This window comes from Streptomyces sp. NPDC048659, from assembly GCF_040650575.1.
Lineage (GTDB): Bacteria > Actinomycetota > Actinomycetes > Streptomycetales > Streptomycetaceae > Streptomyces.
The window spans coordinates 1-56,151 of sequence record NZ_JBEZHM010000004.1 but is presented as its reverse complement, the minus strand read 5'-3'; the positions used below and the strand labels follow the sequence as shown (position 1 = coordinate 56,151).

At 73.2% G+C, this 56,151-nt stretch carries 53 protein-coding genes (1 of these 53 only partly in view); 32 read left to right on the top strand and 21 right to left on the bottom strand.

Annotated elements, in window-relative coordinates; translation table 11 throughout:
• Positions 1 to 626: the 3' portion of an alpha/beta hydrolase-fold protein gene (locus AB0C99_RS04740; protein ID WP_362469246.1), read on the top strand. The gene continues 487 nt to the left of window position 1, outside the view; only the last 626 of its 1,113 coding nucleotides appear in the window; its start codon lies beyond the left edge, outside the window; it ends in the stop codon at positions 624 to 626.
• 15 nt (positions 627 to 641) lie between these two features.
• Here the strand turns inward: AB0C99_RS04740 and AB0C99_RS04735 are convergent, their stop codons facing one another.
• Positions 642 to 1,700, bottom strand: a complete 1,059-nt coding sequence (locus AB0C99_RS04735) for an ATP-binding cassette domain-containing protein (protein ID WP_362469243.1) — start codon at positions 1,698 to 1,700, stop codon at positions 642 to 644.
• 165 nt (positions 1,701 to 1,865) lie between these two features.
• On the opposite strand from AB0C99_RS04735, the gene AB0C99_RS04730 reads away from it, so the two are divergent.
• From AB0C99_RS04730 to AB0C99_RS04715, 4 genes are all read left to right on the top strand, one after another.
• Entirely contained in the window at positions 1,866 to 2,555 is a 690-nt protein-coding gene (locus tag AB0C99_RS04730; protein ID WP_362469240.1) for an ABC transporter permease, read from the top strand.
• A 1-nt stretch (position 2,556) separates the two neighbouring features.
• Positions 2,557 to 3,222 carry an ABC transporter permease gene (locus tag AB0C99_RS04725; RefSeq protein WP_362469237.1) on the top strand — a complete coding sequence of 222 codons (666 nt, stop codon included), beginning with the start codon at positions 2,557 to 2,559 and terminating at the stop codon, positions 3,220 to 3,222.
• A gap of 102 nt (positions 3,223 to 3,324) precedes the next feature.
• Positions 3,325 to 4,305, top strand: coding sequence for an ABC transporter substrate-binding protein (locus tag AB0C99_RS04720; protein ID WP_362469234.1), 981 nt, complete (start codon positions 3,325 to 3,327; stop codon positions 4,303 to 4,305).
• A gap of 130 nt (positions 4,306 to 4,435) precedes the next feature.
• A complete protein-coding gene (locus AB0C99_RS04715) occupies positions 4,436 to 5,545 on the top strand; it encodes a hypothetical protein (RefSeq protein WP_362469231.1) in 1,110 nt (369 codons plus the stop codon).
• 50 nt (positions 5,546 to 5,595) lie between these two features.
• Here the strand turns inward: AB0C99_RS04715 and AB0C99_RS04710 are convergent, their stop codons facing one another.
• Together AB0C99_RS04710 and AB0C99_RS04705 are read right to left on the bottom strand one after the other, a co-directional pair.
• Positions 5,596 to 6,738 (bottom strand): NADH-quinone oxidoreductase subunit D, encoded by a 1,143-nt coding sequence (locus AB0C99_RS04710; RefSeq protein ID WP_362469228.1) that lies wholly within the window; start codon positions 6,736 to 6,738, stop codon positions 5,596 to 5,598.
• A gap of 5 nt (positions 6,739 to 6,743) precedes the next feature.
• Positions 6,744 to 7,736, bottom strand: a complete 993-nt coding sequence (locus AB0C99_RS04705) for an SAM-dependent methyltransferase (protein WP_362469225.1) — start codon at positions 7,734 to 7,736, stop codon at positions 6,744 to 6,746.
• 97 nt (positions 7,737 to 7,833) lie between these two features.
• Here AB0C99_RS04705 and AB0C99_RS04700 point away from each other — a divergent pair, with 97 nt between their 5' ends.
• Both AB0C99_RS04700 and AB0C99_RS04695 read left to right on the top strand, forming a co-directional pair.
• Positions 7,834 to 9,036 (top strand): sensor histidine kinase, encoded by a 1,203-nt coding sequence (locus AB0C99_RS04700; RefSeq protein WP_362469222.1) that lies wholly within the window; start codon positions 7,834 to 7,836, stop codon positions 9,034 to 9,036.
• 20 nt (positions 9,037 to 9,056) lie between these two features.
• On the top strand, positions 9,057 to 9,737 hold the full coding sequence (locus AB0C99_RS04695) for a response regulator transcription factor (protein ID WP_362469219.1): 681 nt from the start codon (positions 9,057 to 9,059) through the stop codon (positions 9,735 to 9,737).
• Between the two features lie 42 nt (positions 9,738 to 9,779).
• On the opposite strand, the gene AB0C99_RS04690 is transcribed toward AB0C99_RS04695, so the two are convergent.
• Complete coding sequence (locus tag AB0C99_RS04690) at positions 9,780 to 10,865, bottom strand: DUF5937 family protein (RefSeq protein WP_362469706.1); 1,086 nt, start codon at positions 10,863 to 10,865, stop codon at positions 9,780 to 9,782.
• Positions 10,866 to 11,100: 235 nt separating this feature from the next.
• The gene (locus AB0C99_RS04685; RefSeq protein WP_362469216.1) at positions 11,101 to 12,291 is read right to left on the bottom strand and encodes a beta-eliminating lyase-related protein; all 1,191 of its coding nucleotides are present in this window, start codon (positions 12,289 to 12,291) and stop codon (positions 11,101 to 11,103) included.
• Between the two features lie 125 nt (positions 12,292 to 12,416).
• On the opposite strand from AB0C99_RS04685, the gene AB0C99_RS04680 reads away from it, so the two are divergent.
• From AB0C99_RS04680 to AB0C99_RS04635, 10 genes are all read left to right on the top strand, one after another.
• Complete coding sequence (locus AB0C99_RS04680; RefSeq protein WP_362469213.1) at positions 12,417 to 13,346, top strand: DUF2520 domain-containing protein; 930 nt, start codon at positions 12,417 to 12,419, stop codon at positions 13,344 to 13,346.
• Entirely contained in the window at positions 13,343 to 14,350 is a 1,008-nt protein-coding gene (gene panC / locus AB0C99_RS04675; RefSeq protein ID WP_362469210.1) for a pantoate--beta-alanine ligase, read from the top strand. The genes AB0C99_RS04680 and panC overlap by 4 nt, the downstream gene beginning before the upstream one ends.
• Positions 14,347 to 16,041 (top strand): L-aspartate oxidase, encoded by a 1,695-nt coding sequence (locus AB0C99_RS04670; protein ID WP_362469207.1) that lies wholly within the window; start codon positions 14,347 to 14,349, stop codon positions 16,039 to 16,041. The genes panC and AB0C99_RS04670 overlap by 4 nt, the downstream gene beginning before the upstream one ends.
• A 2-nt stretch (positions 16,042 to 16,043) precedes the next feature.
• Complete coding sequence (gene nadC / locus AB0C99_RS04665) at positions 16,044 to 17,057, top strand: carboxylating nicotinate-nucleotide diphosphorylase (protein WP_362469204.1); 1,014 nt, start codon at positions 16,044 to 16,046, stop codon at positions 17,055 to 17,057.
• Positions 17,057 to 17,863, top strand: a complete 807-nt coding sequence (locus tag AB0C99_RS04660) for a type III pantothenate kinase (RefSeq protein ID WP_362469201.1) — start codon at positions 17,057 to 17,059, stop codon at positions 17,861 to 17,863. The genes nadC and AB0C99_RS04660 overlap by 1 nt, the downstream gene beginning before the upstream one ends.
• Before the next feature lie 105 nt (positions 17,864 to 17,968).
• Entirely contained in the window at positions 17,969 to 18,571 is a 603-nt protein-coding gene (locus AB0C99_RS04655) for a hypothetical protein (protein WP_362469703.1), read from the top strand.
• Between the two features lie 14 nt (positions 18,572 to 18,585).
• Entirely contained in the window at positions 18,586 to 18,762 is a 177-nt protein-coding gene (locus AB0C99_RS04650; protein ID WP_362469198.1) for a hypothetical protein, read from the top strand.
• A 129-nt stretch (positions 18,763 to 18,891) separates the two neighbouring features.
• On the top strand, positions 18,892 to 19,314 hold the full coding sequence (locus tag AB0C99_RS04645; protein ID WP_362469195.1) for a BlaI/MecI/CopY family transcriptional regulator: 423 nt from the start codon (positions 18,892 to 18,894) through the stop codon (positions 19,312 to 19,314).
• Positions 19,315 to 19,323: 9 nt separating this feature from the next.
• Positions 19,324 to 19,839, top strand: coding sequence for an amino-acid N-acetyltransferase (locus AB0C99_RS04640; protein ID WP_362469192.1), 516 nt, complete (start codon positions 19,324 to 19,326; stop codon positions 19,837 to 19,839).
• A 143-nt stretch (positions 19,840 to 19,982) separates the two neighbouring features.
• Positions 19,983 to 20,321, top strand: coding sequence for an Lsr2 family protein (locus AB0C99_RS04635; RefSeq protein ID WP_362469190.1), 339 nt, complete (start codon positions 19,983 to 19,985; stop codon positions 20,319 to 20,321).
• On the opposite strand, the gene AB0C99_RS04630 is transcribed toward AB0C99_RS04635, so the two are convergent.
• Positions 20,300 to 20,920, bottom strand: a complete 621-nt coding sequence (locus tag AB0C99_RS04630; RefSeq protein WP_362469187.1) for an SCO3374 family protein — start codon at positions 20,918 to 20,920, stop codon at positions 20,300 to 20,302. The genes AB0C99_RS04635 and AB0C99_RS04630 overlap by 22 nt on opposite strands.
• Before the next feature lie 472 nt (positions 20,921 to 21,392).
• Here AB0C99_RS04630 and AB0C99_RS04625 point away from each other — a divergent pair, with 472 nt between their 5' ends.
• Entirely contained in the window at positions 21,393 to 23,915 is a 2,523-nt protein-coding gene (locus AB0C99_RS04625) for an ATP-dependent Clp protease ATP-binding subunit (protein WP_362469184.1), read from the top strand.
• 67 nt (positions 23,916 to 23,982) lie between these two features.
• Here the strand turns inward: AB0C99_RS04625 and AB0C99_RS04620 are convergent, their stop codons facing one another.
• Together AB0C99_RS04620 and AB0C99_RS04615 are read right to left on the bottom strand one after the other, a co-directional pair.
• A complete protein-coding gene (locus AB0C99_RS04620; RefSeq protein WP_362469181.1) occupies positions 23,983 to 26,748 on the bottom strand; it encodes an NACHT domain-containing protein in 2,766 nt (921 codons plus the stop codon).
• Positions 26,745 to 27,089 (bottom strand): trypco2 family protein, encoded by a 345-nt coding sequence (locus tag AB0C99_RS04615; RefSeq protein WP_362469178.1) that lies wholly within the window; start codon positions 27,087 to 27,089, stop codon positions 26,745 to 26,747. The genes AB0C99_RS04620 and AB0C99_RS04615 overlap by 4 nt, the downstream gene beginning before the upstream one ends.
• 464 nt (positions 27,090 to 27,553) lie before the next feature.
• Between AB0C99_RS04615 and AB0C99_RS04610 the strand changes: the two genes are divergently transcribed.
• The gene (locus AB0C99_RS04610) at positions 27,554 to 28,252 is read left to right on the top strand and encodes a M23 family metallopeptidase (RefSeq protein ID WP_362469175.1); all 699 of its coding nucleotides are present in this window, start codon (positions 27,554 to 27,556) and stop codon (positions 28,250 to 28,252) included.
• Between the two features lie 48 nt (positions 28,253 to 28,300).
• Here the strand turns inward: AB0C99_RS04610 and AB0C99_RS04605 are convergent, their stop codons facing one another.
• Positions 28,301 to 28,882, bottom strand: coding sequence for a helix-turn-helix domain-containing protein (locus AB0C99_RS04605; RefSeq protein WP_362469172.1), 582 nt, complete (start codon positions 28,880 to 28,882; stop codon positions 28,301 to 28,303).
• A gap of 89 nt (positions 28,883 to 28,971) precedes the next feature.
• On the opposite strand from AB0C99_RS04605, the gene AB0C99_RS04600 reads away from it, so the two are divergent.
• A complete protein-coding gene (locus tag AB0C99_RS04600) occupies positions 28,972 to 30,576 on the top strand; it encodes an MDR family MFS transporter (RefSeq protein WP_362469169.1) in 1,605 nt (534 codons plus the stop codon).
• A 104-nt stretch (positions 30,577 to 30,680) separates the two neighbouring features.
• Here the strand turns inward: AB0C99_RS04600 and cseC are convergent, their stop codons facing one another.
• From cseC to AB0C99_RS04570, 6 genes are all read right to left on the bottom strand, one after another.
• Complete coding sequence (cseC, locus tag AB0C99_RS04595) at positions 30,681 to 31,994, bottom strand: two-component system sensor histidine kinase CseC (RefSeq protein WP_362469166.1); 1,314 nt, start codon at positions 31,992 to 31,994, stop codon at positions 30,681 to 30,683.
• 16 nt (positions 31,995 to 32,010) lie between these two features.
• Positions 32,011 to 32,715: a two-component system response regulator CseB gene (cseB, locus tag AB0C99_RS04590; protein WP_362469163.1), complete on the bottom strand. Its 705-nt coding sequence runs from the start codon at positions 32,713 to 32,715 to the stop codon at positions 32,011 to 32,013.
• A gap of 18 nt (positions 32,716 to 32,733) precedes the next feature.
• Positions 32,734 to 33,408 (bottom strand): hypothetical protein, encoded by a 675-nt coding sequence (locus AB0C99_RS04585; RefSeq protein ID WP_362469160.1) that lies wholly within the window; start codon positions 33,406 to 33,408, stop codon positions 32,734 to 32,736.
• Positions 33,396 to 33,977: a SigE family RNA polymerase sigma factor gene (locus AB0C99_RS04580; protein WP_362469157.1), complete on the bottom strand. Its 582-nt coding sequence runs from the start codon at positions 33,975 to 33,977 to the stop codon at positions 33,396 to 33,398. The genes AB0C99_RS04585 and AB0C99_RS04580 overlap by 13 nt, the downstream gene beginning before the upstream one ends.
• A 193-nt stretch (positions 33,978 to 34,170) precedes the next feature.
• Positions 34,171 to 35,097, bottom strand: coding sequence for an A/G-specific adenine glycosylase (locus tag AB0C99_RS04575; RefSeq protein WP_362469154.1), 927 nt, complete (start codon positions 35,095 to 35,097; stop codon positions 34,171 to 34,173).
• 33 nt (positions 35,098 to 35,130) lie between these two features.
• Positions 35,131 to 35,793: a phosphatase PAP2 family protein gene (locus tag AB0C99_RS04570; RefSeq protein ID WP_362469151.1), complete on the bottom strand. Its 663-nt coding sequence runs from the start codon at positions 35,791 to 35,793 to the stop codon at positions 35,131 to 35,133.
• A 222-nt stretch (positions 35,794 to 36,015) separates the two neighbouring features.
• Here AB0C99_RS04570 and AB0C99_RS04565 point away from each other — a divergent pair, with 222 nt between their 5' ends.
• On the top strand, positions 36,016 to 36,852 hold the full coding sequence (locus AB0C99_RS04565; protein WP_362469148.1) for a hypothetical protein: 837 nt from the start codon (positions 36,016 to 36,018) through the stop codon (positions 36,850 to 36,852).
• Positions 36,853 to 36,952: 100 nt separating this feature from the next.
• Here the strand turns inward: AB0C99_RS04565 and disA are convergent, their stop codons facing one another.
• Both disA and radA read right to left on the bottom strand, forming a co-directional pair.
• A complete protein-coding gene (disA, locus tag AB0C99_RS04560; RefSeq protein WP_362469700.1) occupies positions 36,953 to 38,011 on the bottom strand; it encodes a DNA integrity scanning diadenylate cyclase DisA in 1,059 nt (352 codons plus the stop codon).
• 211 nt (positions 38,012 to 38,222) lie between these two features.
• Positions 38,223 to 39,620: a DNA repair protein RadA gene (gene radA, locus AB0C99_RS04555; protein WP_362469145.1), complete on the bottom strand. Its 1,398-nt coding sequence runs from the start codon at positions 39,618 to 39,620 to the stop codon at positions 38,223 to 38,225.
• A gap of 222 nt (positions 39,621 to 39,842) precedes the next feature.
• On the opposite strand from radA, the gene AB0C99_RS04550 reads away from it, so the two are divergent.
• Positions 39,843 to 41,555: a hypothetical protein gene (locus AB0C99_RS04550; protein ID WP_362469143.1), complete on the top strand. Its 1,713-nt coding sequence runs from the start codon at positions 39,843 to 39,845 to the stop codon at positions 41,553 to 41,555.
• Positions 41,556 to 41,568: 13 nt separating this feature from the next.
• On the opposite strand, the gene AB0C99_RS04545 is transcribed toward AB0C99_RS04550, so the two are convergent.
• Positions 41,569 to 42,351 (bottom strand): hypothetical protein, encoded by a 783-nt coding sequence (locus AB0C99_RS04545; protein WP_362469697.1) that lies wholly within the window; start codon positions 42,349 to 42,351, stop codon positions 41,569 to 41,571.
• 131 nt (positions 42,352 to 42,482) lie between these two features.
• Between AB0C99_RS04545 and AB0C99_RS04540 the strand changes: the two genes are divergently transcribed.
• From AB0C99_RS04540 to ilvD, 4 genes are all read left to right on the top strand, one after another.
• Positions 42,483 to 43,418, top strand: coding sequence for a Ppx/GppA phosphatase family protein (locus tag AB0C99_RS04540; protein WP_362469140.1), 936 nt, complete (start codon positions 42,483 to 42,485; stop codon positions 43,416 to 43,418).
• Between the two features lie 122 nt (positions 43,419 to 43,540).
• Positions 43,541 to 44,371, top strand: coding sequence for a sugar phosphate isomerase/epimerase (locus tag AB0C99_RS04535; RefSeq protein WP_362469137.1), 831 nt, complete (start codon positions 43,541 to 43,543; stop codon positions 44,369 to 44,371).
• Positions 44,368 to 44,979, top strand: coding sequence for a TetR family transcriptional regulator (locus tag AB0C99_RS04530; protein ID WP_362469134.1), 612 nt, complete (start codon positions 44,368 to 44,370; stop codon positions 44,977 to 44,979). The genes AB0C99_RS04535 and AB0C99_RS04530 overlap by 4 nt, the downstream gene beginning before the upstream one ends.
• 144 nt (positions 44,980 to 45,123) lie before the next feature.
• Entirely contained in the window at positions 45,124 to 46,977 is a 1,854-nt protein-coding gene (ilvD, locus tag AB0C99_RS04525) for a dihydroxy-acid dehydratase (protein ID WP_362469132.1), read from the top strand.
• Between the two features lie 81 nt (positions 46,978 to 47,058).
• Here the strand turns inward: ilvD and AB0C99_RS04520 are convergent, their stop codons facing one another.
• Positions 47,059 to 49,197 (bottom strand): serine/threonine-protein kinase, encoded by a 2,139-nt coding sequence (locus AB0C99_RS04520; protein ID WP_362469130.1) that lies wholly within the window; start codon positions 49,195 to 49,197, stop codon positions 47,059 to 47,061.
• A 216-nt stretch (positions 49,198 to 49,413) separates the two neighbouring features.
• Here AB0C99_RS04520 and AB0C99_RS04515 point away from each other — a divergent pair, with 216 nt between their 5' ends.
• The 5 genes from AB0C99_RS04515 (at position 49,414) to proC (ending at position 52,778) form a co-directional block, all read left to right on the top strand.
• Complete coding sequence (locus AB0C99_RS04515) at positions 49,414 to 49,689, top strand: SH3 domain-containing protein (protein ID WP_362469127.1); 276 nt, start codon at positions 49,414 to 49,416, stop codon at positions 49,687 to 49,689.
• A 72-nt stretch (positions 49,690 to 49,761) separates the two neighbouring features.
• Positions 49,762 to 50,253: a hypothetical protein gene (locus AB0C99_RS04510; RefSeq protein WP_362469124.1), complete on the top strand. Its 492-nt coding sequence runs from the start codon at positions 49,762 to 49,764 to the stop codon at positions 50,251 to 50,253.
• Between the two features lie 90 nt (positions 50,254 to 50,343).
• Positions 50,344 to 51,141 (top strand): ABC transporter ATP-binding protein, encoded by a 798-nt coding sequence (locus AB0C99_RS04505; protein WP_362469121.1) that lies wholly within the window; start codon positions 50,344 to 50,346, stop codon positions 51,139 to 51,141.
• Complete coding sequence (locus AB0C99_RS04500; protein WP_362469119.1) at positions 51,138 to 51,875, top strand: ABC transporter permease; 738 nt, start codon at positions 51,138 to 51,140, stop codon at positions 51,873 to 51,875. Before AB0C99_RS04505 ends, AB0C99_RS04500 begins: the two co-directional genes overlap by 4 nt.
• 93 nt (positions 51,876 to 51,968) lie before the next feature.
• A complete protein-coding gene (gene proC, locus AB0C99_RS04495) occupies positions 51,969 to 52,778 on the top strand; it encodes a pyrroline-5-carboxylate reductase (protein WP_362469116.1) in 810 nt (269 codons plus the stop codon).
• 1 nt (position 52,779) lies between these two features.
• Here proC and AB0C99_RS04490 read toward each other — a convergent pair whose 3' ends face one another.
• A complete protein-coding gene (locus tag AB0C99_RS04490; RefSeq protein ID WP_362469694.1) occupies positions 52,780 to 53,394 on the bottom strand; it encodes a cysteine hydrolase family protein in 615 nt (204 codons plus the stop codon).
• Positions 53,395 to 53,487: 93 nt separating this feature from the next.
• On the opposite strand from AB0C99_RS04490, the gene AB0C99_RS04485 reads away from it, so the two are divergent.
• Positions 53,488 to 54,504 (top strand): helix-turn-helix domain-containing protein, encoded by a 1,017-nt coding sequence (locus tag AB0C99_RS04485; RefSeq protein ID WP_362469113.1) that lies wholly within the window; start codon positions 53,488 to 53,490, stop codon positions 54,502 to 54,504.
• On the opposite strand, the gene trpS is transcribed toward AB0C99_RS04485, so the two are convergent.
• The gene (gene trpS, locus AB0C99_RS04480; protein WP_362469110.1) at positions 54,471 to 55,469 is read right to left on the bottom strand and encodes a tryptophan--tRNA ligase; all 999 of its coding nucleotides are present in this window, start codon (positions 55,467 to 55,469) and stop codon (positions 54,471 to 54,473) included. The two genes, AB0C99_RS04485 and trpS, sit on opposite strands and share 34 nt — an antisense overlap.
• Between the last annotated feature and the right edge of the window lie 682 nt (positions 55,470 to 56,151).

Genomic DNA, 56,151 nt, shown 5'->3' with positions numbered 1-56,151 from the left:
AGAACCTGCTGAAGGGCCTGAAGTACCCCAAGACGGCCTACCAGCAGGCCAAGGACAAGAAGATGCAGCCGATGATCCTGGTGATGCTGCGGCCCACGGTCGCGCCGCCCCGGGACACCGAGTGCGTCGACGTGCCCGGCGGGCCGCAGACGGAGACCTTCTTCGCCCAGGACCTGCCGAAGGCGGTCTCGGAGACGTACCGGGTCGGCACGAAGCCGCGGAACTGGGGCTTCATGGGCAACTCCACCGGCGGCTACTGCGCCCTGAAGATCGCGCTGCACCACCCGGACCGGTTCGCGGCGGGCGCGGGCTTCTCGGCGTACTACCAGGCGGCGGACGACGTGACGACCGGCGACCTGTTCCACGGCGACGACGCCGCGCGCAAGCGGGCCGACCTGCTGTGGAGCCTGGACCACCTGCCCCAGGGCCCGACGTCCTTCCTGGTGACCACGTCCCTGCACGGCGAGGGCAACCTCGCGGGCACCCGGGCCTTCGTCAAGAAGGTGAAGGACCCGGCGAAGGTCTCCTCGATCACACTGGACAGCGGCGGCCACAACTTCAACACGTGGAACCGCGAGATCCCGCCGGGCCTCGTCTGGATGAGCGGCCGGCTCAGCGCGAGCTGAGCGTGCGGCCGGGCCTCAGCGCGAGCTGAGCTCCGGCCGGGCCCGGCGCAGCGCCCGGTGCACCCCGTCCGTGGTGAGCGAGCCGAGCACCCGGTCCGGGTCGCCGGGGGCGTGCACCGCGATCCGGCCGGCGTCGTGCTGGAGGAGCAGCGCGAGCGCGTCCTTCAGGGAGGCGCCGAGGGGGAGGGCGGGGGACGGGTCCGCCGGGGATGTCGCGGCGTCCGCGGCTGCCTCGGCGGACCCGCCGGAGCCGCCCGCGCGGGGCGCCGTTTCCGTCGCCGCGTCCCCCGCGCGGGGCGCCGTTTCCAGGTCCGCCTCCGTCACCGGGGTGACCGCGAGGCGCTTCAGGCCGCGGTCCGCGCCGACGAAGTCGGCCACATAGGGGGTCGCCGGGGCGCCCAGCACCCGGGCCGGGGTGTCGAACTGCTCGATGCGCCCCTGCCCGTACACGGCGATCCGGTCGCCCAGCCGGACGGCCTCCTCCAGGTCGTGGGTGACCAGCAGCACCGTCTTGCGGACGGTCGCCTGGAGGTGCAGGAACTCGCTCTGGAGCCGCTCCCGCACCACCGGGTCCACCGCCCCGAACGGCTCGTCCATCAGGAGCACCGGCGGGTCCGCGGCGAGCGCGCGGGCCACCCCGACCCGCTGCCGCTGGCCGCCCGAGAGCTGCTCCGGATAGCGGTGGCCGAAGACCGCCGGGTCCAGGCCGACCAGGTCCAGCAGCTCGGCGGCCCGCTCGCGGGCCCGCGCCTTCTTCCAGCCGAGCAGCGCCGGCACGGTGGCCGTGTTGTCGAGGACCGTGCGGTGCGGGAAGAGCCCGACCTGCTGGATCACGTACCCGATGGTGCGGCGCAGCCGTACGGGGTCGACGGCGGACACGTCCTCGCCGCCCAGCAGGATCCGCCCCTCGGTCGGCTCGACGAGCCGGTTGACCATCTTCATCGTGGTCGTCTTGCCGCAGCCGGACGGGCCGACGAGGGTCACCAGCTCGCCCTCGGCGACCTCGAAGGAGAGGTCGTCGACGGCGGTGGTCCCGTCCGCGTACCGCTTGGTCACCTTCTCGAACCGGATCATGGTTCCCCATTCTGACCGTTCGCGGACCGGCTTGTGTGAAGGAAGTATTTCCACATTGTGGCGTTCCCCGGTGAGTGTCGGTGCCGGGGGTTAGGGTCGCCAGGCAGGTGACGGACGTGTGTTCGCGGACGTCCGGACAAGCTCGTGGCGAGGGGGGAGGGGCGCATGGCCGGGACGAACTGCCTGGTGACGAACGACTGGATCTGCGGCGAGTATCTGCGCACCCGTTCCCAGGAGCTCACCGACGCCACCGTCCAGCATGTGGGAATCACCGCGGTCTCCGTCCTCATCGGGATCGCCGTCGCCTTCCCGCTCGCGCTGCTCGTGCGCTCCCGCCCCCGGCTGTCCGGCGCCGTCCTCGGCCTCACCACGCTGCTCTACACGATCCCCTCGCTCGCGATGTTCTCGCTGCTGCTGCCCCTGCTCGGGCTGTCCTCGGCGCTGGTCGTCACGGGCCTGGTGCTCTACTCGCTGACCATCCTGGTCCGCGGCGTCCTGGCCGGCCTCGCCGCCGTCCCCGCCGAGACCAAGGAGGCCGCCCGGGGCATGGGCTACGGGCCGGGCCGGATGCTCTGGGAGGTCGAGCTGCCGCTCGCGCTGCCCGCCCTGATGGCCGGTGTCCGGATGGCGACGGTCTCCACGATCGCGCTCACCACGATCGGCTCCCTCGTCGGCCGCGGCGGCCTCGGCAACCTCATCGAGGACGCCCTGCCCACCTTCTTCAAGGCCCAGGTGCTCACCGCCTCCGTGCTGTGCGTGCTGCTCGCCGTCGTCGCCGACCTGCTGCTCCTCGGCCTCCAGCGGCTCCTCACGCCCTGGACCCGGGTCCGGGCCGGCCGGGCGGGGGGTGCCTGAGATGGGCGTCGTCACCGACACCTGGTCCTGGCTTACCACCGGGGCCAACTGGGCGGGCGAGAGCGGCGTCTGGCACCGCCTCACCGAGCACCTGTACGTGAGCGGGCTCGCCCTGCTCCTCGCCTGCGCCCTGGCGCTGCCCCTGGGCCTGTGGCTCGGGCACCTCGGCAAGGGCGGGGCGCTCGCCGTCAACCTCTCCAACGTGGGCCGGGCCGTCCCGGTCTTCGCCGTCCTCGCCCTCTTCATGGTCTCGCCGCTGCGCAACGCGGGGTACGTGCCGACGGTCGTCGCGCTCGTCCTCTTCGCGATCCCGCCGCTGCTCACCCACGCCTACGTGGGGGTGCGCGAGGTGGACCGCGCGGTGGTGGAGGCCGCGCGCGGGATGGGCATGTCGGGCGGGCAGCTCTTCCGCGGCGTGGAACTGCCGCTGGCCCGGCCGATGCTGATGGCCGGTCTGCGCTCGGCCGCCGTGCAGGTGGTCGCCACCGCGACCATCGCCGCCATGGTCGGCCAGGGCGGCCTCGGGCGGATCATCACCGCCGGATTCAACACGTACGACACCCCGCAGGTGGTCGCGGGCGCGGTGCTCGTGGCGCTGCTCGCCCTCCTCGTGGAGGCGCTGCTGGTGGCCGCGGACCGGCTGCTCGGACGCGGACTCCCGCGCTGACCGGAAAGCGGCACGGTGACGCAGTGACGCAACAAAGCAACGACGCAACGAAGCAACGACGTGAAGCTCTCGAAACGCTTGAGATGTGGGATGGGTGATCTTGTGAGCAGGACCTCGCGAATCGCGGGCGCGGTCGTGGGCATGGCGGCGCTGACGGTCTCGCTGGCCGCGTGCGGCGGCGACAGCCTGGAGAAGTCGAAGTCCGGCGGCGGCGCCTCCGCGGCCGACGGCGGGAGCAAGGGCTCCCTGGTCGTCGGCGCGGCGGCCTTCACCGAGTCGAAGGTGCTCGCCGAGCTCTACGCCCAGGCGCTGGACGCGGCCGGGTACGACGCGAGCGTCACCACGGTGAAGAACCGCGAGCTGTACGAGCCGTCCCTGGAGAAGGGCGAGATCGACGTCGTACCGGAATACGCGGCGACGCTCGCGGAATTCCTCAACGCCAAGGTGAACGGGCCGAAGGCGCCCGAGGAGAAGCCGGTCGCCTCCGGTGACCCGGTCGCCACCACCGAGGCGCTGAAGAAGCTCGCCGAGCCGCGCGGACTGAAGGTGCTCGCGGTCGGCGAGGCCGTCGACCAGAACGCCTTCGCGGTGAGCCGGGAATTCGCCGAGAAGAACAACCTGAAGACCCTTTCCGACCTCGGCCGCGCCAAGCTGAAGGTGAAGATCGCGGCCGGTGACGAATGCGAGGTGCGCCCCTTCTGCGCGCCCGGTCTGAAGAAGACGTACGGCATCGACGTCACCGGCGTGGACCCCAAGGGCGTCGGCACCCCGCAGGCCAAGCAGGCGGTCAAGGACGGCATCGACCAACTGGTCCTCACCACCACGACGGACGCGACCGTCGACTCCTTCGGCCTGGTCTTCCTGGAGGACGACAAGAAGCTCCAGAACGCGGACAACGTGCTGCCCGTGGTCAATGCGAAGGACGCCGGATCTCCGGAGATCGCCGCCGCGCTCGACAAGATCACCAAGGTTCTGACGACGGCGGATCTCGCCGAACTCAACCGCAAGGTCGACGCCGAGCGCGCGAAGCCGGAGGACGTGGCGAAGGAGTATCTGGAGTCGAAGGGGCTGCTCAAGAAGTAGGCGCGCCGAGAGGGGAATCGGAGTGATTCAGTCCGGAATCGCTCCGCCCCGGGCCTGGACGGCGAGAACTCGCCAAGAGATTGCCGGGGCGGGGCCCCATACGGCCCCTACGCACGGTAAATTTCAGGCCATGCCACGTGGACGCCACCGCCATTCCCCGCCCCTGCACAAGCTCCTGCCGCCCTCGGCGGTCGCCGGGGCGTCGGTCCTGTGCGCCGGGGGCGCCTGGCTGCTCGGCGACACGCTGGTGCTCAGACTGCTCGTCGCCGCCGCCGCGGCCGTCGCCGTCGGCGGCGCCGTCGTCATGCGCGGCTGGGACCACAGCGCCGGCCGCCAGGTCGCCGAGCTCAACCGGGCCCGCACGGCCGACCAGTGGAAGCACGACGAGCGCGTCGCCGAGCTGGAGTCCGACCTGGAGGAGTCCCGCGAGCTGCGCGCCCGCCTCGACGCGAAGCTGCGCGCCAAGCGGGTCGAGCTCGCCGGACTGCGCGGCGAGCACGCCGACCTGCTGCGCCGCTACGCGACCGCCGAGACCGAGCGCGCCAGCGCCCTCGAAGGCCGCCGCGTGCTCGCCCTGGAGGCCGCCGCCCCGGAGACCAAGGCCCTGCCCGCCGCCGGCACCGCCCTGACCGCCGAGACCTTCCGCAAGGCCGCGCAGGCGCTGCGGGACCTGGAGGCGCGGGGGGAGCACCGGGAGGCCGGTGGAGTCGGTGGGGTCGACGAGGCCGGTGAGGTCAACGAGGCCGCTGGGGCTGTTGAGGCCGGTGGGGCCGCTGGAGCTGTTGAGGCCAGTGCGGACGTTGAAGCCGTTGAAGCCGTTGAAGCCGTTGAAGCCGTTGAAGCCGGTGAAGCCGGTGAAGCCGGTGAAGCCGGTGGAGCCGTCGAGGCCGGTGAGGGTGCCGGTGAGGCCCCCGCCGACGGTGGCCTCGGCGACGAGCACACCAAGGCGCCCGCCATGCGGCACGTCCCGGCCGCCGCCGCGATCGTCCCGTACGCCGCCCGTCGGCCCGCCCCCCGTCCCGCGGGCGGCTTCGACTACTTCGGCACCCAGAAGACCGCCGCCGCGATCGAGGCCGTCCAGGACGCCGACCTCGCCGACGTCGTGGGCGAGGAGGTCCTCGCGGCCGTCACCCGCCCCGCCCCCGAGCAGCGCGCCGTCGGCCAGGTCATCGACCTCACCGCGCACGACGAGACCGAGCAGCTCGACGTCGCCGAGCTGCGCGGCGCGGTCAACTCGTAGCCCCTGCTCGCAGTCCCCTGCCCGTGGGCTCCCGCCCGGGACGCCGACCGCTACTTGTCGATGTCGCCGACGACGAAGAACAGCGATCCCAGGATCGCCACCATGTCGGCGACCAGCGTCCCGGGCAGCAGCTCCGTCAGCGCCTGGATGTTGTTGTACGACGCCGAGCGCAGCTTCAGCCGGTACGGGGTCTTCTCGCCCTTGGAGACCAGGTAGTAGCCGTTGATGCCCAGCGGGTTCTCCGTCCAGGCGTACGTGTGCCCCTCCGGCGCCTTGAGGACCTTCGGCAGCCGCTGGTTGATCGGCCCCCGCGGCAACTCCTCGATCCGGTCCAGGCACGCGTCGGCCAGCTCCAGCGCGTTGTGCGTCTGGTCCAGCAGGCACTCGAAGCGCGCCAGGCAGTCGCCCTCGGTCCTGGTCACCACCCGCAGCACGTCCTGGAGCTCCCCGTACGCCAGGTACGGCTCGTCCCGGCGCAGGTCGAAGTCGACGCCCGAGGCCCGCGCGATCGGCCCCGACACCCCGTACCCGTGCACCGCCTCCCGCGACAGGACCCCGACCCCGCGCGTCCGGCCCCGGAAGATCTCGTTGCCGAGCACCAGCCGGTCGTACACGTCCATCCGCGACCGCACGTCCGCGACCGCCTGCCGCGCCCGGCCCAGCCACCCGGCCGGCAGGTCCTCCTTGAGGCCGCCGACCCGGTTGAACATGTAGTGCATCCGGCCGCCGGAGACCTCCTCCATCACGGTCTGGAGCTCCTCGCGCTCCCGGAACGCGTGGAAGACGGGGGTGATGCCGCCCAGTTCCAGGGGGTACGAGCCGAGGAACATCAGGTGGTTCAGGACCCGGTTCAGCTCCGCCAGCAGGGTGCGCGTCCACACCGCCCGCTCCGGCACCTCCATGCCGAGCATCCGCTCCACCGCCATCACGACGCCCAGCTCGTTCGAGAACGCCGACAGCCAGTCGTGCCGGTTCGCCAGCATCACGATCTGGCGGTAGTCCCGCGCCTCGAACAGCTTCTCCGCGCCCCGGTGCATGTACCCGACCACCGGCTCCGCCTCGCGGATCACCTCGCCGTCGAGCACGAGCCGCAGCCGGAGCACCCCGTGCGTGGAGGGGTGCTGCGGGCCGATGTTCAGCACCATGTCGGTGCTCTCCGCCGCGCCGCCGATGCCGACCGTCGTCTCCGTCATGTGCATCAGTATCCCCCCGGGCCCCCGGCGTCCCGGACCCGCCGTACCAGCCACAGGAAGTCCCCCAGGCCCCCCGGCGCCAGCAGTTCCGCCGCCTCGCCCGCCGCCGCCAGCGCCCGGACGTAACCCGCCGGGTCGCTCGACGCCAGCGCCAGTGGCGGGCGGGTCCCGGTCAGGCCCAGGTCCCTCAGGGCCTCGCGCTGGGTGACGAGCTCCGCGCCCGTCGCCGCCGCGCACGCGTCCATCGCCACGTGCGCCGTCAGGTCCCGGCCGCCGTCCGGCACCGGCGGCACCTCCCGGCCCTCCCGGAAGCCCGTCAGCGTGCCGAACGGCGGCCTCGACGCGCGGACGTGCCCGTAGTCCGCCGCCACCGCCGTCCCCGCCGCCAGCGCCGCCACCGCGCCCGCCCACGCCTCGTCCCTCGGCCGCCCGATCTCCGCCCGCTCCCCGGGCTCCCGCAGCGGCCACCAGCGCTCCAGCCACTCCGCGTCCGGCCCGGTCACCGGGGCGCCGAGCCGCTCCGCCCCGTCCGCCCGCACCTCGACCCGGCGCGGCGTCCCGTCCTCGTCCGCCTCCGCCACGTCCACCGGCACGTTGTCCAGCCACTCGTTCGCGAACAGCAGGCCCCGCTCGCCCTCCGGCACCCGGTCCGTCCAGACGATCCCCGGATCCAGGCCCGGCGGGCGGGCCGCCCGCTCCACCCCGTACGCGCGCACCCGCAGGCCCGGCGGCAGCGCCGCCAGCACCCCCGTCAGCAGCTCGCCCCGGCCCGCGCCCACGTCCACCAGCGCCAGCTCGTCCGTGGCCAGCTCCTCCGCCGTGCGGACCAGCAGCCGGGCCACCGCCCCCGCGAAGAGCGGCGAGGCGTGCACCGAGGTGCGGAAGTGCCCCGCCGGGCCCTCCGGCCGCAGGAAGAAGCCCCCGGGGCCGTACAGCGCCTTCTCCGTGGCCTCACGCCAGCCCTGCCACTCCCGCCACTGACACGTCTCATCCGTCACGCGCCCCAGTCTCCACCTTGGGGAGTACGGGCCTCACGGGAAGGATCGCCCCCACGGTTGACCCCTGCACCTATCCCCTTTCCCTACGCTGGGTCACGTGCAGCGCCTCTACGACTTCATCCGCAGACACCCGACCGGCGTCGACACCTTCTGGGCCGTCGTCCTGTTCGGGTTCTCCCTGCTGTGGATCGCCGGGGGCGCCCCGGCCGGCACCGCCGTCGCCGGATACGCCGGGATCGCCGCGCTCTACTCGCTCGTCATCGCCCTGCGGCGGCGCCTGCCCGAGAAGATGCTGGTCCTCACGGTCCTCCTCGGGCTCGTCCAGCTCGCCTTCGGCGTCGTCCCGTTCATGGCCGACTTCGCCATGCTCGTGATCATCTACACCGTCGCCGCGCACGACGGGCCCCGCTGGGCCTCCCGGCTCGCCCTCGTCGGCGGGCTCTGCGCCGCCACCCTCTCCCAGCTGCGCTGGCCCCTGGAGGACTCCCGCTCCTCCGCCGCCAGCGTCTTCTTCACCGTCATCATGACCGTGCCCTTCGCCCTCGCCTGGGTGCTCGGCGACTCCCTGCGCACCCGCCGCGCCTACTTCGCGCAGCTGGAGGAACGTGCCTCCCGCCTGGAGAAGGAGCGCGAGGCCCAGGCCAAGGTCGCCGTCGCCGCCGAGCGCGCCCGGATCGCCCGCGAGCTGCACGACGTCGTCGCCCACAACGTCTCCGTCATGGTCGTCCAGGCCGATGGCGCCGCCTACGTCATGGACTCCTCGCCCGAGACCGCCAAGCAGGCCCTGGAGACCATCGCCGGCACCGGCCGCCAGGCCCTCGCCGAGATGCGCCGGCTGCTCGGCATCCTGCGCACCGGCGAGCACCAGGAGGCCGGCGAGTACGTCCCCCAGCCCGACGTCCAGCAGATCGAGGACCTCGTCGAGCAGGTCCGCGGCGCCGGGCTCGCCGTCGACTTCAAGATCGAGGGCACCCCGCGCCCGCTGCCCAGCGGCGTCGAGCTCACCGCGTACCGGATCGTCCAGGAAGCCCTCACCAACAGCCGCAAGCACGGCGGCCCCGACGTCGGCGCCAGCGTCCGTCTGGTCTACTTCGACGACGGGCTCGGGCTGCTCGTCGAGGACGACGGGCGCGGCGCGCCGCAGGAGATGTACGAGGACGGCGGCGCCGACGGGCGCGGCCACGGCCTCATCGGCATGAGGGAGCGGGTCGGCATGGTCGGTGGCACCCTCGACGCGGGACCGCGGCCCGGCGGCGGGTTCCGCATCAGCGCCCTGCTTCCGCTCAAGTCCGCCCACTGACCGAACACCGAAGGAACACCATGTCCATCCGCGTGATGCTCGTCGACGACCAGGTGCTGCTGCGCACCGGCTTCCGCATGGTGCTCGCCGCCCAGCCCGACATGGAGGTCGTCGCCGAGGCGGGCGACGGCGTCGAGGCCCTCGAGGTGCTGCGCGGGACCGACGTCGACGTGGTGCTCATGGATGTGCGGATGCCCAAGCTCGACGGGGTCGAGACCACGCGGCGGATCTGTTCCCAGGACGGGGCGCCCAAGGTTCTGATCCTTACTACTTTCGATCTTGATGAGTACGCGTTCTCCGGGCTCAAGGCCGGGGCCAGCGGGTTCATGCTGAAGGACGTGCCGCCCGGCGAGCTCCTCGCCGCCATCCGCTCCGTCCACAGCGGCGATGCCGTCGTCGCGCCCTCCACCACCCGGCGGCTCCTCGACCGCTTCTCGCCCATGCTGCCCTCCACCGGGGCCGAGAGCCGCTCCGCCGACAACGGGCTCGACCGGCTCACCGACCGCGAGCGCGAGGTCATGCTCCTCGTCGCCCAGGGGCTCTCCAACGGGGAGATCGCCGCCCGTCTCGTGCTCTCCGAGGCCACCGTCAAGACGCATGTGGGGCGCATCCTCACCAAGCTCGATCTGCGCGACCGGGTGCAGGTCGTCGTGCTCGCCTATGAGACCGGGCTGGTGCGGGCCGGGGGTGGGGGGCTCTAGGGGGGCCTCTCCTGGCGGGCGCCGGGCCTTCTTTTTGCTGCGCTAGCGCAGGATCGACTCCAGGAAGTCGCTGCCCAGTCTCGCCACCACGGGGAAGTCCAGCTGGTGCAGGACGTAGCGGCCCCTGCGCTGCGTCGTCAGAAGGCCCGCCTTCTTGAGGATCGTGAGGTGCCGGGAGACCTCCGGGGGCGTGATGCCGTACGCGTCCGCCAGTTCGGACGTCGAGTACGCGCCTCGTGCCAGGTTGCGGCACAGGCGCATTCTCATGGGGTGCGCTATCGCCTCCAGGCGCGCCTTCACCATGTCCACCGGCTCCACGCCGCCCACCTCGCGGGTCGCCGCCGGATACTGGATCACCGGCTGCCAGCCCGGCGCGCTCGTCGCGAACAGGTGGGGCCAGCCGAAGGCCGTCGGCACCAGCGTCACCGCCGTCCCTTGGGCCTCCGTCCGGCCGTGCACCAGCTTGTCCACGACGATCCTGCTGGTGCCGTGCGGGCCCTCCTCCAGGCTGAGCGCCCCGGACGCCGCCGTCAGCGCCTCCGCCAGGCCCTTGCGGCGCAGCAGCTCCGTCTTGTGGCGGGCGTCCGCCGCGAGCTGGACGCGGACCCGGCGCCAGGTGTCCGCGAAGAACGCGTCGTCGCAGTCCTCCAGGAGGCGGCGGATCCACGCCCGGGTCGCCGTCGGCTCGGCCAGCATCCGCTCCACGAACGCCGCCTGCCGCGGGCCCCGCGCGGCGGCCAGGTCCAGGGCGCGGCGGCGGCTCCGCTCGTCCACCAGCGGGGACGGGATGCCCTCCGAGTAGCGGGTGCTGCACGAGATCTCCAGGGCCGCGCCCACGAACTTCTCGTCGTCCAGGCGGTCCAGGTCGTCCAGCTCCTCCGCCAGCGTCTCGCGCGGCTCGGCGGGCAGCAGGAAGTCCGAGCGGGTGGACCGCCACATGAAGTCGGCCTCGTGCAGCCGGTCCGCCAGCTCGGGCTTCAGGGCGGCGGAGGTCGCCGTCGTCCACGCGTGCAGCCTGGCGTGGTGCCCCGGCTCCGCCAGCGCGTGCAGGGCGTTGCCCAGCTCCGCCAGCGGCGAGGGGCAGAAGGAGATCCGCTCGTGCGGCAGTCCGGTGATGTCGATCGTCACGCTCACGCCCCTATGGTGCGGGGGCGGGGTGGGGTGCTGTCGCCTCATTTGACCAGGGGCGTCAATCGGTGGGTGGTGCGCGGGGGACGGGCAGGGGGCCGCGTTCCTGACTGCATGATTTACGGCGCGGAGCGGGGTCGAGTCCTGTGCGGGGCCTTGTTCCGCGCCACAAATCACGCTTGACGTCTGGAACGCGGCCCCCTGCCCGTCCCCCGCTCCCGTCCGTGCCTTCCCGTTACCGGGGCAGGTGGGACAGGAAGCGCCTGGCCGTTTCCTGTACCTCCTTTTCCGTCCAGGTCAGGCCCGGTGCGCTGATCGTCACCTCCGTCAGCGACATGCCCGGCGGGCCGCCCGCCGGGGCCGGGAACCAGCGGCGGAACAGGGCCGTGCCCTCCGTCGCCAGGGCCAGGGACGCCGTGTTGAGCTCCTCCGCGGGGTACGGGAGCCACACCTGGAACTGGTGGGTGTGCGGCTGCTCCGGGTGGACCCGGGACCAGGGGGTGCCCGCTTCGGCGAAGGTCTCGCGCAGGGTCTGCGCCACCATGCGGGCGTGGGCCACGTACGAGGGGAGGGCCGGCAGCTCCGTTTCCAGGCCCCGCAGGGCCGACAGGGCCGCCGGGTACTGCTGGAAGACGTTGCCGCCGTAGCGGTGGCGCCAGACCCTGGCCTCCGCGATCAGGTCCTCGGGGCCCGCCAGCGCCGCGCCCGACATGCCCCCCAGCGACTTGTAGAAGCTCACGTACACCGAGTCCGCCAAGGCCGCGATCTCGGGCAGCTCCTGGCCGAAATGCGTCGGCGTCTCCCACAGGCGCGCGCCGTCGAAGTGGATCACCGCGTCCCGCTCCCGGGCCGCCTCCACCACCTCGGTCAGCTCCTCCCAGCTCGGCAGCACGAAGCCCGCGTCCCGCAGCGGCAGCTCCAGCATCAGGGTGCCGAAGGGCTCCGGGTGGTCCCGTACCTCCTCCGCCGTGGGCAGCCGGGGGGACGTGGTGGGGTGGGTGGTGCGCAGGGCGCTGACCGCGGTGAACGCCCCTTCCTCGTGCACCTCGGGGTGGGCCAGGGGGTGGAGGGCCACCGTCGGGCTGCCGGTGCGGGCCGCCCAGCAGCGCAGCGCCACCTGCTGGGCCATCGTGCCGGTCGGGAAGAACGCCGCCGCCGGGAAGCCGAGCGTCCGGGCGACCCGCGTCTCCAGCTCGGTCACCACGCCGTCGCCGTAGACGTCCAGCGGGGCCTCCGCGTGCTCGGTGCGCGCCGCCCAGTCGGCCAGCTCGCGCAGGCTCGCGGCCACCGTGCCGTCCGTGGAGGCGTCCCACAGCCGGCGGGGGGCCTCGCGCAGGGCCTTGCGGAGGGCCGCCGTCACGTCCTCGGGCGATGCGTTCCCGGGGTTCTCTTCCGTTGTCTCTTCTGTCGCCTCTGCTGTCGTCATGCGCAGATCTTCACACTGGTGCCCACACCCTGTGGACAGCCACGGGGGTGCGCGAAACGCTGGCGTAGCATGACCAGAAATCGTCCGGTACCCGCCGAGGACTGGAACGGAAGGCCGACCCGATCGTGAACGCACCACCAGAGACCCGGCACCACGCCGACCGCGCGGAGGACCGGCCCGCCCGGCTCACCGTGGGAGTCGTCGGAGCGGGACGGGTGGGACCCGTCCTCGCCGCCGCGCTGCGGCTCGCCGGACACCGGCCCGTCGCCGTGTCCGCCGTCTCGGACTCCTCCCGGCGCCGCGCCGCGACCCTGCTGCCCGACGTGCCCGTGAAGGAGCCCGCCGAGGTCCTCGCCCTGTCCGACCTCGTGCTGCTCACCGTGCCCGACGACGCCCTGCCCGGGCTCGTCCAGGGGCTCGCCGAGACCGGGGCCGTGCGGCCGGGGCAGCTGATCGTGCACACCTCCGGGCGGTACGGGGTCCGGGTGCTGGACCCGGCGCGCCGGGCCGGTGCGCTGCCGCTCGCGCTGCACCCCGCCATGACCTTCACCGGCACCGCCGTGGACGTCCAGCGGCTGGCCGGCTGCTCCTTCGGCGTGACCGCCCCCGACGAGCTGCGGCTGGCCGCCGAGGCGCTGGTCATCGAGATGGGCGGCGAGCCCGAGTGGATCGCCGAGGAGAACCGGCCGCTGTACCACGCGGCCCTCGCCCTCGGCGCGAACCACCTGGTCACCCTCGTCGCCCAGGCCATGGAGCTGCTGAGCTCGGCCGGTGTCTCCGCGCCCGACCGGATGCTCGGGCCGCTGCTCGGCGCCGCCCTGGACAACGCGCTGCGGTCCGGCGACGCCGCCCTGACCGGGCCCGTCGCCCGGGGGGACGCCGGCACGGTCGCCGCGCACGTCGCCGAGCTCCACAAGCACGCGCCCGGCACCGTCGCTGGCTATCTGGCGATGGCCCGCGCGACCGCCGACCGGGCGCTCGCGCACGGACTGCTCAAGCCCGAGCTGGCCGAGGATCTGCTGGGCGTGCTCGCCGAGGGGGATGACCGACGATGAGCCTCTCTCCGGTGCGTACGGGGGCTGAGCTGCGGGCGCTGAAAGGCCCCGGGCGGCGGGCCGTCGTCATGACCATGGGGGCCCTGCACGAGGGGCACGCCACGCTGGTGCGGGCCGCGCGGGAGCGGGTCGGCGCCGACGGGACCGTGGTCGTGACCGTCTTCGTCAATCCGCTGCAGTTCGGCGCGGGCGAGGACCTCGACCGGTATCCGCGGACCCTGGACGCAGACCTCGCGCTCGCTCAGGCGGCCGGCGCCGACGTCTGCTTCGCCCCGGCGGTCGACGAGGTCTACCCGGGCGGCGAGCCGCAGGTGCGGATCACCGCCGGGCCCATGGGGGAGCGCCTCGAAGGCTCCTCCCGGCCCGGCCACTTCGACGGGATGCTCACCGTCGTCGCCAAGCTCCTCCACCTGACCGGCCCCGACCTGGCCTTCTTCGGGCAGAAGGACGCCCAGCAGCTGGCCCTGATCCGGCGCATGGTCCGGGACCTGAACTTCCCGGTCGAGATCGTCGGCGTGCCGACCGTCCGGGAGGCGGACGGCCTGGCCCTGTCCAGCCGTAACCGCTATCTGTCGGCCGAGGAGCGGCGTACGGCCCTGGCGCTGTCCCGCGCGCTGTTCGCCGCCCGGGACCGGCTGGCCGCCCAGGAGGCGCTGCGCGCCCGCGCGACGGCGCTGCCGGGCGCCCAGGGGCGGGGCGACGTCCGCGCGCAGGCGCTGTCGCGGCTCGGCGAGGCCCGTGCCGCGGCCGACGCGCACGCGGTCGCCCAGGCGGCCGAGGGCGGGGGCGCCGAGGCGGTGCGGGCCGCCGCCCGCGCGGTGCTGGACGAGGCCGCGCGCGCCGAGCCGCCGCTCACCCTGGACTACCTGGCCCTGGTCGACCCGGCCGACTTCACCGAGGTCGAGGACGGGCACGACGGGGACGCCGTCCTCGCCGTCGCCGCGCGCGTGGGCGGCACGCGGCTCATCGACAACATCCCCCTCACGTTCGGAGCCGTGAAGTGACCGGAATACGGCTGCAGGCGCCCGCCCCGGGCTGGTCCATCGACGCCGACGTCGTCGTGGTCGGCTCGGGTGTCGCCGGGCTGACCGCGGCGCTGCGCTGCACCGCCGCGGGGCTGCGCACGGTCGTGGTGACCAAGGCGCTGCTCGACGACGGTTCGACCCGCTGGGCGCAGGGCGGCATCGCCGCGGCGCTCGGCGAGGGCGACACCCCGGAGCAGCACCTGGACGACACGCTGGTGGCGGGTGCCGGGCTCTGTGACGAGCGGGCCGTGCGGGCCCTGGTCACGGAGGGGCCGGACGCGGTGCGCCGGCTGATCGCGACGGGCGCCGACTTCGACCGTACGGACGAGGGCGAGATCGCGCTGACCCGCGAGGGCGGTCACCACCGGCGCCGGATCGCGCACGCGGGCGGCGACGCGACGGGTGCGGAGATCTCCCGGGCGCTGGTCGAGGCGATCCGCGACCGGGGCGTGCGGACCATCGAGCACGCCCTCGTGCTGGACCTGCTGAAGGACGCCGAGGGGCGTACGGCGGGGGTCACCCTGCACGTGATGGGCGAGGGGCAGCACGACGGGGTCGGTGCCGTGCGGGCGCCCGCCGTGGTGCTGGCCACGGGCGGCATGGGGCAGGTGTTCTCGGCCACCACGAATCCGGCGGTCTCCACCGGTGACGGGGTCGCGCTGGCGCTGCGCGCGGGCGCGGAGATCTCGGACCTGGAGTTCGTGCAGTTCCACCCGACGGTGCTGTTCCTGGGCGTCGGCGCGGAGGGCCAGCAGCCGCTGGTCTCCGAGGCGGTGCGCGGGGAGGGCGCGCACCTCGTCGACGCGGACGGGGTGCGGTTCATGCTGGGGCAGCACGAGCTGGCCGAGCTGGCGCCCCGGGACATCGTCGCCAAGGCGATCACCCGCCGGATGCTGGAGCAGGGCACGGAGCACATGTACCTCGACGCCCGCCACTTCGGCGCCGAGATGTGGGAGACGCGCTTCCCGACGATCCTGGCCGCCTGCCGGGCGCACGGCATCGACCCGGTGACCGAGCCGGTCCCGGTGGCCCCGGCGGCCCACTACGCCTCCGGCGGGGTGCGGACCGACCTGTACGGCCGGACGACGGTGCCGGGCCTGTACGCGTGCGGCGAGGTCGCCTGCACGGGTGTGCACGGCGCCAACCGGCTCGCGTCGAACTCGCTCCTGGAGGGCCTGGTCTTCGCCGAGCGGATCGCCGAGGACATCACGGCGCACGGGCCGCACCGCGAGGGGCTGCCCGTCGTCGACGCGTCGGCCGGGGGCTCGACCGTGCTCGCCCTGATCGGGCCGGAGGTCCGCCGGGACGTGCAGCGGACGATGACCGAGGGCGCCGGTGTGCTGCGGTCCGCGGCGAGCCTGTCCGACGCGGCCGACGCGCTGGAGGCGCTGCGGCTGGATGCGGAGGGCGACCGCAAGGCGGCCGTGCCCGGCGTGGACGCCTGGGAGACCACGAACCTGCTGTGCGTCGCCCGGGTCCTGGTGGCCGCCGCGCAGGAGCGCGAGGAGACCCGTGGCTGCCATTGGCGCGAGGACCGTCCCGAGCGGGACGACGAGCGCTGGCGGCGGCACCTGGTCGTGCGCCTGACGTCCGACCGCCGGCTGGTGGTCCGGCGCACCGCCACCGCAGACTTTCCTCCCGTAAGCCCCGACGCATCCATGGAGCCGTAGCCGTGAGCACGCCCGAAGAAGCACGTCCGCAGCCCGTGGACGTTCCCCTGATCCAGATCAGCGCGCCCGCCGAGGGCGGCGGCTGCGGCGACGGCTGCGGCTGTGGCGGGGAGGAGGAGTTCGAGTGCGGGCTGGACCCGGCGCTCGCGCTGCTCCTCGCCGACGCGGGGCTCGACCCGGTGCAGGTCGAGGACATCGCGCACCTGACGATCGCCGAGGACCTCGACGGCGGCGTCGACGTGACGACCGTGGCGACGGTGCCCGAGGACGCCGTCGCGACCGCCGACTTCACCGCCCGTGAGGCTGGTGTGGTGGCGGGTCTGCGGGTCGCGGAGGCGGTCCTGTCGATCGTGTGCACCGACGAGTTCGAGGTCGAGCGGCACGTCGAGGACGGCGAGCGGGTCGAGGCCGGCCAGAAGCTGCTGAGCGTCACCGCCCGCACCCGTGACCTGCTGACCGGCGAGCGCGGCGCGCTGAACATCCTGTGCCGCCTGTCCGGCATCGCGACGGCCACCCGCGCCTGGGCGGACGCCCTGGAGGGCACCGGGGCGAAGGTCCGCGACACCCGCAAGACGACGCCGGGGCTGCGCGCCCTGGAGAAGTACGCGGTGCGCTGCGGCGGCGGCGTCAACCACCGGATGTCGCTGTCGGACGCGGCGCTGGTGAAGGACAACCACGTGGTGGCGGCCGGCGGCGTGACGGAGGCGTTCAAGGCGGTGCGGGAGCTGTTCCCGGACGTGCCGATCGAGGTCGAGGTGGACACGATGCACCAGGTCCGCGAGGTCCTGGACGCGGGTGCCGACCTGATCCTGCTGGACAACTTCACCCCGGGCGAGACCGAGGAGGCCGTGGCGCTGGTCGCCGGGCGGGCGGTCCTGGAGTCCTCGGGCCGGCTGACCCTGGAGAACGCGGCGGCGTACGCGGCGACCGGGGTGGACTACCTGGCGGTGGGCGGCCTCACGCACTCGTCGCCGATCCTCGACATCGGGCTCGATCTGCGTGAGGCGGCCGTCTGATGCTGCTCACGATCGACGTCGGCAACACCCAGACGGTCCTCGGCCTCTTCGACGGCGACGAGATCGTGGAGCACTGGCGCATCTCCACGGACCCGCGCCGCACCGCCGACGAGTGGGCGGTGCTGCTGCAGGGGCTGATGGGGATGCATCCGCTGCTCGGCGTCGAGCTGAGCGACGGCATCGAGGGGATCGCGATCTGCGCGACGGTCCCCTCGGTGCTGCACGAGCTGCGCGAGGTGACCCGCCGCTACTACGGGGACGTCCCCGCGGTCCTGGTGGAGCCCGGTGTGAAGACGGGTGTCCCGGTGCTCACGGACAACCCGAAGGAGGTCGGCGCCGACCGGGTGATCAACGCGGTCGCGGCGGTCGAGCTGTACGGCGGCCCGGCGATCGTCGTGGACTTCGGCACGGCGACGACGTACGACGCGGTGACCGCGCGCGGCGAGTACGCGGGCGGCGCCATCGCGCCGGGCATAGAGATCTCGGTGGAGGCGCTGGGCGTGAAGGGCGCCATGCTCCGCAAGATCGAGCTGGCCCGGCCGCGCAGCGTGATCGGGAAGAACACGGTCGAGGCCATGCAGTCCGGCATCGTCTTCGGGTACGCGGGCCAGGTGGACGGCGTGGTCGGGCGGATGCGGCGGGAGCTGGCCGGCCCGAACGGGGACCCGTCGAAGGTCACCGTGATCGCGACCGGCGGTCTGGCGCCGATGGTGCTGGCCGACTCGAAGGAGATCGCCGCGCACGAGCCGTGGCTGACTCTGATCGGTCTGCGGCTGGTGTACGAACGCAACGTCTCGCGCATGTGAGCGTCCCGGCGGGACCGACCCGCCGGGAAGATCGAAAAGCGACAGATTTGTCCGATTAGCGCGTATCGTCGGTCCATGCCCACGCCCTACGGATCCCGCGGCGGCATGGCGTTCAGCGCGGACGAGCTGCGTGTCCTGCGTCGCGCCCTCGCCACCGCGCTCAACCCCGCCCCCCTTCAGGACGACGACGTCCAGGACTGCCTGCGCCTGGCCGAGTCGGTGGACGAGACGGTGGCCGAGGCGGGCCGGCTGCGCGCCTTCCTCCTCGCCGACCTGGTCCGCTACCGCCAGGCCCTGCCCGGCTCCCTGACGGGCTACCTGGAGCTCCTCCAGGACGCCCTGGCGGCCGGCTACGACCCCGGCGCCGACGACCTCGCGGCCCTGCGGGCGCTGCGGCACCACCCCGTCGCCGGGGCGCTGCTCGCCCGCTGCCAGGTGCTGGCGGAACGATCCGTCCGCGCCCGGCTGGCCCGCGTGGCCCAGGCGGTGGCCCCGGCCCGCGCCGTCGCCGCCCCGCGCGCCCGGCTGCTGGCCCTGCCCGGCGGGCGCGCCGCCGCCGCGAGCGGCTCCGGCTCCGGGACGCCGGGCAAGCCGGCGCCCAAGCCGCCGGCGCCGGGCGAGCGCCCGGTGCCGAAGCCCTCCGAGGTCTTCCCGCCGCGCCGACGGCCGGTACCGCCGCCCCCGCCCGAGGAACGGGTGGCGGGCTAGTTAGTCTGGGTGCCATGGACTACGTATCCGCGCTCCTGCCCCCGGTCGTGATGGCCGTCTTCTTCATCGGTCTGGTCGTCACGATCGTGAAGAGCCAGGGCGGACCGAACAAGACCAAGGAAGACGCGATCGTGGACGCCGCCCTGGCCCGCGCCGAGTCCGCCAAGCAGCAGGGCGGCGCCGCCTCCTAGCGGCCCGCGCCCCCGAGGACGTACGACCGCCGTCAGGCCGTACGTCCTTTTTGCTCTCTTGCAGGGCGTTTTCTTAGTGAATGTGTGCCAATGGGGGATTATTCGGCGCCCGCGCACTAGGGTGACGCTGTGCCCCGCCAATTGGGAGAGCTGGAAGACGCCGTCATGACCCGCGTCTGGCAATGGAACCGCCCGGTGACCGTCCGGGAAGTCCTGGAGGATCTCCAGCAGGAACGGTCCATCGCCTACACCACCGTCATGACCGTATTGGACAATCTCCATCAGAAGGGCTGGGTCCGCAGGGAAGTCGAGGGCCGCGCCTATCGATATACGGCGGTCTCGACCCGGGCCGCCTACTCGGCCGCACTGATGAACGAAGCCTGGGCGCAGAGCGACAACCCCGCCGCCGCCCTGGTCGCCTTCTTCGGCATGATGTCGCCGGAACAGCGCGAGGCCCTGAACGCCGCCGTGCGTATCGTCCAGGGAGACACTCCCGAGCCGAACGCGGCACCCGAGCAGGGCGGCGCGGAACCGGGCGCCGCGGGGCGATAACGTCCCCCCATGCCTTCCGCCAATGCCGTCACCGTACGCCGGGCCCGCACCTCCGATGTCGCCGCCGTGCGCCGTCTCGTCGACCCCTTCGTGCGCCGCGGCATCCTGCTCGACAAAGCGACCGTGACGCTTTACGAGTCCATCCAGGAGTTCTGGGTCGCCGAACGCGACGAGGACGCGGCGGTCGTGGGCTGCGGCGCGCTCCACGTGATGTGGGAAGACCTCGCCGAAGTCCGCACTCTCGCCGTGGATCCCGACTTCAAGGGCGCCGGAGTGGGACATCAGGTGCTGGACAAGTTGCTGCACACCGCCCGATGGCTGGGGGTGCGCCGGGTTTTCTGCCTCACCTTCGAAGTCGACTTCTTCGCGAAGCACGGCTTCGTCGAGATCGGGGAGACTCCGGTCGACGGAGATGTCTACAGCGAGCTCCTGCGTTCCTATGACGAGGGCGTCGCCGAGTTCCTGGGTCTCGAACGAGTGAAGCCGAACACCTTGGGCAACAGCCGGATGCTTCTGCACCTGTGAGCCGCCGGCTAAGCCGGTGCCTATGTCCGAATCGCGCACGTTTCCCGCGTTCCCGGGGTTCTGAACCTCTCCCAGGGGTTTGTGTTTTTCCGGGAAAAGCGGTTTCCTTTCCGCGTACTGCATTTTCGATGAAAGGAAATCCGGTGGCACAGAAGGTTCAGGTCCTTCTTGTCGATGACCTCGACGGCGGCGAGGCGGACGAGACCGTGACGTTCGCGCTGGACGGCAAGTCCTACGAGATCGACCTCACCACCGCCAACGCGGACAAGCTCCGCGATCTGCTCGATCCGTACACGAAGAGCGGTCGCCGCACCGGTGGCCGCAGCGCCGGCGCCCGGGGCAAGAGCCGCGTCGTCGCCTCCGGCGGCAGCCCGGACACCGCGAAGATCCGCGCGTGGGCCAAGGAGAACGGCTACAACGTGAACGACCGCGGCCGGGTGCCCGCGGAGATCAAGGCGGCCTACGAGGACGCCAACCGCTGAGGCGCCGGCTGCCGAGTCGCCTGGTCCGCCCCCCGCGGGTGGCTCCGGGCGGTGCTCAGCAGCCGCACCCGGTGGCACTCCGCGGCGGCCGCGGCCACGAGCCGCGCCAGACAGGGGGCGCCGGCCCCCTCGCCGACGGCACGCCCCCGCACGGCGGGCCGCAGGGCCGGCAGTGAGGACTCCACCTCGCGTCCGGGCTCCGGGGGCCTCAGCCACACCGGGGCGCCGGGGCTGCCGGAACGGCTCCAGCCAGGAGGAACGGGCGCGGCCATCCGGCCGTCGGCGCCCAGTGCCGCGAGATCCAGCGTGATCCCGCCCCACTCCAGCCACTCCAGCAGTCCGGGCAGCTCCTCCGCGCTCCCCGCGGCCACCAGCAGCCGCATCCGCCGCCCCATCAGGGCGACCGGTCCGGTGTCCGCGCCCATCCGGCGCAGCACCCCGCGACCCGCGGCGGCGGGCATCTCCAGCACGTCGAAGCGCAGCCCCGTCACGAGCTGCACCGGGGGCCCGGCCACCGCCGCCCAGCCGAGCTCGTGCTCGTACCACCGCGCCGTACCGCCGTCGAACGGCGAGCGGGGGAGCGGGACGGTGAAGGGCATACCGGGGGAACGCCTTCGAGGGGTCCTTGGTTACGTGGCACGACGGCACCGGTGACCGGTGGTCCTTGATCCGGTGCGCGGAGTGTCCATGATGGGGGCGTACGGGTGCATTCGAGAGCGCAAGGGTGTTCGCCCGTAGCGGAGGGAACAGGGGTGCGCCGCATGGAGTGTCCGTCCTTACGGGTAAGACATTCCATGTGAGGAGGGGTGGCTCGCGGGCAGTGGCGTCTCACGTTCGCCATCGGCGTACTGGAGGCGCGGGTAACCACTTGGCCTGCGGGAACATCGTCTCGCACCATCGAGTTGGAGCATTTGTCGGCTGTTCGGCAGCAGGTCTCCCCAGAAGTAAGGGGGTGATCCGGACGGATGTCGGCAGTTGGAATGAGCGGTCCCCGCTTGCGGGACTAAGCTGCGGAAGGACAGGGAGGGGATCGACCCCTAACTGACTGACCGCTCTGAGGAGCGATTAACGATGTTCGAGAGGTTCACCGACCGCGCGCGGCGGGTTGTCGTCCTGGCTCAGGAAGAAGCCCGGATGCTCAACCACAACTACATCGGCACCGAGCACATCCTCCTGGGCCTTATCCACGAGGGTGAGGGTGTCGCCGCTAAGGCCCTGGAGAGCCTCGGGATTTCGCTCGAGGCGGTCCGCCAGCAGGTGGAGGAGATCATCGGCCAGGGCCAGCAGGCCCCGTCCGGTCACATCCCCTTCACCCCTCGTGCCAAGAAGGTCCTGGAGCTGTCGCTCCGCGAGGCCCTCCAGCTCGGCCACAACTACATCGGCACCGAGCACATCCTGCTCGGCCTGATCCGCGAGGGCGAGGGCGTCGCCGCCCAGGTCCTCGTGAAGCTGGGCGCCGATCTCAACCGGGTCCGGCAGCAGGTCATCCAGCTGCTCTCCGGCTACCAGGGCAAGGAAGCCGCCACCGCCGGCGGCCCTGCCGAGGGCACGCCCTCGACGTCCCTGGTCCTCGACCAGTTCGGCCGCAACCTCACCCAGGCGGCCCGCGAGTCCAAGCTCGACCCGGTCATCGGGCGCGAGAAGGAGATCGAGCGGGTCATGCAGGTGCTGTCCCGCCGCACCAAGAACAACCCGGTCCTCATCGGCGAGCCCGGCGTCGGCAAGACCGCCGTCGTCGAGGGCCTGGCGCAGGCCATCGTCAAGGGCGAGGTGCCCGAGACCCTCAAGGACAAGCACCTCTACACCCTGGACCTCGGCGCGCTGGTCGCCGGCTCCCGCTACCGCGGTGACTTCGAGGAGCGCCTGAAGAAGGTCCTCAAGGAGATCCGCACCCGCGGCGACATCATCCTGTTCATCGACGAGCTCCACACCCTCGTGGGTGCGGGCGCCGCCGAGGGCGCGATCGACGCCGCCAGCATCCTCAAGCCGATGCTGGCCCGCGGTGAGCTCCAGACCATCGGTGCCACCACGCTCGACGAGTACCGCAAGTACCTGGAGAAGGACGCCGCGCTGGAGCGCCGCTTCCAGCCGATCCAGGTCGCCGAGCCCTCGCTGCCGCACACCATCGAGATCCTCAAGGGTCTGCGCGACCGCTACGAGGCCCACCACCGCGTCTCCATCACGGACGAGGCGCTGGTCCAGGCCGCGACGCTGGCCGACCGCTACATCTCGGACCGCTTCCTCCCGGACAAGGCGATCGACCTGATCGACGAGGCCGGCTCCCGGATGCGCATCCGCCGGATGACCGCGCCGCCGGACCTCCGCGAGTTCGACGAGAAGATCGCCTCCGTCCGCCGGGACAAGGAGTCCGCGATCGACTCGCAGGACTTCGAGAAGGCCGCCTCCCTGCGCGACAAGGAGAAGCAGCTCCTCGCCGCGAAGACCAAGCGGGAGAAGGAGTGGAAGGCCGGCGACATGGACGTCGTCGCCGAGGTCGACGGCGAGCTCATCGCCGAGGTCCTCGCGACCGCCACCGGCATCCCGGTCTTCAAGCTGACCGAGGAGGAGTCGAGCCGCCTGCTGCGCATGGAGGACGAGCTCCACAAGCGCGTCATCGGCCAGAAGGACGCCGTCAAGGGCCTCTCGCGGGCCATCCGCCGTACGCGGGCCGGTCTGAAGGACCCGAAGCGCCCCGGTGGCTCGTTCATCTTCGCCGGCCCGTCCGGTGTCGGTAAGACCGAGCTGTCCAAGGCGCTCGCCGAATTCCTCTTCGGCGACGAGGACGCGATGATCTCCCTCGACATGTCGGAGTTCAGCGAGAAGCACACGGTTTCCCGGCTCTTCGGCTCGCCGCCCGGATACGTGGGCTACGAAGAGGGCGGCCAGCTCACCGAGAAGGTGCGCCGCAAGCCGTTCTCCGTGGTCCTCTTCGACGAGGTCGAGAAGGCCCACCCCGATATCTTCAATTCCCTTCTGCAGATCCTGGAGGACGGTCGCCTGACCGACTCCCAGGGCCGGGTCGTGGACTTCAAGAACACGGTCATCATCATGACGACCAACCTCGGGACCAGGGACATCTCGAAGGGCTTCAACCTGGGCTTCGCGGCCCAGGGCGACACGAAGTCCAACTACGAGCGGATGAAGGCGAAGGTCAGCGACGAGCTGAAGCAGCACTTCCGCCCGGAGTTCCTCAACCGTGTGGACGACATCATCGTCTTCCCGCAGCTGACCCAGGACGACATCCTCCAGATCGTCGACCTGATGATCAGCCGCGTGGACGAGCGCCTGAAGGACCGGGACATGGGCATCGAGCTCTCCCAGTCCGCGAAGGAGCTCCTCTCCAAGAAGGGCTACGACCCCGTGATGGGCGCCCGGCCGCTGCGCCGGACGATCCAGCGCGAGATCGAGGACACCCTGTCGGAGAAGATCCTCTTCGGCGAGCTGCGCCCCGGTCACATCGTGGTCGTGGACACGGAGGGAGAGGGCGACGAGCGCACCTTCACCTTCCGCGGCGAGGAGAAGTCGGCCCTGCCGGACGTGCCTCCGATCGAGGCGGCGGGCGGGGCGGGTCCGAACCTGTCCAAGGAAGCCTGACGCTGATCGTCGGCTGACGCCGTGAGGGGCGGCCCCGGAACCTGCTGGTTCCGGGGCCGCCCCTTTTTCAGCCGGCGGTGAGGCGGTCGCCGAGGGCTTCGGCGCCGATCAGGTTCTTGCGGGGGACGCCGGTGACGAGCACGGCCAGCTCGGGCAGTCCGGCGAGCGGGGTCAGGTCGAGTGTGCCGTCGGTGTCCTGGAGGCCGGAGAGCATCAGCATCCGGAGCGCGGGCAGCTCTCTGACCGGTTCCAGGCGCATGGTCAGGGAGCATCTGATGACGCTCAGAATGCCGAGCTCGGAGCAGTCGAGCGAGGCGAGGAAGTCGAGCGTGTCCAGCGCGTCGTTCATGGCGATGCTGAGATCCCGGAGCGGCCGGTTTCCGAGCGCCTCGGTGAACTCGGCTGCGGGTATGTCGCCCATGACCACGAAGCGCGTGAGGTGGGGCAGCTCCCGCAGGAGCCGCATGTGCGCGAGCCGGAGGACACCGACCGGGTGGTCCCGGATGTGGGTGAGGACCTCTTGGGCGAAGGGCCTCGCCGGGAACATGGCCCAGCTCGTCGCGAAGCGGTGTGCCTCACCGGCCTCCGCGAAGGCGCGGGCGTAGGGGAGGGCCACCGTCCCGCCGATGACGGAGATCAGCTCGGTGACCATGGCCAGGGAGTCCTTGGGCGTCTCCCGAGGCCCCGGCAGCATCGGCAGTACGTACGCCCCGAGCCGGGCCAGCTGGGACAGCTGTTCCGGGTTCCGCGGGGGTACGACCGACTGGACGGCCTTGTCGACGCGGCGCCGGACCGACTCGTCCAGCCAGGCCGTGTGCTGGGCGGCCAGGGCCGCCAGGACGTACAGCGTCGTCTTCAGGTCCCGTTTGCGGGTCTTGGATCCGGCCTCCAGGAGGCCCGTCACGAGGACGGGCAGGTCGCGGCGCTTGCAGTGGCCGGCGGCCAGCAGGAGGACGTCGTGCCACTGCTGGTCGTACGCGTGGCGGAGGAGTTCCGGGAGGACGTCGTCCTCGACGAACTCCTTCGCGGCGAGGAAGTCCTGGAAGGTGCGGTGGGCGAACTGGAAGACGTCGTCCGTGGGCTCCTGGAGGAGGCCGCTGCGGTTGACGAGGTGGGTGAGGATGTCCGCCGTGCCGCCCTGGTCCCGGACGCGGGGCATGCCGGGGAGATCGCGCTCCAGGCGCTGGACGGCCTGGTCGCGGGTGAACTCGGTGTGGCCGACGCGGACCAGCCACGCGGCCAGGCGCTGGAGGAGCTGGGTGTGCTCCTCCACCGTCATGCGGATGCCGTCCGGGGCGTCGATGCGGCGCCGTTCGTCGCGGCTGCCCAGCAGCATCCTGAGGGCGGAGTCGTACAGCTCCCAGCGGTTCTCGGGGAGGAAGCCCTCCCGCTGGCGGTGCAGGGCGCAGATCACCGCGCAGAGGAGCGGGGTGCGGGCCAGCTCGGCGAGGTTCGGGTTGTGGCGGAACTGCTGGGCCAGGTCCTGTTCGAGGTCGGCCAGGTTCTCGCCGTCGGGCGAGTCGAGGCGGGCGGCCTCGTGCCAGGCGGCGACGAACGCCTGGATGTCGTCGCCGCGCAGGGGCAGCAGGGTGAGCTCCTCGAAGCCCTCGGCGCCCAGCCAGTCGGCGGCCACGGCGTGCGGGCGTACGGTCGCGACGCAGCGGGTGCCGGGGTAGCGGGCCAGCAGGCCGCCGAGCCAGCCGTGGGCGTCCTCCCGGTCGGACTGGGTGACCTCGTCCAGGCCGTCGACGAGGAGCAGTCCGCGTCCGGCGGCCAGGACCCGGCCCGGCCAGCCCTCGGGGGCCGCGTCGATCATCAGTCCGGCGACTCCGGGCAGCTCCGCCGGGCCGGGGAAGCCGTTGCCCCGGGCCCGCAGGGAGCGCAGGGGGACGACGAAGGGGACGAGGCCGTTGAGCCCGGCGAGCTCCGGGCCGAGGGTTCCGGCGGCGGCGTGGGCGGCCAGCCACCACATGAGGGTGGTCTTCCCGGCGCCCGCGTCGCCGCGCAGCAGGACGCGGGGGCGGGCGGCGAGCAGGTCGTCGACGCGGCGGGGCACGGGGACGGTGTCGCCGTCGCGGGGGGCGGCCTCCAGGGAGAGGTAGGCGGTGTCGAGGTCCCAGGCGGAGGCGCGCTTGCCGAGCTCGTCGAGGCCGAAGATCCGGGTGCGGCGGTAGGCGGCGCCGAGGGCTTCCGCGTACTCCTCCTCGTAGGGCTGGTCCCGGGTGTGGGGGGTGAGGCGGGCGGTGACGGTGCCGAGCCAGCGGCTCGCCTCCTCGTCCGCGAGGAGGGCGGTGAGGGGGACGCACTCCAGGCGCCGGTGGCCGCGGCCGCGCGGGACGGCGCGGACGATGCCGAGCAGGCTGTCCCCGACGAGGACGGGGGCTCCGGAGAGGCCGGCGAGCGGGGAGGGGCCGTCCTCGTCGGCGGTGACGGGCGGGTGGTCGAGCTCGACGGTCAGGGTGCGGCGGAGCAGCCCGGCCATCGGCAGGACGGTGCCGGTGTACTGGTCGAGGTCGGGTTTGTGCCCGTCGTAGCGCTGGACGCGGGGGAAGCCCCGGATCTCGCAGCCCGGGACCGGGCGGTCGGTGGCGACGGAGCCGATCCGGAGGGCGGCGGGGCCGAGGTCCTCGGGGCTCGACAGCAGGGCCGCGTCGAGCCGGTCGTCGGACCAGACCACCTGTAAGCGCCGGAGCCCGGAGCGGCCGGGGATCGCGATGTCCGCGCTGTGGGCGCCGCCCACCACGTGGGCGCTGGTCAGGAGCAGGCGCGGGGCGACGAGGACGCCGGTGCCCTGCTGTCTGCCGAAGACGGCGAGGACGGTGTCGGCCGTCACCGGTCTTCGGCTCCGGGCCCGAAGCCGGACAGGTCCGCCGCCTCCTCGTTCCCCACCAGCCAGGGCCCGCCGGTCGCGGCGGTGCGGGGCTTGAGGGTGAAGGCGACGCGGTGGGTCTCGCCCCGGGTGCGGGCCGCGTCGGCGCCGGCCTCGACGACCCATGCCTTCACCTTGGTGCCGCCCTTGAGCTCCTTGCGGAGTTCGATCGTGAACTCCATCTGTATGTCGCCGACCTCGAAGGCGACGGGCTGTCCGGTGGCGCGGGCGGCGGCGTCGACGAGCTGGTCGCGGACGGCGGCGATGGCGTCGGCGAGTTCGATCTCGGTGATGTCCTCGTTCATGTCCCGGAAGTTAGTGGGGCGCGGGGGGCCGTGGAGGGTGTTCGGGAGGGTTGGGTCGCGTGACCCAGGTCCCATTGGCGGGGGTGGGGTGGTGACAAGGCGCACAGGCGTTTTGGGGGGTACTAGGAGGAATAGTCGGTCGTTCCCGGGGGAGCGGGCGCCGGGAGCGGCTCGGGGGGCGGGACTTTGGTCCCGGAGGTCCCGAACGGGACATCGTGCGGCCTTTCGGGCGGTTCGGGACGGCCGCGACATGGGGTTAAACCGATCGATCGCGGGCGTTATGTCCGGTTTCGCGTATCGTCTCGGGGGCCGTAAAGAGGCGATCCGCTGGGGAGATCGCTACGAGGCGATGTCGTAGATGGGGTGTTTTGGGATGGCTGGGGGTGCGGGTTACCAAGGATGAGCAAGCCCGGCGTCGACCGCTGTCGCGTCGGGTCCCGTTCTGTCCGGAGGTTCTCCCCCGTATGTCGAAGCGCGTCATGAAGCCCAGCATCCGTATCGCCGCCGTCGCCACCCTCGCCACCGCCGGCCTGGGAGCGTCGCTGGTGGCCGGGGCCGGGTCCGCCTTCGCCGCCGAGGGCACGGCCGCCGTCGCGGGCACCGCGACCGCCACGTCCGCCGCGATCGCGAACCAGGCCGCCACCCAGGCCAAGGCCGCTCAGGCCGCCACCCAGGCCAAGACCGCCCAGGTGAAGGCCGCCGCCGCCAAGGCGCAGGCCAAGACCGTCACCGCCAAGAAGGCCGCCGCCTGGGTCAAGCCCGTCAGCGCCTACACCCTCAGCGCCAGCTACAACCAGGGCGGCGCCATGTGGGCCCACAAGCACTCCGGCCAGGACTTCGCCGTCCCGACCGGCACCCCGGTCAAGGCCGCCGCGGCCGGCACCGTCGTCAAGGCCGGCCCCAACGGTGGCGGCGACGGCCCGGCGTACGGCAACGCGATCGTCGTGAAGCACGCCAACGGCACGTACTCGCAGTACGCGCACCTGTCGAAGATCCAGGTCAACGTCGGCCAGCAGGTCGGCGCCGGTCAGCGGATCGCCCTCTCGGGCAACACCGGCAACAGCTCCGGCCCGCACCTGCACTTCGAGATCCGCACCACCCCGAACTACGGCTCCGCCGTGAACCCGGCCGCCTTCCTGCGGTCCCACGGCGTCTCCATCTGACGCTGACGGCGTGACGGCGCTCAGGCGCTGAACGGCGACAACTGCGGTCTAACGGTCCTGGTGGGCCTGACCGACCAGATCGAGGGCGACCTCGAGGACGGCTTCGTGCTTCTCCTCGGTGTCGCCCTCGATGTTTTCCATGAAGAACGTGCCGGCGTGCATCGTGAAGATCGCGCTGACCGAGCGCACCTTGTCGGTCATCGAGAACTCCGGCTCCTGGATCAGGCCGACCATCGCGATCATGCGCTCCTTGAAGGTCAGGCCGATGCTCAGCTCGCGCACGGTGGCCTGGTTCTCCTGCATGAAGCGGAAGAGCGGGGCCGCGTTCAGCAGCGCCGCCTGGTAGCGGCGCAGGATCTCCTGCTTGTTCTCCAGGGTGCGGGGCTGCTTGCCCCCCCAGGCGATCAGCTCGTCCATGGGGCGGGTGAGGTCCTCGAAGATGCCGATCAGGATGTCTTCCTTGGTCTTGAAGTGGTAGTACAGCGCGGCCTTCGTGACGTCGAGGCGTTCCGCGATCTCGCGCAGGGAGGTCTTCTCGTACCCCTGCTCGGCGAAGAGTTCGAGGGCCACGTCCTGGATGCGCTGGCGGGTGTTGCCTCGGGCCTGGGCCATGGTCTCTCGCTTCCACATGTACTTACTTGACGACCGGCAAGTTGGGGGTCTACCTTCCCCAGTGTAATAACTAGCCGGGCGGCAAGTAAGGGAACGGGGAACGCGACATGGCGAAGAAACAGACTGGTCAGGAACCGGCCGTGGCGGAGGGCAAGCAGCCGCGCAGCGTCCGCGTCGTCCTGCTCGCCCTCATGATCGCGATGCTCCTCGCGATGCTGGACAACATGATCGTCGGCACCGCGATGCCGACCATCGTCGGTGAGCTCGGCGGCCTGGAGCACCTCTCCTGGGTCGTCACCGCCTACACCCTGGCCACCGCCGCCTCCACCCCGATCTGGGGCAAGCTCGGCGACATGTTCGGGCGCAAGGGCGTCTTCCTCACCTCGATCGTGATCTTCCTGATCGGCTCCGCGCTCAGCGGCATGGCGCAGGACATGGGCCAGCTCATCGGCTTCCGCGCGATCCAGGGCCTGGGCGCCGGCGGTCTGATGGTCGGCGTGATGGCGATCATCGGCGACCTGATCCCGCCCCGTGAGCGGGGCAAGTACCAGGGCATGATGGCCGGCGTGATGGCCCTCGCCATGATCGGCGGACCGCTCGTCGGCGGCTCCATCACCGACCACTGGGGCTGGCGCTGGTCCTTCTACATCAACCTGCCGCTCGGCGTCGTGGCCCTCGCCATGATCACCGCCGTGCTGCACCTGCCGAAGAAGGAGCGCGCCACCGGCACCCGCATCGACTTCCTCGGCGCCGGTCTGCTGACCGTCGGCATCACCGCGATCGTGCTGGTCACCACCTGGGGCGGCACGGAGTACGCCTGGGGCTCGGCCACCATCGTCGGCCTCGCGGCCGGCGGCGTGCTGGCCCTCGCGGCCTTCCTCTTCGTCGAGACCCGCGCGAGCGACCCGATCATGCCGCTGCACATCTTCCGCAGCCGCAACTTCAGCCTGATGTCCCTGATCGGCTTCATCACCGGCTTCGTGATGTTCGGCGCGGTCCTCTTCCTGCCGCTGTTCCAGCAGTCCGTCCAGGGCGCCTCGGCCACCAACTCCGGCCTGCTGCTCCTGCCGATGCTGCTGTCGATGATGGTCGTCTCGCTGGTCGTCGGCCGGGTCACCACCAACAGCGGCAAGTACAAGGTCTTCCCGATCATCGGCGGCGCGCTCATGGTCGCGGGCCTGTACCTGCTGTCCACGATGGACACCGACACCACCCGGTTCGTCTCCGGCGTGTACATGGCCGTCCTCGGCGCCGGCATGGGCTTCCTGATGCAGATCACGATGCTCGTCGCCCAGAACAGCGTCGAGATGAAGGACATGGGCGTCGCGTCCTCCTCGACCACCCTGTTCCGGACCCTCGGCTCCTCCTTCGGCGTCGCCATCATGGGCGCCCTGTTCACCGGCAAGGTGCAGGACGAGATGACGGCGAGCGGCGGCGGCGCGGCGACCGCGCACTCGGCGCAGCTCGACGCGGCCAGCCTGGCCCGGCTGCCGGAGGCGGTCCGCGAGGCGTACCAGCACGCGGTGGCCGCCGGCACCCACTCCGCCTTCCTGGTCGGCGCGGCCGTCGCCGTCCTCGGCTTCGCCCTCGCCTTCTTCGTCAAGGAGGTCGCCCTGCGCGGCACCGGCCCGGCGAAGCCGGAGACGGAGACCGGGACGGCCGCGGCCACCGCCGGGACCGTCGGCGCCCCCAAGGCCGCCGAGACCGTCTGACCCCCGCGCCCGCGCCCGTATCCACGGATCCGCGTACGCCGACACGTACGCGAACGGCCCCCTCACCCGGCGGTGAGGGGGCCGTTCCGTGCGCGCGGGGCGGCTCAGTCCGCCAGCCGCAGCACCGGGAAGCTGCCGGTGGCCGTCGGGGCGTGTTCCGGGAGCCACAGGACCGCGATGGCGCCGCCCGCCCCGTCCGGGGTGCCCTCGGGGGCCGCGTTGCGGAAGGTGAGGCGGGCGCCGAGGACCCGGGCCTGGCCGGCGGCGATGGTCAGGCCCAGGCCGTGGCCCTGGCCCGCGCGGTCGCTGCTGCCCGTACGGAAGCGGCTCGGGCCGTCCTGGAGCAGCGCCTCGGGGAAGCCGGGGCCGTGGTCGCGGACCCGGACCACGCGGCCCTCGACGGTGACCTCGACCGGGCCCTTGCCGTGCTTGGCGGCGTTGGCGAGGAGGTTGCCCAGGATGCGCTCCAGGCGGCGCGGGTCGGTGTTGACCCAGGACTCGTGGACGACCCGGACGACCGCCTCCGGGTCCAGCACCCGCACCCGCCGCGCCACGAACTCGCCCAGCGCGAGCTCCTGCAGCTCGGCCCGCTCGGAGGCGCTGTCGAGCCGGGCCACCTCCAGCACGTCCTCGACCAGGGTCCGCATGGCCTGCGCCCGGTCCCGCACCAGCTCGCTGGGGCGCCCGGGCGGCAGCAGCTCGGCGGCCGTGAGCAGCCCGGTGACGGGGGTGCGCAGCTCGTGCGCGATGTCCGCGGTGACCCGGCGCTCGGCCTCGATGCGCTCGTTCAGGGCGTCGGTGAGGGCGTCGACGGCGCGGGCCAGCTCGTCGGTCTCGTCGCGTACGACGCCGCCGATGGCGTCCCGCACCCGGACGTCGGTGTTGCCCTGGGCGACCCGGCCGGCCGCGGCGGCGGCCTTGCGCAGCCGCCGGGAGAGCTGGCCGCCGATGAGCACGCCGAGGGCGCAGCCGCCGAAGACCACCGACACCGAGCCGATGATCAGGGCCCGGTCCAGGTCCTTCATGATCGTGGCGCTGCGGTCGGCGAAGGGGACGTGCAGGGAGAGCACGTCGCCGTTGCCGAGCGGGAGCGCGGCCCACACCTCGGGCGGGCCGTCGCGGTGCTCCTGGACGAAGGTGCCGCGCCGCTTCTCGCGCATGAGCCGGTCGAGCTGCGGCGGCAGCGCCGGGTCGTTGATCTTGGTGCCGAAGCGCGGTTCCTTCGGCTTGGACGTCTCGTACACGCGCTGCGCGAACTGCAGCCGCCACATCTGCACGTCGCGCGCGTTGTCGAGCATCGAGACCCGGGCCGCGTTGTGGACGACGAGGCTGAGGGTGACCGCGATGAGGGCACCGACCGCCGCGATGGCGACGGCGATCTTCCAGCGGACCCCGGTACGGAGAGCGAGCCCCTTCACCACCTGCTGACCTGCTTCATCCCTTGAGCTTGTACCCGAAACCGCGGACGGTCTCGATCCGGTCCTGGCCGATCTTCGTGCGCAGCCGCTGCACGTGGACGTCCACCACGCGGGTGTCGCCGCCCCAGCCGTAGTCCCAGACGCGCTCCAGGAGCTTGTCGCGGGACAGTACGGTGCCGGGGGCCGAGGAGAACTCCAGGAGCAGCCGCATCTCGGTCGGGGTGAGCGCGACCGTGGCCCCGGCCCGGCGCACCTCCATGCCCTCGGTGTCGATCTCCAGGTCGCCGAAGGCGAGCGGCCCGGCCTCGGCGGCCTCCTCGCGCCCGCCGTCACCGGCGCCGGGCCCGCCCGCGTGGCCGAAGCGGCGCAGCACGGCGCGGATCCGGGCCATCAGCACGGAGCCGTCGAAGGGCTTGGTCACGTAGTCGTCGGCCCCGGCCTCCAGGCCGAGGACGACGTCGATGGAGTCGGCCCGCGCCGAGAGCATGATCACCGGCACGGTGGACTCGTCGCGGATCCGCCGGCAGAGGCTGACGCCGTCCATGCCGGGCAGCATCACGTCGAGGAGCGCGATGTCGGGGCGGTTCGCGCGGAAGGCGTCGAGACCGGACAGTCCGTCGGGCATGGCGGTCACCGTGAAGCCGTCCCGCTCCAGCGCGAGCTGGGTGGCTTCCCGGATGACGTCGTCGTCCTCGACGAACAGGACATGGGTCTCGGCCATGGTGCGCCTCGCCGCCCTTCAGTTCGCGGGCTCGCTCGGCGCGGGCTGGACACCTTCGATGCCTCCGTCGCCGACGGCCTTGCTGTAGTCGTTGTGCACCCAGTCGTGCTGGGTGAACTTGTTCCCCGTCCAGCGGTAGGTGATGACGTCCTCGCCGGACGGATACGCCACGGGGTCGCCCTTCGCGTACACCTGCTTGGTGACGATCAGGTCGCCGCGGTCGATCGCCCCGTAGACGGCGGCGTCCTCGGCCATGAAGACGTTGGTGTACCGGTTGTTCTCCTCGCGGTACACGTAGGTGCCGATGCCGACGGCGTCCCCGCAGGTCATGACGTTGACGACGACGTCGGGCGCGGTCGAGTTCGTCAGGTTCCCGTACGAGGTGTCCACCGGGTAGGCGTTCGCGGTGCACGGCTTGAGGTCGGCCTTGAGCCGCTCGCCGATCTTCGGGTCGCCCTTGAGCAGCGCGATCGGGTCGACCCGGTCGGCGGCCCGCGCCGCGCCGCTGTCCGCGGCGGCGGGGGGCGGTGAGGTGGTGGGGGCCGTGGACGCGACCTCGTCGGGCCGGGCCGGGCCCTCGTCGCGGGAGCCGGTCCCGCCGGTCGAACAGCCGGCGACGAGCACGCCGACGGCGGCGAGCCCGGCCACCGCCGTGATGCTCGCCGCCCGTTCTCTGCCGCTCAGGCCGCGCAACGCTCCTGCTCCCGTTCGCCTCGTCCGGTGGTGGACCGCTCCAGGACCCCCGCGTGCAGGGCGCGGGCGTCGCCCTCGGCGGCCCGGCTCTCCAGTTCCTGCCGCAGCCGGGCGAGCGCGCGGTGGAGCGTGCTCTTCACCGTACCGGTCGACATGCCGAGCGCGGCGGCGGTCTCCTCGGTGCTCATCTGCTCCCAGTGGCGCAGCACGACGACGCTGCGCTGCTTGGGCGCGAGCACCTTCAGGATGTCCATGAGCAGGGCCCGGTCGGCGTGCTGCTCGGTGGCGTCCTCGACGCTGGCGTCGGGGAGCTGCTCGGTGGGGACCTCTTCGAGCTTGCGGGCCCGCCACCACTCGGTCCGGGTGTTGATCATGACCCGGCGGAGGTAGGCGTCGGCCAGCGACTTGTCCGCGATGCCGTCCCAGCGGCCGTACGTGCGGACCAGCGCGGTCTGCAGCAGGTCCTGCGCGTCCACCGGGTCGGGCACCAGACGACGGGCGCTGCGCAGCAGCGCGTCCTGCCGAGTGCGTACGTACTCCTCGAAGTCGAGCACCTCGCCGTGCGCCATGCCGAACCGCCTCCGATCCCCGTGAAACAAGCCCTGTCCGCTTACGTCGAAGACGCTACGGAGCCCGTGTCACGGGGCTGTGCGTGGCAGCCCTCGGCGGACGCACGGCTGCCCATCGGTTGTGTAACAGGGCCCGGCCAGGGGTAAAGGAGGGGGCGATAGGGGCCGCCGGGGCGGCGGGAGCCCCGAGGGGTCAGGCCAGCGGGAGCCGGTAGCGGCCGTGCGCGAGGGGTTCGACGAGGCCGTCGGCGACGAGTCCGTCGAGGGCGCGGGCCCGCTGCACGGGTTCGTCCCAGACCGCGTCGAGCTCGGCCTGGCCGACCGGGTCGACGGCCTCGCGGAGCACGGCGAGCAGCTTGCCGCGGACCTGCCGGTCGGTGCCCGCGTAGGTCTGGCCGCGGCGCGGCGGGCCGTCGTGGGCGGGCTTGCCGGCCAGCCGCCAGGCGCAGCGGTCGGCGAGCGGGCAGCGCCCGCAGTCCTCGTTCTTCGCGGTGCAGACGAGGGCGCCGAGCTCCATGGAGGCGGCGGCCCAGCGGGCGGCGGTCGGCTCGTCGTCGGGGAGCAGGGCGCGGGCGAGCCGGCGCTCGGCGGCGGTGGTGGCGTTCGGCGGGTACTGCACGCCGGTCGCCGCCCGCGCGAAGACCCGGCGCACGTTGGTGTCGAGGACGGCGTGCCGCTGCCCGTACGCGAAGGAGGCGACGGCGGCGGCCGTGTACTCGCCGATCCCGGGCAGCGCGAGGAGCTGGGCGTGGTCGCTGGGGACGTCGCCGCCGTGCCGTTCCGTTATGGCGCCGGCCGCCGCGTGCAGCCGCAGGGCGCGGCGCGGGTAGCCGAGCCGGCCCCAGGCGCGGACGGCCTCGCCGGGGGCGTCGGCGGCCAGGTCGGCGGGGCGCGGCCAGCGCGCCAGCCACTGCTCGTAGACGGGCAGCACGCGGACGACGGGTGTCTGCTGGAGCATGAACTCGCTGACCATCACGCCCCACGCCCCGGCCTCGGGGCGGCGCCAGGGCAGGTCGCGGGCGTGCCGGTCGAACCAGGCGAGGACGGGCCCGTGCAGCCCGGCGGGGGCGGTGGGCGCGGCGGCGGGGGTCCCGGGGGCACCGGGGGGCGTCGAAGTCATGGCACCCCCGATCCTGGCACGTCTGCGGGAGGATCAGTACGCGCCGTGGCGTACGCCCCCGGGGCGCGTGGAGGCGTGTGCGGGGAGCCCGCGCCCCGCACACCACACCACCGCGCCGTTGCGGCTGGCGCGGGCCGCCGCGACGACGGAGGCGGCGGGCCGCTTGGCGGCCTTCATCACGAGGAAGGCGACGGCGGCGCCGGCCAGCAGGCCGACGGTCACGTCGTGCGGGTAGTGGACGCCGACGAAGACCCGGGAGAAGGCCATGAGCAGGGCCATCGGCGCGGTCAGCCAGACGATGCCGCGCCAGGACACGGCGAGGGCGATGGCGGCGGCGCCCGCGATGGCCGCGTGGTTGCTGGGGAAGGACCAGTCCCCGTGCGGCGGGCAGGCGACCAGGGAGGCGGGCGCCCCGGCGACGGCCCGGCACGGGCGCTCCTCGTTCACCAGCGACTTCAGGCCCTCGCTCACCACGTAGCCGAAGGCGGTCGCGAGCGGGGCGAGCAGCGCGAGCGCCATCGCCGCGTCGGAGCCCCGGCGGGCCCGCCACCAGCCGGCGGCGAACAGCACCCCGAAGAGCAGCAGCCCGAGCTCCGTCCACACCTCGGCCACGGACTGGAACCAGTGCGGGGTGGAGTGGGCGAAGTCCGTGATGTCGAGATACAGGCCGTCGGAGAGGGAAGGCAGGTTGTCCATGGTCGTCGACGGTAACCGGGATCCGGAGGTCCGCGCTCCACACCAAGGGCCAGGACCGCCCTGGACGAAAGTAAGGGGTGCGGCGCGAAGCGCGTCAGAGCGGGACGAACGGGGACGTCCGAGGGTTCCTGCCCGCGCCGGGATGTGATCATCGGCAAAACTTGCGGCCCGGGGCGGCGGGTGGGGCGGGAACGGGCCCTGATCTCTCGTAAGGTTCGTGGCGTGGGATCTCTGCGCAATCCGGTCGGGCCGCTTCCCTCCTCCATCTACTGGCGTCGGAGGGCCGTGGCGCTGTGCCTGGTCGCCCTCCTCGCGCTGATCGCCCTATGGGCCGTCACCTCCGGTGGTGGGCAAGGGAAGAAGCCGAGCGACTCCGCCAACGGCTCTTCTCCCGCGCCCTCGATCACCCCGGGGCCCTCCGGCAGCGGCCCGGCGATCGACCAACGGCCCGGCGGGCGCGACGAGTCGGGCAACGGCTCCGGCGGCTCGGGCGGCGACGCGGCGGGCGCGGACGCGGGGACCAGCGCGGGCGCGGGCACCGCGGCGGGGGCCGCCGCGGGGGCCGCGACCGGCGGCAAGAACGGCGACACCGACGGCGCGGGCGGCGACGGCGGCGCGGGCAACGGCGCGGGGCAGCGGGTCCCGGCCGGCTCCCCGCTGCCGAACTGCGTGCCCGGCGCCCTCCAGTTGACCCTGCGCAGCACCAAGGTCAGCTACGAGACCGGCGAGAAGCCCCGCTTCCTGCTGGTCGTCAAGAACACCTCGGCGACCGCCTGCAAGGCCGATCTCGGCCCGGCGAACGCGGTGTTGACGATCAGTGACACCAAGAGCACCGCCGTGTGGTCCTCGAAGGACTGCCCGCGCCCGGCCGGCCCGCTGCTGCTGAAGCTGCCCGCGCAGACGACGATCACGCACACCGTGGAGTGGGACCGCGCGCGCAGCGCCCCGAACTGCGCGACCGCCCCGGCGGGCCCGGTCGGCCCGGGCACGTACCTGGTGGAGGCGGCGATGCCGGGGGTGAAGGTGCTTCCGGCGTCCTTCACGCTGGCCAAGGACTGACGGGACCGGGACACACGGAAACGGCGGGGCGCACCGGGAGCGGTGCGCCCCGCCGTTTCGCGGGTACGGGTACGCGGCCGGGCGGCCGGGACGGCAGGCCCTAGACGTACCGCTCCAGGATCGAGGACTCCGCGAGCCGGGACAGGCCCTCGCGGACGCTGCGGGCGCGGGCCTCGCCGACGCCGTCCACGGCCTGGAGGTCGTCCACGCTCGCCGCGAGCAGCTTCTGCAGCCCGCCGAAGTGCTCCACCAGCCGCTCGATGATCGCGCCAGGCAGCCGCGGCACCTTGGCGAGCAGCCGGTAGCCGCGCGGCGAGACCGCCGAGTCCAGCGTCTCGGGGGAGCCGGTGTAGCCGAGGGCGCGGGCCACTATGGGCAGTTCGAGCAGCTCGGGGTGGGTCAGCGCGTTGAGCTCGGTGAGCGCCTCGGCGACCGTGCGGGAGCGCTTGGCGGTCGGCTCGGGCACGTAGTCGCGGACGACCAGCTCGCGCTCGGGCTCGACCCCCGCGATCAGCTCGTCGAGCTGGAGCGACAGCAGCCGGCCGTCGGTGCCGAGCTCCACCACGTACTCGGCGATCTCGGTGGCGATCCGGCGGACCATCTCCAGGCGCTGGGCGACGGCGGTGACGTCCCGGACCGTGACCAGGTCCTCGATCTCCAGCGCGGACAGCGTGCCCGCGACCTCGTCGAGGCGGAGCTTGTACCGCTCCAGGGTGGCCAGCGCCTGGTTCGCGCGGGACAGGATCGCCGCCGACTCCTCCAGGACGCGCCGCTCCCCGTTGACGTACAGGGCGATCAGGCGCATCGACTGGGAGACCGAGACGACGGGGAAGCCGCACTGCTTGGAGACCCGGTCGGCGGTGCGGTGCCGGGTGCCGGTCTCCTCGGTGTGGATGGACGCGTCGGGGACGAGCTGCACGCCCGCCCGCAGGATCTTGGAGATGTCCTTGTCGAGGACGATCGCCCCGTCCAGCTTGCACAGCTCGCGCAGCCGGGTCGCGGCGAAGTCGACGTCGATGACGAAACCGCCGGTGCACATGGACTCGACGGTCTTGTCCATGCCGAGGACGATCAGGCCGCCGGTGTTGCCGCGGAGGATGCGCTCCAGACCGTCACGCAGGGCGGTGCCGGGGGCGACGGCGCTGAGCGACGCACGCATCAGTGCCTCGTTGTCCTTGGCTGCCACTGCACTCCTCCGGCTCGTACGGATGGGCGAGACCAGGGCAAAGTCTAGCGACACCGCCCCGGCGCCCTCCGCCGCGCGCCGGGGACCCGGCCGGGACGGGCCCGGGCCGGGACCGGCGCGGGGCGGGTGCGGTGCCGGTACGAGGCCGGTCGCGGTGCCTGGCCACGTACCCGCCCCGGACCGCTCAGCCCTCCTCGGGCGTGCGGGCGCGGCGGCTGCGCGGCAGCACCCGCAGGGCGTCTCCCATGTCGGCGACCTCGGTCACCTTCATGCCGGCCGGGACCTTGCCGGGGTCGGCCGGGACCAGGGCGTGGGTGAAGCCCAGGCGGTGCGCCTCGGCGAGCCGGCGCTGCACGCCGGTGACCCGGCGGACCTCGCCCGCGAGGCCGACCTCGCCGATCGCCACCAGGTTCTTCGGCAGCGGGGTGTCGCTGGCGGCGGAGGCCAGCGCGAGGGCGACGGCCAGGTCGGCGGCGGGCTCGGAGAGCTTCACGCCGCCGACGGTCGCGCAGTAGATGTCCCGCTTGCCGAGCGCGCTGATCCGGCCCCGCTGCTCCAGGACGGCCAGCATCATCGAGACCCGGGAGGTCTCCAGGCCGGAGGTGGTGCGGCGGGGCGAGGGGATCTGGGAGTCGACGGTCAGCGCCTGCACCTCGGCGACCAGCGGCCGGCGGCCCTCCAGGGTGACCGTGAGGCAGGTGCCGGGCACGGCGACGTCACGGCGGGTCAGGAAGAGGCCGGAGGGGTCGGCGAGGCCGGTGATGCCCTCGTCGTGCAGCTCGAAGCAGCCGACCTCGTCGGTCGCCCCGTACCGGTTCTTCACGCCGCGGACCAGGCGGAGCCGGGCGTGCCGGTCGCCCTCGAAGTGGAGCACCACGTCGACCAGGTGCTCCAGCAGGCGGGGGCCCGCGATGGCGCCGTCCTTGGTGACGTGGCCGACGAGCAGGGTGGACATGCCCCGCTCCTTGGACGCCCGGATGAGCGCCCCGGCGACCTCGCGGACCTGGGCCATGCCGCCGGGGGCGCCGTCGATCTCGGGGGAGGCGACGGTCTGCACCGAGTCCATGATCAGCAGCGCGGGCTTGACCTCGTCGAGGTGGCCGAGGACGGCGGAGAGGTCGGTCTCGGCCGCCAGGTAGAGATGGTCGCTGAGCGCGTTGATCCGGTCGGCGCGCAGCCGGACCTGGCTCGCGGACTCCTCGCCCGTCACGTACAGCGTGCGGTGCTCGTCGCTCGCGGCCTTGGCGGCGACGTCGAGCAGCAGGGTGGACTTGCCGACGCCGGGCTCCCCGGCGAGCAGCACGACGGCCCCGGGCACCAGCCCGCCGCCGAGCACCCGGTCCAGCTCGTCGACGCCGGTGCTGCGGGCGGTCGCCTGCCGGACGTCGACCTGGGCGATCGGCAGCGCGGAGGTGGACACCCGTCCGGCGGCGGTGGTCCGGACGGCGGGCGCGCCGTACTCCTCGACCGTGCCCCATGCCTGGCATTCGGGGCAGCGGCCGAGCCACTTGGCCGTCTGCCAGCCGCACTCGGTGCAGCGGTAGGACGGCCGGTCCTTGGCGGATTTCGTACGGGCAGCCATGCGCACCACCGTATCGGCCGCCTCCGACAACGGGCCGGGCCCGGTCGCGAAAGCCGGGGAGGTCCGGAGAGAAAAGTCCGGGGCGAGTCCGGAGAGAGATCCGGAGAGAAACCGGATGGAGAACCGGATTCCTGTCCCCCTTCGAGCGATAGCTTCACCCGTACGGATTAAAAGTGTGCAAGGGGTGCGAAGAGCCCCCGCCCCGCTGCCTACGGTCGCCCAGTGACGAGCAGCAGGCCGGATTCCCCCGCCCGAACCACCGACGGCCCCCGCACCCTCGGCCGGCGCCCGCCCGCGCGCTACGAGGAGTACCTGGACGGCCTGTTCACCTACTGCCTCTCGGTGCTCTGCGACCACGACACCGCCACCGCCGTCCTCGGCGACGTCCTCGCCATCGCCGAGCGCCACCACGGCCGCTGCCCCTCCGACGAGGGCGGGCGCCGCGCCTGGCTCTACGCCCTGGCCCGCTGGGCCTGCCTGCGCAGCCTCGGCGAGCAGCGGGGCCGCCGCCAGGGCGCCCACACCGGGCGGCCCCCGGTCGCCGCCGCCGCCCCGCCCCGGGTGTCGCCCGAGCTCGCCGAGCGCCGCCGGCTCGAACTGGCCGCGCTCGCCTGGCCCGAGGCCGCCGGCACCACCCCCGAGCAGCGCGAGGCCCTGGAGCTCGCCGTCCGGCACGGGCTGGGCCACCCGGAGCTCGCCGCCGTGCTCACCCTCGACCCGGTCGCCGCCCGCGAGCTGCTCTCCTCCGCCGCCTGCGAGGTCGAGCGCACCCGGGCCGCGCTCGCCGTCGTCGAGACCGGCGACTGCCCGACCGTGGCGGGCCTCACCGGCGACCACCAGGTGCTGCTCTCCGCCGCCCTGCGCGCCGAGCTGGTCCGGCACGTCGACGACTGCCCGCGCTGCCGCCGGGCCGCCGAGCGCGCGGGCGCGGGCGGGCCGTGGCCGGGCGCGGCGGCGGGCCGCGCGGGCCGCGCGGGCCGGCTCCCGCTCGTCGAGGCGCCCCGGGCCGCCGCGTACGTGGCGATGCTGCACGTGCCGCGCGCGCGGGCCGGCGCCCCCCGCTTCGGGCCGACCGGCTTCCCCCTGGACCCCAAGGACCACGCGGCCCGCCGCGACCGGATGCGCGCGCGGGCCGTCACCACCACGGTCGTCGCCGCCGTCGTCGCCGCCCCGGTGCTCGCGCTGTGGGGCTCCTACCGGGGCACCCCGGACGCGGCGGAGGGCCAGGACGGGGCCAGGATCAGCGCCCGCGAGGCCGACGAGCCGGGCGGCCCGCGGGGCGCGGGCGCCGGGCGCCCCTACGAGCGCTACGAGAACGCGGGCAACGCCCGCACCACCCCCGACCCCCGCTTCACCCGCGGCAGCCGCTCCCCGGACGTCTCGGTCGAGGTCATCAGCCCCGGCGCGCCCGCCGCCCCGACGCTGCCCGGACAGCCGGCGCCCGCGCGGCTCACCGTCGCCGCGCGCGGGAGCGGGGCGACGACCCTGCTGACCCTCACCAACGAGGGCGGCTCGCCCGCCGTCTGGTCGCTGTGGTCGGACGCCCCCTGGCTGTACGTGAGCCAGGCGTCCGGCACGCTGCGGCCCGGCGAGTCGCTCACGGTCCGGATCACCGTGGACCGCGCGCGGGAACCGGCCGGGGCGTGGAGCGCGCGGGTGGGCGTCGACCCCTCGGGCGCGGTGCTGCGCATCGACGGCTACGGGGCGGTGCCGCCGAGCCCGGCGGGCCCGGGGACCCCGACGACCCGGCCGACGACGGAGCCGACGACCCAGCCGACGGCGGGGCCCACGACCCAGCCGCCGACCACGGAACCCACGACGGAGCCGACCACGCAGCCGCCGACCACCGGACCGACGACGGAGCCCACGCCCGAGCCGACCGCCTCGGACGGCGGCACCCCGACCCAGGACCCGGGGCCGTCGGCCTCGCAGTGACGGGCGAGGGCCGCTACGCCGGGTCGGCCGGGTGCGGGGCCACCAGCGGCAGCTGGGAGGCCAGCCGCGCCTCGCACAGGCCGACCAGGACCTCGTACGCCGCCTCGCCCATCATCTCGACGAGCTCGGGGCGGTACGAGACGTAGACCGGGGCGGCGCCCACGTGCGCGGAGCTCGCCGTCGTGCAGTACCAGTGCAGGTCGTGGCCGCCGGGCCCCCAGCCGCGCCGGTCGTACTCGCCGATCGACACCTGGAGGACCTTGCTGTCGTCCGGGCGCTCGATCCAGTCGTACGTCCGGCGCACCGGAAGCTGCCAGCACACGTCCGGCTTGGTCTCCAGCGGCTCCAGGCCCTCCTTGACGGCCAGGATGTGCAGCGAGCAGCCGGCGCCGCCGGCGAAGCCGGGCCGGTTCTGGAAGACGCACGAGCCCTGCCAGCGGCGGGTCTGCCGGTCGCCGTCCTCGTCGAGCTGCACCCAGCCCGTCTCCGTGCCGACGTCGTGGAACTGCCACAGCTCGGGCGTGAGCCGGGCCACGTACCCGGCGACCCGCTTCTCGTCGTCCTCGTCGGAGAAGTGCGCGCCGAGCGTGCAGCAGCCGTCGTCCGCGCGGCCCTCCTGGATGCCCTGGCAGCCGTTGCCGAAGATGCAGGTCCAGCGGGAGGTGAGCCAGGTCAGGTCGCAGCGGTAGACCTGCTCGTCGTCCTCGGGGTCGGGGAACTCCACCCACGCGCGCGGGAAGTCCAGCCCCTTCTCGTCGGGCTCGGCGGCCTTGGCGCGCTTCTTCCCGACCTTCACGGACCTGGCCGCGTGCGCGGCCCGGACGGCCTTCGCGGCGTTCTCGTCGGCGGTGTCCTTGCCCGGCTTCGCCTTTTTCGTCTTTGGCACGGAGCCAAGCGTATGCGGGTGCGCGCAGTAGCGTTCCGTCCATGAGACTCGGAGTCCTCGACGTCGGTTCGAACACAGTGCACCTGCTGGTGGTGGACGCCCACCCCGGCGCCCGCCCGCTGCCCGCCCACTCCCACAAGGCGGAGCTGCGCCTGGCGGAGCTCCTCGACGAGCGCGGCGCGATCGCGGACGCGGGGGTCGAGCGGCTCGTCGCCACGGTCCGCGACGCGCTCGTCGCCGCCGAGGACAAGGGCTGCGAGGAGGTGCTGCCCTTCGCGACCTCGGCGGTGCGCGAGGCCAGCAACGCCGACGAGGTCCTCGCCCGGGTCGAGGCCGAGACGGGGATCGCGCTCCAGGTCCTGAGCGGCGAGGAGGAGGCCCGGCTCACCTTCCTGGCGGCCCGCCGCTGGTTCGGCTGGTCCGCGGGCAAGCTGTTCCTGCTGGACATCGGCGGCGGCTCCCTGGAGGTCGCCTTCGGCATCGACGAGGAGCCCGACACGGCGGTCTCCCTGCCGCTCGGCGCGGGCCGCCTCACCGCGGGCTGGCTCCCCGGCGACCCGGCGGACGCGGCCGACGTGAAGGCGCTGCGCCGCCATGTGCGGGCGCGGATCGCGCGGACGGTCGGCGAGTTCAGCCGCTTCGGGCGCCCCGACCACGTGGTGGCCACCTCCAAGACCTTCAAGCAGCTCGCCAGGATCGCGGGCGCCCCCGGCTCGGGCTTCGGCCTGTACGTGCAGCGGACGCTGTCCCGCAAGGCCCTGGAGGAGTGGGTGCCGAGGCTGGCGGCGATGTCCGTCGGCGAGCGCGCGGCCCTCCCCGGCGTCTCGGAGGGCCGGGCCGCCCAGCTCCTGGCGGGCGCCCTGGTCGCCGAGGGCGCGATGGACCTGTTCGGCGTCGAGGAGCTGGAGATCTGCCCCTGGGCCCTGCGCGAGGGCGTCATCCTGCGCCGCCTGGACCACCTGCCGGACGCGCCGTAGGGCTCCGCCCGCGGACCGGGGGCCGGGGCCGGGAGGGCGACCGGTCGGAGCGCCGGCCCCGGGGCCCCGGGGGTGACCGGAACCACCCCCCGGTCCTCAGGCCCGCCCCGTACCCTGTCTCCGTGGCAGAACCAGCGGTGCGCGTCCCGGATGCGAAGGTCGCCCTGTCGACGGCCTCGGTCTATCCGGAGTCGACGGCGACGGCCTTCGAGGTCGCCGCGCGCCTCGGGTACGACGGGGTCGAGGTCATGGTGTGGACCGACCCGGTCAGCCAGGACATCGAAGCGCTGCGGCGCCTGTCGGACTATCACCAGGTCCCGATCCTGGCCGTGCACGCCCCCTGTCTGCTGATCACCCAGCGGGTCTGGTCCACCGACCCGTGGGTCAAGCTCCAGCGCGCGCGGGCCGCCGCGGAGAAGCTGGGCGCCTCCACGGTCGTCGTGCACCCGCCGTTCCGCTGGCAGCGCCAGTACGCGCGGGACTTCGTCACCGGCATCTGGCGGATGGCCGAGGAGACCGACGTCCGCTTCGCCGTCGAGAACATGTACCCGTGGCGGTACAAGGACCGCGAGATGCTCGCGTACGCCCCCGAGTGGGACGTCACCAAGGACGATTACCGGCACTTCACCGTGGACCTCTCGCACACGGCGACCGCCCGCGCGGACGCCCTCGCGATGGTGGACCGCATGGGCGACCGGCTCGGCCACGTGCACCTCGCCGACGGGCGCGGCTCCGCCAAGGACGAGCACCTGGTCCCGGGGCGCGGCACCCAGCCGTGCGCGGAGCTCCTGGAGGGACTGGCCCGCTCCGGCTTCGACGGGCACGTCGTCATCGAGGTCAACACCCGGCGCGCGATGTCCTCCGCCGAACGGGAGGCCGACCTCGCCGAGGCGCTGGCCTTCACCCGGCTGCACCTGGCCGCCGCCCGCACCCGCGAGGCCCCGCGCCCGTGACGGAGCCGTCCCCCCGGCGGCGCGGCCGCCCGTCCCGTACGTCCGCCGACGCGCTCCCGGGCGCGCGCGAGCGGATCCTGGCGGCGGCGCGGACCCAGTTCGCCGAGCGGGGCTACGACAAGACCTCCGTGCGCGGGATCGCGAAGGAGGCGGGTGTCGACCCGGCGCTGGTGCACCACTACTTCGGGACGAAGGACGAGGTCTTCGCGTCGGCGATCGAGGTCTCCTTCGAGCCGGCGACGGCGGTCCGCGAGGTCCTCGGCGGCCCGCGCGAGGCGATCGGCGAGCGGCTGGCCCGCTTCTTCCTCTCGGTCTGGGAGAACCCGGCGACCCGCGCCCCGCTGCTGGCGGTGGTCCGCTCGGCGCTGACCCACGAGGCGGCGGCGAAGGTGCTGCGCGGCTTCGTGCTGCGGCGGCTCCTGGAGCGGATCGCCGCCGACCTGGACGTGCCCGATCCCGAGCTGCGCGCGGAGCTGGCGGCCTCGCACATGATCGGGATCGCGATCCTGCGGTACGTGATCCGGGTGGAGCCGCTGGCCTCGGCGGACCCGGAGGAGATCGTGGCCCAGGTGGCCCCGACGCTCCAGCGGTATCTGACGGGGACGTGAGGGTCGGCGGCGACGGGTCGTGAAGGCCCCGCAGGTGCCCGCCCACTGAACCGCCGTCCCACATTCCGGACCCCGTGTCCAGATCTTGGAGCCGGGGCGTACGCTCGACTGCAAGCACACCCGTCACCGGAGGAGCGAGCGACGATGCCCGAGCTGAGGTCCCGCACTGTCACCCACGGCCGCAATATGGCGGGCGCCCGCGCCCTTATGCGCGCCTCCGGTGTACCGGGCGCCGACATCGGCCGGAAGCCGATCATCGCCGTCGCCAACTCCTTCACCGAGTTCGTGCCCGGCCACACCCACCTCCAGCCGGTGGGCCGGATCGTCTCCGAGGCCATCACCGCCGCCGGCGGCATCGCCCGCGAGTTCAACACGATCGCCGTCGACGACGGCATCGCCATGGGCCACGGCGGCATGCTCTACAGCCTGCCCTCGCGCGACCTGATCGCGGACAGCGTGGAGTACATGGTCGAGGCGCACTGCGCCGACGCCCTGATCTGCATCTCCAACTGCGACAAGATCACCCCCGGAATGCTGATGGCGGCCCTGCGCCTCAACATCCCGACGGTCTTCGTCTCCGGCGGCCCGATGGAGTCCGGCCGGGCCACCCTCGTCGACGGCACGGTCCGCACCCTGGACCTGGTCGACGCGATCTCCGAGGCCGTCAACGACAAGGTCTCCGACGAGGACATCCTCCGCATCGAGGAGAACGCCTGCCCGACCTGCGGGTCCTGTTCCGGCATGTTCACCGCCAACTCGATGAACTGCCTGACCGAGGCCATCGGCCTCTCCCTCCCGGGCAACGGCTCCGTCCTCGCCACCCACACCGCCCGCCGCGCCCTCTACGAGAACGCGGCCCGCACGGTCGTCGACATCACCCGTCGCTACTACGACGAGGACGACGCCTCCGTCCTGCCGCGCAACATCGCCACCCGCGCGGCCTTCGAGAACGCCATGGCGCTCGACATCGCCATGGGCGGCTCCACCAACACGATCCTGCACCTGCTGGCCGCCGCCCAGGAGGCCGAGCTGGAGTACGGCCTGAGCGACATGGACGAGGTCTCGCGCCGGGTGCCCTGCCTGGCCAAGGTCGCGCCGAACGTCGCCCCGCGCGGGACGTACTACATGGAGGACGTGCACCGCGCGGGCGGCATCCCGGCGATCCTCGGCGAGCTCTACCGCGCGGGGCTGCTCAACGAGGACGTCCACGCGGTCCACTCCCGCTCCATCAAGGAGTGGCTGGACGCCTGGGACGTGCGCGGCGGCGCCGCGTCCGAGGAGGCCGTCGAGCTGTTCCACGCGGCCCCCGGCTGCGTCCGCTCCGCCGAGGCGTTCTCGCAGTCCGAGCGCTGGGACACCCTCGACGTGGACGCGGCGGCCGGCTGCATCCGCGACGCGGCCCACGCGTACTCCAAGGACGGCGGCCTCGCCGTGCTGCGCGGCAACATCGCCGTCGACGGCTCCGTCGTGAAGACGGCCGGCGTCGACGAGTCGATCTGGACCTTCGAGGGCCCGGCGGTCGTCTGCGAGTCGCAGGAGGAGGCCGTCGAGAAGATCCTCAACAAGCGGGTCAAGGACGGCGACGTCGTCGTCATCCGCTACGAGGGCCCCAAGGGCGGCCCCGGCATGCAGGAGATGCTCTACCCGACCTCCTTCCTCAAGGGCCGCGGCCTGGGCAAGACCTGCGCCCTGGTGACGGACGGGCGCTTCTCCGGCGGCACCTCCGGCCTGTCCATCGGGCACGCCTCCCCGGAGGCGGCCTCGGGCGGCACGATCGCGCTCGTCGAGGACGGCGACCTGATCCGCATCGACATCCCGAACCGCTCGATCGACCTCCTGGTCGACGAGGAGACCCTGGCGGCCCGCCGCGCGGCGATGAACGGCGTGTACGCGCCGAAGAACCGCGAGCGCAAGGTCACGGCGGCGCTGAAGGCGTACGCGGCGATGGCGACGAGCGCCGACAAGGGCGCGGTCCGGGACGTGTCGAAGCTGGGCTGACGGGCCGTACGAGTAGTACAAGCTCCATGAGGAAGGGTGGGACCCCGACGGGTCCCGCCCTTCCTCACGTCCCGGGGCCCGTCACCAGGCCGCCGGATCCTTCGCGTCGACGGCGAAGACCGAGCCGTCGGGCGCCGTCGCGAACACCCGGCCCCCGGCCGCGACCGGCGCCGGGACCGAGGGCGCGTAGGTGAGGCGCCCGTCGCGCAGCCGGGGCGCGGTGGTGCCGAGGAGCGTCCCGCGCGCGGTGTCGACGGCCAGCAGCCGCCCGTCGGACGAGGACAGGTACAGCCGGCGCCCGTCGGCGTCGACGACGGGCGGGGAGACGTTCGACGTGCCGGTCTCCTGCTCCCACAGCACCCGCCCGCGCGCGTCGGCGGTGTCGAGGGCGGTGAGCCGCCCGTTCGGGCTCAGCAGGTACCCGGTGTCGCCGTGCAGGACCAGGTACGGCTCGTTGACGACGTACGGCAGCGGCACCCGCCGTTCCGCGCGGGCCGCCGGGTCGTAGCGCACCAGCGCGTCGGCGCGCCCGGCCCGGTCGGCGGCGAGCAGCACCACGGTGCCGCCGGGGGCGGTGCCGACCGCGGTGAGCATCCCGGTCAGCCGCTTCTGCCAGACGATCTCGCCGGTGCGCGGCCGGACGGCGGTGACGCGGGTGTGGGCGCCCTCGGCGAGGGTCTCGTAGACGGTGAGCAGGCCGGTGGCCGTGTCGTACGGGCCGGGTACGGGGTAGGTGTGGCCGGGCAGCGCGCGGTGCCACAGCTCGCGCCCGGTGGCGCCGTCGAGGCCGCGCAGGGTGGCGCTGCCGTTGGTGAGGACCAGGGCGTCACCGGCCGGGATGAAGCGTTCGGGGCGGGCCGCGGCCTTCCGCTGCCAGCCGGGCGTGCCGTCGGCGGGCGCGTAGGTGCGCAGCTCGCCGGTGGCGGTGGCGGCGGCGAGCGGGCCGCCGGTGAGCGGCGCCGGGGCCTCCGGGCCGACCCGGCCGGCCGGGCCGGGGCGCGACCAGACGACGGCGCCGGTGGCGGGGTCGAGGCGCGCGGCGGAGACCCCGCGGCCCGCGCAGTACAGGGCGCCCGAGGCGTGCGCGCAGGACGGCGCCGAGGGCTCGCCGCCCTTCCACAGGACGGTCTGCCAGCCGTCGAACGACTCGGCGACCTCGGCCGGGTGCCGGGGCGCGGCGGGCGCGTCGCGCTGGGCGAGGACGACGGCGGTGCCGCCCGCGGCGAGCAGCAGCGCGGTGCCGAGCGCGAGCGGCAGCGTCCGCCGGCGCCTGCGGCGCGGGGGAGCGGGGGCGCGGACGGGCGTCTCGGCGTCCCAGGAGGGCGCCGGGCCGGCCGGGCGGGGCGCGGGGGAGACCGGCCGGCGCTGGGCCGGTATGAAGGCGGCGGCGTCGTACGAGGGGGGCTTGAGGGCCGCCATGATCTCGGCGGGGCCGGGCCGCTCGGCGGGCTCCTTGGCGAGGCAGCGGGCGACCAGCGGGGCGAGCTCCTCGGGGACGCCGCTGAGGTCGGGCTCGTCGTGGACGACCTGGTAGGCCACGATGTACGGGCTGTCCGAGTCGAAGGGGCCGTGCCCGGTCGCCGCGTGCACCAGGACCGAGCCGAGGGCGAAGACGTCGGCGGCGGGCCCGACCTCGCGCGGGCGCTGGAACTGCTCGGGCGCCATGAAGGGCGGCGAGCCGATGAGCTTGCCGGTCTCGGTGTGCAGGTCGCTGTCGACGGGCCGGGAGATGCCGAAGTCGATGACCTTGGGGCCCGAGTCGGTGAGCAGCACGTTGCTGGGCTTGAGGTCCCGGTGGACGACTCCCGCGCGGTGGATGTCGCGGAGCGCCTCGGCGAGCCCGGCGGTCAGCCGGCGCAGCTCGGCGGGGGACAGCGGGCCGCTCCGCTTGACCTGGTCGGCGAGGGTGGGGCCGGGGACGTAGAGGGTCGCCATCCAGGGGCGTACGTCGTCGGGGTCGGCGTCCACGACGGGCGCGGTGAAGGCACCGCTGACCCGCCGCGCGGCGGCGACCTCCTGGCGGAAACGCGCCCTGAACTCGGGGTCCTCCGCGTACTGTGCGTGCACCACCTTGACCGCGAGGCGCAGCCCGGAGGCGGAGGTGGCGAGGTGGACCACACCCATGCCGCCGGCGCCGAGAGTGGCCTGGAGCCGGTATTCGCCCGCGTACTCGGGCCCTTCCGCTTCCCGGTCCGCGCCGGTACTGCGCAACGGCGGCATCGCCGACCCCCGTGGGTTGCCCGTCCGAATCGCGCGCGTGCGCGACGCACGGAGCCTAGTCGATGGTGCGGCCGATGTCGGTGGGGCTTGCTAGCCTGCGCGTCGCGGAGAGTGAATCTCAGTGGAACGCTTTTGCGTCATTCCGCGTCTGTCCGCGTCTGTCCGTTTCATTCCGCGTCTGTCACGCTTCAACGGCTTCAACGGGGGAGTCTCGCGATGAGCACCGAATCGGCCACGGCCGCCACCACCCGCTACGCGATCGCGCCGGGCACCCGGCTCAACGTCCGCTCGGGCCCGGGCACCCAGTACCCGGTGGTCCGCTCGCTGTCGGCGGGCAGCACGGTGGCGATCTACTGCCAGTGCCCGGGCACCTGGGTCACCGGCCCGTACGGCACCACCAACATCTGGGACAACATCGCGCCGGGCGAGTACGCCTCGGACGCGTACGTCCACACCGGCAGCGACGGCTACGTGGCCCGCCGCTGCGGCTAGGGGGACCGCCTCGGGACAAGAGGGGCGAAAGCCCTCACCGGTTTCCGCCGCCCACCGGGGATAATCGATCCCGTGAGCGATGAGAACCGCACCCCCGCCGGACCCCAGCCCGAGGCGATCCGTTTCTTCGGCACGAGCTGGGTCGACCACACCGACGGCTACGCGCTGCGCCGCGCCGGCCTCGCCGCCGGCGCCCTGCTCGCCGCGGCGGCGGGCGGCTTCCTGCTGCGCTTCGGCTACCAGGGCCTGGTGATCGCCGAGGTCGGCGGCCTGCTCAACACGCTGGTCATCGTCATGTTCTCGGTCTGCAGCGCGATCGCGTTCCGCAAGACCTGGGAGGGCTTCGGCCGCCGCCCCGCCGACCAGGCGCGCGAGGACTCGCTGCGCTCCCTGAAGGCCATCGGCTTCATCGGCGGCCTCCTCGCGTACGCCGTCCGCTGTCTCACCGAGGCGCCCGGCGAGAAGCTCCGCCGCACGGAGTACGAGGAGGCCGTCGCCCGCTTCGACAAGCGCCGCGCCCGGACCGCGGGAAACCCGTCCTCCCGCAAGCGCAAGAACAAGTAGCCGCCCGAAGGCGTCCTGCCCCGCCCCCACCCCACCCCGCTCGGCCCCGCCACTAGCCAAGGGGGCGGAGCCGGGCGCATTATTCATCACATGATGAATAAGTCGGCCGGTGCGATCACCGCCTCCGGCCTCACCGTCACCCGGGGCGACCGCACCGTCCTGCGCGGCCTCGACTTCACCGTCCCGCCCGGCCTCATCACCGGCCTCCTCGGCCCCTCCGGCTGCGGCAAGACCACCCTCATGCGCGCCGTCGTCGGCACCCAGGCCAAGGTCGGCGGCACCCTCGACGTCCTCGGCCGCCCCGCCGGCGACCCCGGCCTGCGCTCCCGCATCGGCTACGTCACCCAGGCCCCCTCCGTCTACGACGACCTCACCGTCCGGCAGAACCTCGACTACTTCGCCGCCGTCCTCCTGCCCGGCCGCGCCCACCGCGCCGACCGCCGCGCCGCCGTCGACCGGACCCTCGCCGACGTCGCCCTCACCGGCCACGCCGACGCCCTCGCCGGACGCCTCTCCGGCGGCCAGCGCAGCCGCGTCTCGCTCGCCGTCGCCCTCCTCGGCACGCCGGAGCTCCTCGTCCTCGACGAACCCACCGTCGGCCTCGACCCCGTCCTCCGCCGCGACCTGTGGGAGCTCTTCCACCACATCGCCGCCGACCGGGGCACCACGATCCTGGTCTCCTCCCACGTCATGGACGAGGCCGAACGCTGCCACCGCCTGCTTCTCCTGCGCGAGGGCGAACTCCTCGCCGAGGACACCCCCGAGGCCCTCCGCCGCCGCAACGACACCGCCACCGTCGAAGAGGCGTTCCTCCGCCTCGTGGACGCCGCGACGGCCCGCGCGGCGGCCGCCACCACCCCCGCAGCCACCGAGGAGCCCCGCCCATGAGCGCCGCCCGCACCCTCGCCACCGCCGCCCGCGTCCTGCGCCAGCTCCGCCACGACCCGCGCTCGATCGCCCTGATGCTCCTCGTGCCGTGCGTGATGCTCTTCCTGCTCCGCTACGTCTTCGACGGCAGCCCGCAGACGTTCGACGGCATCGGCGCCTCGCTCCTCGGCATCTTCCCGCTCATCACCATGTTCCTGGTGACCTCCATCGCCACCCTGCGCGAACGCACCTCCGGCACCCTCGAACGCCTCCTCGCCATGCCTCTGGGCAAAGGCGACCTCATCGGCGGCTACGCCCTGGCCTTCGGCCTCGTCTCCGTTGTCCAGTCCCTCCTCGCCACCGGCCTCGCCGTCTGGTTCCTCGGCCTCGACGTCGTCGGCTCCCCCTGGCTGCTGCTCCTCGTCGCCCTGCTCGACGCCCTCCTCGGCACCGCCCTCGGCCTCTTCGTCTCGGCCTTCGCCGCCTCCGAGTTCCAGGCCGTCCAGTTCATGCCGGCCGTGATCTTCCCGCAGCTCCTGCTCTGCGGCCTGTTCACCCCGCGCGACCGCATGGCCCCCGCCCTCGAAGCGCTCTCGGACGTGCTCCCCATGTCGTACGCCGTCGACGGCATGAACCAGGTCCTCCACCACACCGACGTCACCGGCGCCTTCGTCCGCGACGCCCTGATCGTCGCCGGCTGCGCCCTGCTCGTCCTCGCCCTGGGCGCCGCCACCCTCCGCCGCCGCACCGCGTGACCGCCCCTCGGACACGGACCGCCCCACCCCCGCCCCCGGTGCGAGGATGTCCCGCAGACGCACTGACAGCCCTTCCGGCGAGGTGAAAGACCCATGACCCAGACCGTCGCAGTCCTCGGCACCGGCAAGATCGGCGAGGCACTCCTCAGCGGCATGATCCGCGCCGGCTGGCGCCCCGCCCACCTCCTCGTCACCGCCCGCCGCGCCGAGCGCGCCGAGGAACTGCACGCCCGCTACGGAGTCGAGACCGTCGGCAACGCCGAAGCCGCCAAGCGCGCCGACATCCTCATCCTCGCCGTGAAGCCCCAGGACATGGGCCGCCTCCTCGACGAACTCGCCCCGCACGTCACCGCCGACCGCCTGGTCGTCAGCGCCGCCGCCGGCATCCCCACCGCCTTCATCGAAGAGCGCCTCGCCACCGGCACCCCGGTCGTCCGGGTCATGCCGAACACGCCCGTCGTCGTCGACGAGGGCATGTCCGTGATCTCCGCCGGCAGCCACGCCACCCACGCCCACCTCGTCCACACCGAGGAGATCTTCGGCGGCGTCGGCAAGACCCTCCGCGTCCCCGAGTCCCAGCAGGACGCCGCCACCGCCCTCTCCGGCTCCGGCCCGGCGTACTTCTACTACCTCGTCGAGGCCATGACCGACGCCGGCATCCTCCTCGGCCTGCCCCGCGCCCAGGCCCACGACCTCATCGTCCAGGCCGCCATCGGCGCCGCCGTCATGCTCCGCGACAGCGGCGAGCACCCGGTCAAGCTCCGCGAGGCCGTCACCTCCCCGGCCGGCACCACCATCAGCGCCATCCGCGAACTGGAGAACCACGGCGTACGGGCCGCCCTGATCGCCGCCCTGGAGGCGGCCCGCGACCGCAGCCGCGAGCTCGCCTCCGGCAACGGCTGAGCTACCGCCCCGCCGCGCCGCCGAGCACGTCCTCCGTGCTCACGACCCGGGCGAACCCCCCGCCGTGCAGCGACACCGCCGTCGCCCGGGTCAGCTCCTCCGCCGTCGCCGTCCAGCCGAACGGCCCGGCCAGGTCGAACGTGTGCATCGCGTCCAGCACGAACAGCACGTCGTACCCCAGGTTCCCGCCCATCCGCGCGGTCGTCTCGTTGCACATGTTCGTCTGGATCCCGACCACCACGATCTGCGCACGCTGTCCATCAGCGGCTCCGCCGCGGGCCTCCCCGGTCAGCCAGAGGTCGAGCGACGGCTGCCCGTAGAACGCCGAGTTCACGCTCTTCGTCACCAGCAGCTCCCGTCCCCGCCCCTTCCCCCGCCGCTCCTCGACGAAGTCCTTGAACGCGTTCCCCGCACTCCCCGCCGCCAGCGGCGACCCCGCCCGCACCGAGTCGTGCCGCACGAACACCACCGGCCGCCCCGTCTCCTGCCACCGGTCGATCAGCGCCGCGATGTTCCCCTCCGCGGCCGGATTGTCCCGCCGCCCCCAGAACCCCTCGTCCTCGAACCCCTTCTGCACGTCGACGACGACGAGCGCCGCGTTCGACCCGATCTCCAGACCCGCTGCGTTCTCCATGCCCCCGATCCTGGCCCCCCGGCCCGCCCCGCCCCAGAGGCAGAAAAGCCACCGACCGATGGTTAACTGCCAGCCATGCCGCCCAAGCCGCCCGCACCGAGGCCCCAGCGCATCGCCCTCCTCGCCTTCCCCGGCATCCGCGCCTTCGACGTCTCCGTCATCACCGAGGTCTGGGGCACCGACCGCACCGCCCGCGGCGTCCCGCCCTTCGCCCTGCACCGCCCCGCCGCCGACCCGGCCACCCCCGTCCCCCTGACCGGCGGCCTCAGCCTCACCCCCGACCGCCCCCTCCACTGGCTCACCACCCTCACCCCCGCCGACCTCGTCGTCGTCCCCGGCGTCGAGGACCCGCACGCCGACCTCCCGGCCCCCGTCCTCGACGCCCTGCGCCACGCCCACACGGCCGGCGTCCCCGTCGCCGCCCTCTGCGCCGGCGCCTTCGTCCTCGCCCGCGCCGGCCTCCTCGACGGCCGCCGCGCCGTCACCCACTGGCAGCTCGCCCCCGAGCTCGCCGCCCGCCACCCCGCCGCCCGCGTCGAACCCGAAGCCCTCTACGTCGAGGACACCGGCATCTGGACCTCCGCAGGCACCGCCGCCGGCATCGACCTCTGCCTCCACCTCGTCCGCACCGCCCACGGCGCCGAGACCGCCGCCACCATCGCCCGCTCCATGGTCACCGCCCCCTTCCGCACCGGCACCCAGGCCCAGTTCATCGAGCACCCCACCCCGCGCGCCGACCGCGACGCCGACGCCCTCGCCGCCGTCCGCGCCCACGCCCTCGCCCACCTGGACCAGCCGCACACCGTCGCGAGCCTCGCCGCCCGCGCCGGCATGTCCCCCCGCTCCTTCGCCCGCCACTTCCAGGCCACCACCGGCACCACCCCGCTCCACTGGCTCATCGGCCGCCGGGTCGCCGCCGCCCAGAAGCTCCTCGAACGCACCGACCACCCCCTCCCCGAGGTGGCCCGCCGCGCGGGCTTCGGCAGCGAGGTCACGATGCGCCAGCACTTCGCCGCGCACCTCGGCACCAGCCCGCGCGACTACCGCGCCGCCTTCCGTCACCCCGCCGGCAGCAGCCCCACCGCCCGGTAGGCCGCGTCGACCACCGGCCGCGCCATCCCCCGCGCCCGCTCGGCCCCCGCCCGCAGCACCCCGTCGACGTACCCGGGATCCGCCGCCAGCTCGGCATGCCGCTCCCGCACCGGCCGCAGCAGCTCCACGACCGCCTCCGCCGTGTCCTTCTTCAGCGCCCCGTACGAGTCGTACGCCCCGGCCAGCGCGCCCGGCTCCCCGCCCGTCGCCGCCGCCAGCACGTCCAGCAGGTTCGCCACCCCCGGGCTGGCCTCCCGGTCGTAGACGACCTCCCGCCCGCTGTCCGTCACGGCCCGCAGCACCTTCCGCCGCACCGCCTCGGCCTCGTCCAGCAGATAGACGATCCCGGCCCCGCTGTCATGCGACTTCCCCATCTTCGACGTGGGGTCCTGCAGATCCATGACCCGCGCGGCCACCGCCGGATGCGTCGCCTTCGGCACGGTGAACACGTGCCCGTACCGCTGGTTGAACCGCACCGCGAGATCCCGCGTCAGCTCCACGTGCTGCGTCTGGTCCTCACCCACCGGCACCTCGTCGGTCCCGTACGCGAGGATGTCCGCCGCCATCAGCGCCGGATACGTCAGCAGCGACAGCCGCACGCTCTGCCCGGCCTCCCGCGCCCGCACGCTCTTCTCCTTGTACTGGACCATCCGCCGCATCTCGCCGTCGGTGGCCGTGCACTCCATGAGGTACGAGAGCCGCGCGTGCTCGTCCACATGACTCTGTACGAAGAGGACGCACCGCTCGGGATCGAGCCCCGAGGCCAGCAGCAGCGTCGCCGCCTGCCTGCTGAGCCGCCGCACCCGCGCCGGATCGTGCTCCACCGTCAGCGCGTGCAGGTCCACCACGCTGAACAGCGCGTCCGCCCGGTGCTGGTCCACCTCGACCCACCGGCGGACGGCCCCGAGGTAGTTGCCCAGCGTCAGGTGCCCGGTCGGCTTGATCCCACTGAAGATCCGCGTCATCGCGTCCGTCTCCCTACTCTCTGTCTCCGGAGTGCCGCCGGCCCCGGTGGGCCCGCACCCCCGGAGGAGGGGGAAACGCGAACGGCCGCCGAGGGCGGCGGCCGTCTGTCTGCATACGCGAGGTCGGGCCGCCGGTCAGGCGGCCCACCACTGGGTGGTGCGCGTACGCGAGGTCATACGCAGAGGGTACGCCCGAGGCCCCGGGTTGACACGGGATTACCCGGTCCGTAGTGTTCTCCGAGTTGTCCGACGTGAGCACCGACCCCGGTCGGCCCCGGACAGCGATTCCGCAAGAACCACGAGAGCACCAGACGGTGTCGATTCGTCGACCCCGTCACCGTTGCTTTCCGTGCGCTTTTGCGAAATCAGGAATCCGCGTTCGAAGGATTGGACGCGAGCCCCCCGATTAGCGTCGGGGGCAAGGAATCCGCTAAAGTCTCACTCGTCGGAACGGCCCAACAGCCGGAAAGACAAACCCCGCTGACTGGGAGTCAGGCCCGAAAGGATCTGATAGAGTCGGAACCGCCGGAAGGGCCCGGAGCGAAAGCGAAAGGGACCGGAAAGCACCGAGGAAATCGGATCGGAAAGATCTGATAGAGTCGGAAACGCAAGAACGAAGGAAGCGCCCGGAGGAAAGCCCGAGAGGGTAAGTACAAAGGAAGCGTCCGCACCTTGAGAACTC

Excerpts from the sequence above, each read along its gene's own strand:
- AB0C99_RS04735 (WP_362469243.1), bottom strand. The coding sequence starts at position 1,700 with ATGATCCGGTTCGAGAAGGTGACCAAGCGGTACGCGGACGGGACCACC.
- AB0C99_RS04730 (WP_362469240.1), top strand. The coding sequence starts at position 1,866 with ATGGCCGGGACGAACTGCCTGGTGACGAACGACTGGATCTGCGGCGAG.
- AB0C99_RS04725 (WP_362469237.1), top strand. The coding sequence starts at position 2,557 with ATGGGCGTCGTCACCGACACCTGGTCCTGGCTTACCACCGGGGCCAAC.
- AB0C99_RS04715 (WP_362469231.1), top strand. The coding sequence starts at position 4,436 with ATGCCACGTGGACGCCACCGCCATTCCCCGCCCCTGCACAAGCTCCTG.
- AB0C99_RS04710 (WP_362469228.1), bottom strand. The coding sequence starts at position 6,738 with ATGACGGAGACGACGGTCGGCATCGGCGGCGCGGCGGAGAGCACCGAC.
- AB0C99_RS04695 (WP_362469219.1), top strand. The coding sequence starts at position 9,057 with ATGTCCATCCGCGTGATGCTCGTCGACGACCAGGTGCTGCTGCGCACC.
- AB0C99_RS04685 (WP_362469216.1), bottom strand. The coding sequence starts at position 12,291 with ATGACGACAGCAGAGGCGACAGAAGAGACAACGGAAGAGAACCCCGGG.
- panC (WP_362469210.1), top strand. The coding sequence starts at position 13,343 with ATGAGCCTCTCTCCGGTGCGTACGGGGGCTGAGCTGCGGGCGCTGAAA.
- AB0C99_RS04660 (WP_362469201.1), top strand. The coding sequence starts at position 17,057 with ATGCTGCTCACGATCGACGTCGGCAACACCCAGACGGTCCTCGGCCTC.
- AB0C99_RS04655 (WP_362469703.1), top strand. The coding sequence starts at position 17,969 with ATGGCGTTCAGCGCGGACGAGCTGCGTGTCCTGCGTCGCGCCCTCGCC.
- AB0C99_RS04650 (WP_362469198.1), top strand. The coding sequence starts at position 18,586 with ATGGACTACGTATCCGCGCTCCTGCCCCCGGTCGTGATGGCCGTCTTC.
- AB0C99_RS04640 (WP_362469192.1), top strand. The coding sequence starts at position 19,324 with ATGCCTTCCGCCAATGCCGTCACCGTACGCCGGGCCCGCACCTCCGAT.
- AB0C99_RS04630 (WP_362469187.1), bottom strand. The coding sequence starts at position 20,920 with ATGCCCTTCACCGTCCCGCTCCCCCGCTCGCCGTTCGACGGCGGTACG.
- AB0C99_RS04625 (WP_362469184.1), top strand. The coding sequence starts at position 21,393 with ATGTTCGAGAGGTTCACCGACCGCGCGCGGCGGGTTGTCGTCCTGGCT.
- AB0C99_RS04615 (WP_362469178.1), bottom strand. The coding sequence starts at position 27,089 with ATGAACGAGGACATCACCGAGATCGAACTCGCCGACGCCATCGCCGCC.
- AB0C99_RS04610 (WP_362469175.1), top strand. The coding sequence starts at position 27,554 with ATGTCGAAGCGCGTCATGAAGCCCAGCATCCGTATCGCCGCCGTCGCC.
- AB0C99_RS04605 (WP_362469172.1), bottom strand. The coding sequence starts at position 28,882 with ATGTGGAAGCGAGAGACCATGGCCCAGGCCCGAGGCAACACCCGCCAG.
- AB0C99_RS04600 (WP_362469169.1), top strand. The coding sequence starts at position 28,972 with ATGGCGAAGAAACAGACTGGTCAGGAACCGGCCGTGGCGGAGGGCAAG.
- cseB (WP_362469163.1), bottom strand. The coding sequence starts at position 32,715 with ATGGCCGAGACCCATGTCCTGTTCGTCGAGGACGACGACGTCATCCGG.
- AB0C99_RS04580 (WP_362469157.1), bottom strand. The coding sequence starts at position 33,977 with ATGGCGCACGGCGAGGTGCTCGACTTCGAGGAGTACGTACGCACTCGG.
- AB0C99_RS04575 (WP_362469154.1), bottom strand. The coding sequence starts at position 35,097 with ATGACTTCGACGCCCCCCGGTGCCCCCGGGACCCCCGCCGCCGCGCCC.
- AB0C99_RS04570 (WP_362469151.1), bottom strand. The coding sequence starts at position 35,793 with ATGGACAACCTGCCTTCCCTCTCCGACGGCCTGTATCTCGACATCACG.
- disA (WP_362469700.1), bottom strand. The coding sequence starts at position 38,011 with ATGCGTGCGTCGCTCAGCGCCGTCGCCCCCGGCACCGCCCTGCGTGAC.
- radA (WP_362469145.1), bottom strand. The coding sequence starts at position 39,620 with ATGGCTGCCCGTACGAAATCCGCCAAGGACCGGCCGTCCTACCGCTGC.
- AB0C99_RS04540 (WP_362469140.1), top strand. The coding sequence starts at position 42,483 with ATGAGACTCGGAGTCCTCGACGTCGGTTCGAACACAGTGCACCTGCTG.
- ilvD (WP_362469132.1), top strand. The coding sequence starts at position 45,124 with ATGCCCGAGCTGAGGTCCCGCACTGTCACCCACGGCCGCAATATGGCG.
- AB0C99_RS04520 (WP_362469130.1), bottom strand. The coding sequence starts at position 49,197 with ATGCCGCCGTTGCGCAGTACCGGCGCGGACCGGGAAGCGGAAGGGCCC.
- AB0C99_RS04515 (WP_362469127.1), top strand. The coding sequence starts at position 49,414 with ATGAGCACCGAATCGGCCACGGCCGCCACCACCCGCTACGCGATCGCG.
- AB0C99_RS04505 (WP_362469121.1), top strand. The coding sequence starts at position 50,344 with ATGATGAATAAGTCGGCCGGTGCGATCACCGCCTCCGGCCTCACCGTC.
- AB0C99_RS04500 (WP_362469119.1), top strand. The coding sequence starts at position 51,138 with ATGAGCGCCGCCCGCACCCTCGCCACCGCCGCCCGCGTCCTGCGCCAG.
- proC (WP_362469116.1), top strand. The coding sequence starts at position 51,969 with ATGACCCAGACCGTCGCAGTCCTCGGCACCGGCAAGATCGGCGAGGCA.
- AB0C99_RS04485 (WP_362469113.1), top strand. The coding sequence starts at position 53,488 with ATGCCGCCCAAGCCGCCCGCACCGAGGCCCCAGCGCATCGCCCTCCTC.
- trpS (WP_362469110.1), bottom strand. The coding sequence starts at position 55,469 with ATGACGCGGATCTTCAGTGGGATCAAGCCGACCGGGCACCTGACGCTG.